The 57,671-nt window shown below is 71.3% G+C and carries 51 protein-coding genes (2 of these 51 cut by a window edge); 13 read left to right on the forward strand and 38 right to left on the reverse strand.

Annotated features, from left to right (window positions below; translation table 11 throughout):
* From ACFO6S_RS00245 to ACFO6S_RS00265, 5 genes are all read right to left on the reverse strand, one after another.
* Nucleotides 1–890, reverse strand: partial view of an SdrD B-like domain-containing protein gene (locus ACFO6S_RS00245; RefSeq protein ID WP_378413029.1) — the 5' end (the start) only. It extends 1,990 nt beyond the left edge of the window; only the first 890 of its 2,880 coding nucleotides appear in the window; its start codon is at nucleotides 888–890; the stop codon falls past the left edge of the window.
* 732 nt (nucleotides 891–1,622) lie between these two features.
* A complete protein-coding gene (locus ACFO6S_RS00250) occupies nucleotides 1,623–2,738 on the reverse strand; it encodes a metallophosphoesterase (protein ID WP_378413031.1) in 1,116 nt (371 codons plus the stop codon).
* Between the two features lie 117 nt (nucleotides 2,739–2,855).
* Nucleotides 2,856–4,202 (reverse strand): threonine ammonia-lyase IlvA, encoded by a 1,347-nt coding sequence (gene ilvA, locus ACFO6S_RS00255; protein WP_378413033.1) that lies wholly within the window; start codon nucleotides 4,200–4,202, stop codon nucleotides 2,856–2,858.
* A gap of 46 nt (nucleotides 4,203–4,248) precedes the next feature.
* Nucleotides 4,249–6,024 (reverse strand): pyruvate dehydrogenase, encoded by a 1,776-nt coding sequence (locus ACFO6S_RS00260; RefSeq protein ID WP_378413035.1) that lies wholly within the window; start codon nucleotides 6,022–6,024, stop codon nucleotides 4,249–4,251.
* 6 nt (nucleotides 6,025–6,030) lie between these two features.
* Nucleotides 6,031–6,465 carry a nitroreductase family deazaflavin-dependent oxidoreductase gene (locus tag ACFO6S_RS00265; protein ID WP_378413037.1) on the reverse strand — a complete coding sequence of 145 codons (435 nt, stop codon included), beginning with the start codon at nucleotides 6,463–6,465 and terminating at the stop codon, nucleotides 6,031–6,033.
* Between the two features lie 110 nt (nucleotides 6,466–6,575).
* Between ACFO6S_RS00265 and ACFO6S_RS00270 the strand changes: the two genes are divergently transcribed.
* Nucleotides 6,576–6,818, forward strand: coding sequence for a hypothetical protein (locus ACFO6S_RS00270; protein WP_378413039.1), 243 nt, complete (start codon nucleotides 6,576–6,578; stop codon nucleotides 6,816–6,818).
* Nucleotides 6,819–6,859: 41 nt separating this feature from the next.
* On the opposite strand, the gene ACFO6S_RS00275 is transcribed toward ACFO6S_RS00270, so the two are convergent.
* The gene (locus tag ACFO6S_RS00275; protein ID WP_378413041.1) at nucleotides 6,860–7,498 is read right to left on the reverse strand and encodes a DUF4203 domain-containing protein; all 639 of its coding nucleotides are present in this window, start codon (nucleotides 7,496–7,498) and stop codon (nucleotides 6,860–6,862) included.
* A 109-nt stretch (nucleotides 7,499–7,607) separates the two neighbouring features.
* Entirely contained in the window at nucleotides 7,608–11,147 is a 3,540-nt protein-coding gene (gene dnaE / locus ACFO6S_RS00280) for a DNA polymerase III subunit alpha (protein WP_378413043.1), read from the reverse strand.
* Nucleotides 11,148–11,258: 111 nt separating this feature from the next.
* Here dnaE and ACFO6S_RS00285 point away from each other — a divergent pair, with 111 nt between their 5' ends.
* Entirely contained in the window at nucleotides 11,259–12,347 is a 1,089-nt protein-coding gene (locus ACFO6S_RS00285; RefSeq protein ID WP_378413045.1) for an alpha/beta hydrolase, read from the forward strand.
* Nucleotides 12,348–12,463: 116 nt separating this feature from the next.
* Complete coding sequence (locus ACFO6S_RS00290) at nucleotides 12,464–13,507, forward strand: alpha/beta hydrolase (RefSeq protein WP_378413047.1); 1,044 nt, start codon at nucleotides 12,464–12,466, stop codon at nucleotides 13,505–13,507.
* A 16-nt stretch (nucleotides 13,508–13,523) separates the two neighbouring features.
* Here the strand turns inward: ACFO6S_RS00290 and ACFO6S_RS00295 are convergent, their stop codons facing one another.
* Genes ACFO6S_RS00295 through lspA form a run of 3 tightly spaced genes read right to left on the reverse strand, consistent with a single transcriptional unit; the run spans nucleotide 13,524 to nucleotide 15,638 of the window.
* The gene (locus ACFO6S_RS00295; protein WP_378413049.1) at nucleotides 13,524–14,210 is read right to left on the reverse strand and encodes a hypothetical protein; all 687 of its coding nucleotides are present in this window, start codon (nucleotides 14,208–14,210) and stop codon (nucleotides 13,524–13,526) included.
* On the reverse strand, nucleotides 14,203–15,129 hold the full coding sequence (locus tag ACFO6S_RS00300; RefSeq protein WP_378413051.1) for an RluA family pseudouridine synthase: 927 nt from the start codon (nucleotides 15,127–15,129) through the stop codon (nucleotides 14,203–14,205). The genes ACFO6S_RS00295 and ACFO6S_RS00300 overlap by 8 nt, the downstream gene beginning before the upstream one ends.
* On the reverse strand, nucleotides 15,129–15,638 hold the full coding sequence (lspA, locus tag ACFO6S_RS00305) for a signal peptidase II (protein WP_378414012.1): 510 nt from the start codon (nucleotides 15,636–15,638) through the stop codon (nucleotides 15,129–15,131). The genes ACFO6S_RS00300 and lspA overlap by 1 nt, the downstream gene beginning before the upstream one ends.
* A gap of 131 nt (nucleotides 15,639–15,769) precedes the next feature.
* Between lspA and ACFO6S_RS00310 the strand changes: the two genes are divergently transcribed.
* On the forward strand, nucleotides 15,770–16,732 hold the full coding sequence (locus ACFO6S_RS00310; protein WP_378413053.1) for a hypothetical protein: 963 nt from the start codon (nucleotides 15,770–15,772) through the stop codon (nucleotides 16,730–16,732).
* On the forward strand, nucleotides 16,717–17,463 hold the full coding sequence (locus tag ACFO6S_RS00315; RefSeq protein ID WP_378413055.1) for a sensor domain-containing protein: 747 nt from the start codon (nucleotides 16,717–16,719) through the stop codon (nucleotides 17,461–17,463). The genes ACFO6S_RS00310 and ACFO6S_RS00315 overlap by 16 nt, the downstream gene beginning before the upstream one ends.
* 107 nt (nucleotides 17,464–17,570) lie before the next feature.
* On the opposite strand, the gene ACFO6S_RS00320 is transcribed toward ACFO6S_RS00315, so the two are convergent.
* The 25 genes from ACFO6S_RS00320 to ACFO6S_RS00440 all read right to left on the reverse strand — a co-directional run bounded on the left by ACFO6S_RS00320 (nucleotide 17,571) and on the right by ACFO6S_RS00440 (nucleotide 45,234).
* Entirely contained in the window at nucleotides 17,571–18,065 is a 495-nt protein-coding gene (locus ACFO6S_RS00320; protein WP_378413057.1) for a WKL family lipoprotein, read from the reverse strand.
* A 102-nt stretch (nucleotides 18,066–18,167) separates the two neighbouring features.
* Nucleotides 18,168–19,487 carry a DNA polymerase IV gene (locus tag ACFO6S_RS00325; RefSeq protein WP_465269184.1) on the reverse strand — a complete coding sequence of 440 codons (1,320 nt, stop codon included), beginning with the start codon at nucleotides 19,485–19,487 and terminating at the stop codon, nucleotides 18,168–18,170.
* 58 nt (nucleotides 19,488–19,545) lie between these two features.
* Nucleotides 19,546–19,881, reverse strand: coding sequence for a TfoX/Sxy family protein (locus tag ACFO6S_RS00330; RefSeq protein ID WP_378413058.1), 336 nt, complete (start codon nucleotides 19,879–19,881; stop codon nucleotides 19,546–19,548).
* A 46-nt stretch (nucleotides 19,882–19,927) separates the two neighbouring features.
* Complete coding sequence (gene ileS, locus ACFO6S_RS00335) at nucleotides 19,928–23,074, reverse strand: isoleucine--tRNA ligase (protein WP_378413060.1); 3,147 nt, start codon at nucleotides 23,072–23,074, stop codon at nucleotides 19,928–19,930.
* Nucleotides 23,075–23,323: 249 nt separating this feature from the next.
* Nucleotides 23,324–23,575: a hypothetical protein gene (locus tag ACFO6S_RS00340; RefSeq protein ID WP_378414017.1), complete on the reverse strand. Its 252-nt coding sequence runs from the start codon at nucleotides 23,573–23,575 to the stop codon at nucleotides 23,324–23,326.
* 50 nt (nucleotides 23,576–23,625) lie between these two features.
* A complete protein-coding gene (gene wag31, locus ACFO6S_RS00345; protein ID WP_378413062.1) occupies nucleotides 23,626–24,432 on the reverse strand; it encodes a DivIVA-like cell division protein Wag31 in 807 nt (268 codons plus the stop codon).
* 146 nt (nucleotides 24,433–24,578) lie between these two features.
* The gene (locus ACFO6S_RS00350) at nucleotides 24,579–24,866 is read right to left on the reverse strand and encodes a YggT family protein (RefSeq protein WP_378413064.1); all 288 of its coding nucleotides are present in this window, start codon (nucleotides 24,864–24,866) and stop codon (nucleotides 24,579–24,581) included.
* Between the two features lie 81 nt (nucleotides 24,867–24,947).
* On the reverse strand, nucleotides 24,948–25,568 hold the full coding sequence (locus ACFO6S_RS00355; RefSeq protein ID WP_378413066.1) for a cell division protein SepF: 621 nt from the start codon (nucleotides 25,566–25,568) through the stop codon (nucleotides 24,948–24,950).
* 48 nt (nucleotides 25,569–25,616) lie between these two features.
* Nucleotides 25,617–26,351: a YggS family pyridoxal phosphate-dependent enzyme gene (locus ACFO6S_RS00360; RefSeq protein ID WP_378414019.1), complete on the reverse strand. Its 735-nt coding sequence runs from the start codon at nucleotides 26,349–26,351 to the stop codon at nucleotides 25,617–25,619.
* A gap of 1 nt (nucleotide 26,352) precedes the next feature.
* Nucleotides 26,353–27,081, reverse strand: coding sequence for a peptidoglycan editing factor PgeF (gene pgeF / locus ACFO6S_RS00365; RefSeq protein WP_378413068.1), 729 nt, complete (start codon nucleotides 27,079–27,081; stop codon nucleotides 26,353–26,355).
* Entirely contained in the window at nucleotides 27,078–28,319 is a 1,242-nt protein-coding gene (ftsZ, locus tag ACFO6S_RS00370; RefSeq protein WP_378413071.1) for a cell division protein FtsZ, read from the reverse strand. Before ftsZ ends, pgeF begins: the two co-directional genes overlap by 4 nt.
* 333 nt (nucleotides 28,320–28,652) lie before the next feature.
* Nucleotides 28,653–29,423: a cell division protein FtsQ/DivIB gene (locus ACFO6S_RS00375; RefSeq protein WP_378413073.1), complete on the reverse strand. Its 771-nt coding sequence runs from the start codon at nucleotides 29,421–29,423 to the stop codon at nucleotides 28,653–28,655.
* Nucleotides 29,420–30,928, reverse strand: coding sequence for a UDP-N-acetylmuramate--L-alanine ligase (gene murC, locus ACFO6S_RS00380; protein ID WP_378413075.1), 1,509 nt, complete (start codon nucleotides 30,926–30,928; stop codon nucleotides 29,420–29,422). The genes ACFO6S_RS00375 and murC overlap by 4 nt, the downstream gene beginning before the upstream one ends.
* Before the next feature lie 46 nt (nucleotides 30,929–30,974).
* Nucleotides 30,975–32,150: an undecaprenyldiphospho-muramoylpentapeptide beta-N-acetylglucosaminyltransferase gene (murG, locus tag ACFO6S_RS00385; RefSeq protein ID WP_378413077.1), complete on the reverse strand. Its 1,176-nt coding sequence runs from the start codon at nucleotides 32,148–32,150 to the stop codon at nucleotides 30,975–30,977.
* Nucleotides 32,147–33,637: a putative lipid II flippase FtsW gene (gene ftsW, locus ACFO6S_RS00390; RefSeq protein ID WP_378413079.1), complete on the reverse strand. Its 1,491-nt coding sequence runs from the start codon at nucleotides 33,635–33,637 to the stop codon at nucleotides 32,147–32,149. Before ftsW ends, murG begins: the two co-directional genes overlap by 4 nt.
* Complete coding sequence (gene murD, locus ACFO6S_RS00395; protein ID WP_378414021.1) at nucleotides 33,634–35,067, reverse strand: UDP-N-acetylmuramoyl-L-alanine--D-glutamate ligase; 1,434 nt, start codon at nucleotides 35,065–35,067, stop codon at nucleotides 33,634–33,636. The genes ftsW and murD overlap by 4 nt, the downstream gene beginning before the upstream one ends.
* 7 nt (nucleotides 35,068–35,074) lie before the next feature.
* Nucleotides 35,075–36,163 carry a phospho-N-acetylmuramoyl-pentapeptide-transferase gene (gene mraY / locus ACFO6S_RS00400; protein WP_378413081.1) on the reverse strand — a complete coding sequence of 363 codons (1,089 nt, stop codon included), beginning with the start codon at nucleotides 36,161–36,163 and terminating at the stop codon, nucleotides 35,075–35,077.
* Nucleotides 36,160–37,707: a UDP-N-acetylmuramoyl-tripeptide--D-alanyl-D-alanine ligase gene (locus tag ACFO6S_RS00405; RefSeq protein WP_378413083.1), complete on the reverse strand. Its 1,548-nt coding sequence runs from the start codon at nucleotides 37,705–37,707 to the stop codon at nucleotides 36,160–36,162. Before ACFO6S_RS00405 ends, mraY begins: the two co-directional genes overlap by 4 nt.
* On the reverse strand, nucleotides 37,704–39,323 hold the full coding sequence (locus ACFO6S_RS00410; RefSeq protein ID WP_378413085.1) for a UDP-N-acetylmuramoyl-L-alanyl-D-glutamate--2,6-diaminopimelate ligase: 1,620 nt from the start codon (nucleotides 39,321–39,323) through the stop codon (nucleotides 37,704–37,706). Before ACFO6S_RS00410 ends, ACFO6S_RS00405 begins: the two co-directional genes overlap by 4 nt.
* 136 nt (nucleotides 39,324–39,459) lie before the next feature.
* Nucleotides 39,460–41,367 (reverse strand): peptidoglycan D,D-transpeptidase FtsI family protein, encoded by a 1,908-nt coding sequence (locus ACFO6S_RS00415; RefSeq protein ID WP_378413087.1) that lies wholly within the window; start codon nucleotides 41,365–41,367, stop codon nucleotides 39,460–39,462.
* Nucleotides 41,364–41,891: a cell division protein FtsL gene (gene ftsL, locus ACFO6S_RS00420; RefSeq protein WP_378414023.1), complete on the reverse strand. Its 528-nt coding sequence runs from the start codon at nucleotides 41,889–41,891 to the stop codon at nucleotides 41,364–41,366. The genes ACFO6S_RS00415 and ftsL overlap by 4 nt, the downstream gene beginning before the upstream one ends.
* A 188-nt stretch (nucleotides 41,892–42,079) precedes the next feature.
* Nucleotides 42,080–43,093 carry a 16S rRNA (cytosine(1402)-N(4))-methyltransferase RsmH gene (gene rsmH, locus ACFO6S_RS00425; RefSeq protein WP_378413089.1) on the reverse strand — a complete coding sequence of 338 codons (1,014 nt, stop codon included), beginning with the start codon at nucleotides 43,091–43,093 and terminating at the stop codon, nucleotides 42,080–42,082.
* A gap of 170 nt (nucleotides 43,094–43,263) precedes the next feature.
* Complete coding sequence (gene mraZ, locus ACFO6S_RS00430) at nucleotides 43,264–43,695, reverse strand: division/cell wall cluster transcriptional repressor MraZ (RefSeq protein ID WP_378413091.1); 432 nt, start codon at nucleotides 43,693–43,695, stop codon at nucleotides 43,264–43,266.
* A 430-nt stretch (nucleotides 43,696–44,125) separates the two neighbouring features.
* Nucleotides 44,126–44,563, reverse strand: coding sequence for a DUF3040 domain-containing protein (locus ACFO6S_RS00435; protein WP_378413093.1), 438 nt, complete (start codon nucleotides 44,561–44,563; stop codon nucleotides 44,126–44,128).
* Nucleotides 44,564–44,733: 170 nt separating this feature from the next.
* A complete protein-coding gene (locus ACFO6S_RS00440) occupies nucleotides 44,734–45,234 on the reverse strand; it encodes an SAV_6107 family HEPN domain-containing protein (RefSeq protein WP_378413095.1) in 501 nt (166 codons plus the stop codon).
* A 189-nt stretch (nucleotides 45,235–45,423) separates the two neighbouring features.
* On the opposite strand from ACFO6S_RS00440, the gene ACFO6S_RS00445 reads away from it, so the two are divergent.
* From ACFO6S_RS00445 to ACFO6S_RS00455, 3 genes are all read left to right on the forward strand, one after another.
* Nucleotides 45,424–46,020 (forward strand): GNAT family N-acetyltransferase, encoded by a 597-nt coding sequence (locus tag ACFO6S_RS00445; RefSeq protein WP_378413097.1) that lies wholly within the window; start codon nucleotides 45,424–45,426, stop codon nucleotides 46,018–46,020.
* Nucleotides 46,021–46,040: 20 nt separating this feature from the next.
* The gene (locus ACFO6S_RS00450; RefSeq protein WP_378413099.1) at nucleotides 46,041–47,618 is read left to right on the forward strand and encodes a phytoene desaturase family protein; all 1,578 of its coding nucleotides are present in this window, start codon (nucleotides 46,041–46,043) and stop codon (nucleotides 47,616–47,618) included.
* 89 nt (nucleotides 47,619–47,707) lie between these two features.
* Nucleotides 47,708–48,430 carry an LppM family (lipo)protein gene (locus ACFO6S_RS00455; RefSeq protein ID WP_378414025.1) on the forward strand — a complete coding sequence of 241 codons (723 nt, stop codon included), beginning with the start codon at nucleotides 47,708–47,710 and terminating at the stop codon, nucleotides 48,428–48,430.
* Between the two features lie 4 nt (nucleotides 48,431–48,434).
* Here ACFO6S_RS00455 and metF read toward each other — a convergent pair whose 3' ends face one another.
* Complete coding sequence (gene metF, locus ACFO6S_RS00460; RefSeq protein ID WP_378413101.1) at nucleotides 48,435–49,400, reverse strand: methylenetetrahydrofolate reductase [NAD(P)H]; 966 nt, start codon at nucleotides 49,398–49,400, stop codon at nucleotides 48,435–48,437.
* 153 nt (nucleotides 49,401–49,553) lie between these two features.
* Here metF and ACFO6S_RS00465 point away from each other — a divergent pair, with 153 nt between their 5' ends.
* From ACFO6S_RS00465 to ACFO6S_RS00480, 4 genes are all read left to right on the forward strand, one after another.
* Nucleotides 49,554–50,672 carry a polyprenyl synthetase family protein gene (locus ACFO6S_RS00465; RefSeq protein WP_378414027.1) on the forward strand — a complete coding sequence of 373 codons (1,119 nt, stop codon included), beginning with the start codon at nucleotides 49,554–49,556 and terminating at the stop codon, nucleotides 50,670–50,672.
* Nucleotides 50,672–52,225 (forward strand): phytoene desaturase family protein, encoded by a 1,554-nt coding sequence (crtI, locus tag ACFO6S_RS00470; protein ID WP_378413103.1) that lies wholly within the window; start codon nucleotides 50,672–50,674, stop codon nucleotides 52,223–52,225. Before ACFO6S_RS00465 ends, crtI begins: the two co-directional genes overlap by 1 nt.
* A gap of 85 nt (nucleotides 52,226–52,310) precedes the next feature.
* Nucleotides 52,311–53,912 (forward strand): alpha-(1->6)-mannopyranosyltransferase A, encoded by a 1,602-nt coding sequence (locus ACFO6S_RS00475; RefSeq protein WP_378413105.1) that lies wholly within the window; start codon nucleotides 52,311–52,313, stop codon nucleotides 53,910–53,912.
* Nucleotides 53,909–54,874: a phytoene/squalene synthase family protein gene (locus ACFO6S_RS00480; protein ID WP_378413107.1), complete on the forward strand. Its 966-nt coding sequence runs from the start codon at nucleotides 53,909–53,911 to the stop codon at nucleotides 54,872–54,874. Before ACFO6S_RS00475 ends, ACFO6S_RS00480 begins: the two co-directional genes overlap by 4 nt.
* Here ACFO6S_RS00480 and ACFO6S_RS00485 read toward each other — a convergent pair.
* Complete coding sequence (locus ACFO6S_RS00485; protein WP_378413109.1) at nucleotides 54,871–55,758, reverse strand: SDR family oxidoreductase; 888 nt, start codon at nucleotides 55,756–55,758, stop codon at nucleotides 54,871–54,873. The genes ACFO6S_RS00480 and ACFO6S_RS00485 overlap by 4 nt on opposite strands.
* An 81-nt stretch (nucleotides 55,759–55,839) precedes the next feature.
* Nucleotides 55,840–56,208 carry an Rv2175c family DNA-binding protein gene (locus ACFO6S_RS00490; RefSeq protein ID WP_378413111.1) on the reverse strand — a complete coding sequence of 123 codons (369 nt, stop codon included), beginning with the start codon at nucleotides 56,206–56,208 and terminating at the stop codon, nucleotides 55,840–55,842.
* A 166-nt stretch (nucleotides 56,209–56,374) separates the two neighbouring features.
* On the opposite strand from ACFO6S_RS00490, the gene pknB reads away from it, so the two are divergent.
* Nucleotides 56,375–57,671 carry the 5' portion of a Stk1 family PASTA domain-containing Ser/Thr kinase gene (gene pknB / locus ACFO6S_RS00495; RefSeq protein WP_378413113.1) on the forward strand. 746 nt of this gene lie beyond the right edge of the window, so only the first 1,297 of its 2,043 coding nucleotides appear in the window; the start codon lies at nucleotides 56,375–56,377; its stop codon lies off the right edge, out of view.

A 57,671-nucleotide genomic window follows, 5' to 3' on the forward strand; every position in this document is an offset into this window, starting at 1 on the left:
GACCCACTGCAGTCGACGACCGCGCGGTCGGTCAGCACCGTGTCCTGCGCCTTGTACTTGCCGTCCACCAGGACGTAGGTCCGGCTGACCACCTTGACCGACGAGCAGACCGGGGTCCAGCCGGGCTGTACCGGGTCGGAGACCACGAGCTCGGCGCCGGGGTAGTCGGCGTTGCGCTGGGTGCCGACCTGGACGGTCCAGTTGACCTGATCCTTCAGCGAGGAGGTGCCCTGGGTGCTGTCCGCCCACGCACCCCGCTTCGACGAGCTGAAGTAGTTCGAGCCGGGACCCGGGTTCGGGTCGACCGGGCCCGGATCCTTGCCGGCGTTGATGTGGCCCGGCAGCGAGCCCGTGCCGCAGCCCGCGAACTCCATGGCCGGGAAGTCCTGCTCCTGGCCGACGATCTCGCTGACCTGAGACTTGTCCCAGCCGACCTTCACCCAGGCGCTGCCGGAGAGGTTGGCGTGGGTGTTGGCGTACTCGGTGAGGGTGAAGGTCAGCGTCTTGCCGTCCGCGCTCCACACGCCGTTGGCCACGACGGTCTTGCCGTCGGGCGCGTACGCCTTCATCGGGAGGTTCTTGTTGGAGACCTTGAGCTCCTTCGGCAGGACCAGGTCGAAGGTCTCGCCCTCGGCCTTGCCGTTCGGGATCGACCAGTTCCACTCGACATCGGTGGTGCTGCCGGTGGTTCCGGTGAAGACACCGTCCTTGATGTTCGAGGCACCGGGCCTCCAGTGGATGTTGCTCCAGCTGCCGGAGTCACACGTCGGGGACGGCTGGGCCTGCGCCATCGTGGGCACCAGCACCGACCCGGACAGCACCAACATGAAAGTGACAAATCCGGTCAACCATCTTCCGACCGCGCGCGGCGCGGCCGTATATCTGGACATGCAAAATCCCTTCCCCGGAACCCTAAACAGACAAATACGGCTGTACCTTAGCCAAATCCAGAAGCTACGTTAATTTCTGGCTATCGACGGACTTCCCTCCCGCTGAACGGAATTCAGGGAACCCGAGTGAGCGCATGCAGTCCGCTGCCGGCGGCGAAGAATCGGACGTGCTGCAGCACACTGCATCTCATCAAGGTGGCCACCCGAAATCCTCGACCACCCCGGGGGGCGGCACTCGAATCCGCCAATCCTCGACGGTCGACCGACCGCCCGAACGTGAGGGCGTACGAATAGCCATGAGTTCACCCCCGCGATGCGCCCGGAAACACGAGTTCGCCCGACTGACAAGGGTTTACAAATACGCTGTAAGAAAGGACGACCGGTCGGTAATTGCTCGGCGCACCAATTCTCCGCAAACGGGCATACGTGACGAAGGACACTCGGTGGACGGGCGCGTCGACCTCTTGCCTGACCACGGGCACGGCACCGCGGACACAATGCCGGTCGTCGGCGGCGGCGTCGGGCTGGGTTCGGTTCGAGGTCGGACGGCCGCCGCGCGCACGTCGAGCGAATCGGCGAGCGGGGCGCACGGGACTGCCGAGCTCCGTGGCAACGACGCGACCGCCTCGACGCGGCCCCGAACGACGGCGGGCCACGGCCGCCGAGGAAGGTCGACCGTGGCCCGAGCCGGGGCACGGCCGAGGCCGAGGCCGCGGGCGTGCCGAAACACGTCTAGATCAGGCGCTGCTCGAACGCCACCGTCGACGCCCCGGTCGTGATGTCGACCGTGTAGGCCTTCACCGTGACGGTGTCCGCAGACAGATCCAGCACCATGAAGCCGACGTCACTGAAGTTCTGGTACATGCTCGGACGGCCTTCCTGCGCGCCGCCCTTGCCGTGGTCGTTCTTCCCCGCCGCACCGCAGACGATCTGGCGAGTGCCCTTCGACTCGACGGTCGGCTGGAGCACCTGCATCGAATGGTCGTGCCCGGAGAGGATCAGCTGGCACCGACCGACGACGTGGTCCTCGTAGAACTTCTTCGCGAGGGCGCCGTTCATGGGCGCGACGGGAATCCCGTCGTACTTGCCGGCGTCACCGTGCTTGCCGTTGCTCAGGTACGGGTGGTGCGTGCAGACGATCTTCCACTTCGCCGTCGACGACGCGAGTGCCGCATCCAGCCAGGCCGCCTGCTCGGTCATGAACGGACCGTTGGGCGCCCAGTACGGCGAGAACAGCGGCGGGATGTAGGCGGCCAGCGGGTTGAGGTCGAGCACGAAGAACTCCACGACCGGATTCACCTCGGGCACCCGGACCGAGTAGTACCGGCTCGGCATCCACCATCGGGGCGAACGCCGGTGGTAGTCGACCTCCTCGTCGCCGCGCAGCAGCCACCCTCCGTCGCCGGGGAAGATCGCGCTGTTGTCGTGGTTGCCGAGCGCCATCAGCCACGGGAAGTCCAGGCCGTGGTTCGGGTCCTCGAACTTCTCCGCAAACTGGATGTCGTACTCGTTGCTCGGACCGGTCTCGTAGATGTTGTCGCCGAGGCCGAGTGCCATCGACAGCGGCTCCCGGCCGTGCAGGTCGCGAATGGCGTCGGCCACGGCCACCTGCGCCGGCTGACCGGTACCCGCGTCACCGGTCACCAGCACCCGCAGCTCGGCACCGTCGGGGAAGGGGAACTTCTCCGCGTCGGGCCCGGGATCGACGGGGCCGGGTCCCGACGAACCGAAGTCTGCGCTGGAAACTGCCGACGCGGTCCCCGCCGTCATCGCGGCGAGCGGGACGGCGGCACCCGCCGCGGCGGCACCCGCAAGGAACCTGCGTCGGTCAATTCCGTTGTTCTGCATCGATGTAGTCCTCGTCGCTCGCATGTGGGCACGGGTGTTCGGTACGAACCAACCCGAACATAGACGAATGTTCAACGCCTGGAGCATGAACTCCGGGAGTACACATCGGTCGCGACGTCAGGTCAGGTACCGGTACGCAGGCGACCCGGGCTCGAGCTGCTCGACGTGCATGCGGGAGTCCGCCATCCGCGCGAGCAACGGGGCCAGGCCGGCGGCCTCGCCGAGCTGGAGGCCCACCAGCGCCTCACCGGTCTCCCGGTTGTTGCGCTTGACGTACTCGAACAGCGTGATGTCGTCGTCCGGGCCGAGGACCTCGTCGAGGAACCGCCGCAGCGCGCCCGGCTCCTGCGGGAAGTCCACCAGGAAGTAGTGCTTGAGGCCGAGGTGGACCAGGGACCGTTCGAGGATCTCGCCGTACCGCGAGACGTCGTTGTTGCCGCCCGAGATCAGGCACACCACGGTGGACCCGGGGGCGACGTTGACCAGTTCGAGCGCCGCGACCGACAGCGCGCCCGACGGCTCGGCGATGATGCCCTCGTTCTGGTACAGCTCGAGCAGCGCGGTGCAGACCGCGCCCTCGTCGGCGTGGATCATCGCGAACGTGCCCTCGCCCGCGCCGGACCGCGGCTGCGCGACCAGCGGCAGCGAGCCGTGCGAGACCACCCCGGCGCCGAGCGCCGACATCACCGCGAACGGCAGGTCCCCGATCCGGCGCACGGCCGTCCCGTCGACGAACGGGTCGATCACCGGCAGGGTCACCGGCCCGCCCGCGACCAGGGCCGCGGTCATCGACGCGGCACCGCTCGGCTCGACGCCGACGATCGCGGTCTGCGGGGACCGCTCGTGCAGGTAGGTCGCGATTCCGGCGATCAGACCGCCGCCGCCCACCGGGACGATCACCGTCCCGGGCTCCTCGCCCAGCTGCTCGATGATCTCGGCGGCGATGGTGCCCTGCCCGGCCGCGGTGCGCGCGTCGTCGAACGGCGGCACCAGCGTGGCCCCGGTGCGCTCGACGTCGGCGACGGCCGCCGCGGCGGCCGCGTCGTAGGTCTCGCCGATGGCGATCAACTCGACGAACTCGCCGCCGTGCGCGCGGATCCGGTCCCGCTTCTGCCGAGGCGTGTTGGCGGGCACATAGATTCGGCCGCGGATGCCCATCGCAGCACAGGCGAAGGCGACGCCCTGCGCGTGGTTTCCGGCGCTGGCGCACACCACACCCGCGGCGCGCTCCTCCTGGTCCAGCTGCACGATCAGGTTGTAGGCGCCGCGCAACTTGAACGAGCGCACCACCTGCAGGTCCTCGCGCTTGAGGTAGACCCGGGCGCCGGTGATCGCGGACAGGCGCGGACTCAGCTGCAGCGGGGTGACCTCGACGACGTCCGAAATTCGCTTGGCGGCGGCATCGATCTCGCGAGCGTCGAGCGACGCGGCCAACAGGTCAGCGATTTCCGGGGTGTGCGACACCCGGCCATGTTGCCACCTCGCGGCCTGGGCCGCGTACTCGCCCCGGTCAAGCACGCGGATCGAACTGTGACGGCCGCGGGATGTTCCGCAGATTCGACTTCGCCATCCGCACCGCCTCGCCCACCCCGCCGTTCATCACCATCCGCGACATCGCCAGCGCGAAGCCCTTGACCTGTCCGCCGGTGATCGTCGGCGGCAGCGAGAGCGCGAGCGGGTCCGTCACCAGGTCGACCAGCGCCGGCCCCGGGTGCTCGAACGCCGCCCGCAGCCCCGACTCCACCGCGCCGGGGTCCTCGACCCGCACCGAGAAGATCCCCAGCGCCCGGGCGACGGCGGCGTAGTCCACCGCCGGCACGTCGACGCCGAAGTCCGGCAGCCCGTCCACCAGCATCTCGAGCTTGACCATGCCGAGCGTCGAGTTGTTGAAGACCACCACCTTGACCGGCAGCCTGCAGGCCGCGACGGTCACCAACTCCCCCAGCAGCATCGACAGGCCGCCGTCGCCCGACACCGAGATCACCTGCCGGCCCGGGCAGGCGACCTGCGCGCCGATCGCGTGCGGCAACGCGTTCGCCATCGACCCGTGCAGCGCCGAGGAGAGCAGGCGCCGGGACCCGTTCGGGTTGACGTAGCGGGCGGTCCACACGTTGCACATACCGGTGTCGGCCGTGATCACCGCGTCCGGTGCGGCGAGGTCGTCGAGGATCGACGCCGCGTACTCCGGGTGGATCGGAACCCGCTGGTCGGCCGGACCGGTGTACGCGCCGACCACCTTGTCCATCAGGGTGCGGTGGCGGGCCAGCTGCGCCTGCAGGAAGGTGCGGTCGGTCTTGCGGCGGACCAGCGGGGCCAGGGCGGCGAGCGTGCTGGCGGTGTCGCCGTGCACCGCCAGGTCCAGGCCGGTGCGCCGGCCCAGCCGCTCCGCGGCGACGTCGATCTGCGCGGTCGGGGTGTTCGTCGGCAGGAACTGGTCGTACGGGAAGTCCGTGCCGACCAGCAGCAACAGGTCCGCGTCGTGCATGCCGTCGTGCGCGGCGCCGTAGCCGAGCAGGCCGGTCATGCCGACGTCGAACGGGTTGTCGTACTGGATCCACTCCTTGCCGCGCAGCGTGTGCGCGACCGGCGCACCGACCGTCTCGGCCAGCGCCAGCACCTCCTCGCGCGCACCCCGCACCCCGGCGCCGGCGAAGATCGCGACCCGCTCGGCCGCGTTGATCGCGTCCGCCAGCGCCCGCACGTCGCGGGAGTCCGGGACCACCGCGGGCCGACCGGTGCGCATCAGGGCCGGCGGCCCGCCCTGCGCCGGGAGGTCCGCGACATCGCCGGGCAGCGTGATCACCGCGACTCCGGAGCGGGCGAGCGCGTGCGCCATTGCGCTCTGCACCACCCGCGGCGCCTGCGCAGGCGAGCCGATCAGCTCCGAGTACACCGAGCACTCGACGAACAGCCGGTCCGGGTGTGTCTCCTGGAAGTAGCCGGTGCCGATCTGGCTGCTCGGGATGTGCGAGGCGATGGCGAGGACGGGCGCCCCGGACCGGTTCGCGTCGTAGAGCCCGTTGAGCAGGTGCAGGTTGCCCGGTCCGCAGGATCCCGCGCACACCGCGAGCTCGCCGGTGACCTGCGCGTCCGCAGACGCCGCGAAGGCGGCCGCCTCCTCGTGCCGGACGTGGATCCAGTCGATCCCGCCGGCGGCGCTGCCGCCGGTGCGGCGCACGGCGTCGACGATCGGGTTGAGACTGTCGCCGACGATGCCGTAGATCCGCCGCACTCCGGCGGCCACGAGCTGCCCGACCAACTGCTCCGCGACCGACGTCGGCGCCACGGTGGCCTACCGCGGGGTGAGCACGAAGACGGGGATCTGGCGATCGGTCTTCTTCTGGTACTCGGCGTAGTCGGGCCACGCCTCGACGGCGCGTTCCCACCACACCGCCTTCTCGTCGCCGGTGACCTCGCGCGCGATCATGTCCTTCTTGACCGGCCCGTCCTGCAGTTCGACGTGCGGGTCCGCGATCACGTTGTGGTACCAGACCGGATGCGTCGGGGCGCCGCCCAGCGAGGCCACGACGGCATACTCGCCGTCGTGCTCGACCCGCATCAGCGGGCTCTTGCGGAGCTTGCCGGACTTGGCGCCCTTGGTGGTGAGGATGACGACGGGTCTGCCCTGCATCTCCGTCCCCTCCGTACCGCCGGAGCGCTCGTAGAGATCGACCTGGTCGGCGGCCCACTTGCTCGGACTGGGGACGTACTCACCGGTGAGAGGCATGCCGTCAAGTCAACACCCGACCGGGATCCGGCGCAGCCCGACGCGCCAGATCCACGACCGAATGGAAATGTTCGTTGGACCGAACTTGGTTTTCTCGGTAGCCTGAACTCATGACCGCCGCCGACTGGACGACCGCGCCGCACACCGGCGCGCCGCGGCGCGCCCACCACGTGAACCTGGCCGGCACCGACTGGCCGCTCTACAAGCTCGAGGCCCTCGTGGTCGGCCTCCTGGTGTTCGTCGTGACGCTGGCCGTCACGACCGCCCTGCAACCGGCCGTGCTGCTGGCCGCCGGTGCCACCGTCACCGCGTGGTGGGTCCGGCGGGCGCACTGGGCCCGCGCCCGCGACTGACGGCTGCGCGACCACCCGATCCGAGGATTCGTGCGGAGACCTCAGACCGGGGCCGGCGCCCACTGCTCGCGCAGCGAGCGGGACTCCCGGCCGAGCATCCGGGCCTGCGCGAGCGCGCCGGCCACGGCAAGCACGATGCACAGCGCGTACCACCACCAGTCGTGGGCGACGGTATCGGTGAGGGTGCCGCGGTTGAAGTCGGCGGTGTCGATCGTGGAGACGAGCAGCATCACGCCGCCGACGATCACGGCCGCACCGCCGAGGGAGCTGACCACAACCAGCAGGATCGCAGGCAGGTCCGTGGCGAGGGTGGCAACCGCCAGCAGCGCGCCGAGCAGCACACCGGCCACGATCACCAGCCACTCCCACGTCACGCCGAGCGCCGCCATGGCGGCGGTGCCGAGGACGAAGCCCACCGACGCCATCGTCAGCACCACCGCCACCGCGTAGTACAGGTAGGCCAGCACGGCGAAGAGTACGGCGACGGCGATGCCGACGAGCCAGCCGAGCGCGGTGGCGAAGTAGCCGTCGCCGGTGATCGCGGACACGAGGCCGGCACCGAGGTTCAGTCCGGCGAACGCACCCCAGAGTGCGATGACGAACCGCATCATCGGGACGCCGCGGAAGCAGAATGCGGCACCGACGGCGACGGCGAGGATCCCGATCACGATGTCAGACATGAGGGCACGGTACCCACCAGCTGTGCCGAAATGTCCGAACCTCGATGGCGCGCCGGTCCACCCGTCCCGTGGAACTCGAGAATGCCGAACGATGTGGTGCGGGTACCCGTCAGCCGCCCAGGCAGCTCGGGCCGAGCAGCGCCTTCAGGTCACCCATCAGCGCGGACGACGGTTCCACCCGCAGGCTGTCGTCGAGCTTGAGCATGGTGACCTTGGTGCCGCTGAGCAGTCGCAGGTGTACGTCCGAGGTGCCGGGGTGCCGGGTCAGCACCTGCTTGAGCGCGCCGACCTTCTCGGGCGTGCACATCCGGGTCGGCAGGCTCACCGCAACCGGCTTCGCCACCCCGACCGCCGACAGGTCGGGCACCGCGAGGTCGTTGCCGATCAACGACATCCGGTCGTCGCGGATCGAGACCCGCGCCTTGACCAGGACGACGGAGTCCTCCGCGATGTCCATCCCGTAGACCGCGTAGGCCTGCGGGAAGAACAGCACCTCGATGCCGCCGACCAGGTCCTCCAGCGTGATGATTGCCCAGGTCAGTCCGTTCTTGTTCACCCGCCGGTCCACCGAGGCGATGATGCCGCCGATGGTGACCTGCGCGCCGTCCTTGACCTCGCCCTCGAGGATCGAGGCGATCGAGGTGTCGGACTGCTGCCGGAGGATGTGCTCGACGCCGTTGAGCGGATGCCCGGAGACGTAGAGCCCCAGCATCTCCCGCTCCAACGCCAGCCGATGCTTGGTGTCCCACTCCTCGTCCGGGACCCGGATCGCGAACACCGACGACATCGACTCGTCGCCGCCGCCCGCGTCGCCGAACAGGTCGAACTGGCCGACCGCCTCGGCCTTCTTGGTACCCAGGACCGACTCGATGGAGTCGGTGTGGATCAGGAACAGACCCTTGCGCGGGTGCTCGAGCGAGTCGAACGCACCGGCCTTGATCAGCGACTCGGTGACCTTCTTGTTGCAGGCCGTGACCTCGATCTTGTTGAGGTAGTCGGAGAAGTCGGTGAACTTCCCCTTCTCGTTGCGCGACTTGATGATCGACGCCACCACGTTGGCGCCGACGTTGCGCACCGAGCCCATGCCGAAGCGGATGTCCTCGCCGACGGTGGCGAAGTCGACGCGGGACTCGTTGACGTCCGGGGGCAGCACCGTGATGCCCATCTGCCGGCAGTCCGCCAGGTAGACCGCGGACTTGTCCTTGTCGTCGCCGACCGAGGTGAGCAGGCCCGCCATGTACTCGGCCGGGTAGTTGGCCTTGAGGTACGCGGTCCAGTACGAGACCAGTCCGTAGCCCGCGGAGTGCGACTTGTTGAACGCGTAGCCGGCGAAGGGCAGCACCGTGTCCCACAGCGCCTTGATCGCGGCGTCGCTGAAGTCGTTGTCGAGCATGCCCTGCCGGAACCCCGCATACGCCTCCTCCAGCACCGAGAGCTTCTTCTTGCCCATCGCGCGTCGGAGGATGTCGGCCTGACCCAGCGTGTACCCGGCCACCTTCTGCGCCAGTTGCATGATCTGCTCCTGGTAGATGATCAGGCCGTAGGTCTCGCCGAGGATCACCTTGAGCGGCTCCTCCAGCTCCGGGTGAATCGGCACCACTTCCTCGAGCGCGTTCTTGCGCTTGGCGTAGGAGGTGTGCGACTTCATGCCCATCGGGCCCGGACGGTAGAGCGCCAGCGCGGCGACGATGTCGTCGAAACCGGTGGGCTGCATCAGTTTCAGCAGTTCCCGCATGCCGCCGCCGTCCAGCTGGAACACGCCGAGGGTGTCCCCGCGGGAGAGCAGTTCGTAGGTGGCGGGATCGTCGAGCGGCAGCGAGTCCAGGTCGATGTCGATGCCGCGGTTGGCCTTGATGTTGTCGAGCGCGTCGCCGATCACCGTGAGGTTCCGCAGGCCCAGGAAGTCCATCTTGAGCAGGCCGATGTCCTCACACGACGGGTAGTCCCAGCCGGTGATGATGGCGCCGTCCTGGGCGCGCTTCCACAGCGGGATCGCGTCCATCAACGGCTCGGAGGACATGATCACCGCGCAGGCGTGCACGCCCGCGTTGCGGATCAGGCCCTCGAGGCCCTTCGCGGTCTGGTAGATCTTCGCGACGTCGGGGTTGGCGTCGATCAGCGTGCGGACCTCGGACGCCTCCTTGTACCGCTCGTGGTCGGGGTCGGTGATGCCCGCGACCGAGATGTCCTTGGCCATGATCGGCGGCGGCAGCGCCTTGGTGATCTGGTCGGCGATGGCGAAACCGGGCTGCCCGAACTGCACGCGGGCGGAGTCCTTGATGGCGGCCTTGGTCTTGATGGTGCCGAAGGTGATGACCTGGGCGACCCGGTCGCTGCCCCACTTCTCGGTGGCGTAGCGGACCATCTCCCCGCGGCGGCGATCATCGAAGTCGATGTCGATGTCGGGCATGGAGACGCGCTCGGGGTTCAGGAACCGCTCGAACAGCAGCCCGTGCGGCAGCGGGTCGATGTTGGTGATGCCCATGGCGTAGGCCACCAGCGAACCGGCCGCCGACCCGCGACCCGGTCCGACCCGGATGCCGACCTCCTTCGCGTGGTTGATGAGGTCGCCGACGACGAGGAAGTAGGCCGGGAAGCCCATCTCGTTGATGACGCCGATCTCGTAGTCGGCCCGGGCCAGGTACTCCTCCGACGGACCGTCGGGGAAGCGCCGGTCCAGGCCGCGCAGCACCTCGGCGCGCAGGAAGCTCTGCTGGGTGTGTCCGTCCGGGACCGGGAAGATCGGCATCCGGTCGCGGTGCGTCCACACGTCGGCGTAGGATTGGACCCGCTCACCGATCGCGATCGTGTTGTCGCAGGCGCCGGGCACCTCGGCGTCCCAGATCGCGCGCATCTCCTCCGCGGACTTGAGGTAGTAGCCGTCGCCGTCGAACTTGAAGCGCGTGGGATCGCTGAGCGTCTTGCCGGTCTGGATGCACAGCAGCGCCTCGTGGTTCTCCGCGGCGTCCTTCGTGACGTAGTGGCAGTCGTTGGTCGCGAGCGGCGGGATGCCCAGCTGCCTGCCGATGTCGAGCAGACCCTCGCGGACCCGGCGCTCGATCGAGAGTCCGTGGTCCATCAGTTCGAGGAAGAAGTTGTCCGGGCCCCAGATCTCCTGCCACTTCGCGGCGGCCTCGAGCGCCTCGCGGTCGTGGCCGAGCCGCAGCCGGGTCTGGATCTCGCCGGACGGGCAGCCGGTGGTCGCGATGATCCCCTCGTGGTGCTCGGCGATGATCTCCTCGTCCATCCGGGCCCACTTGCCGAGCTGGCCCTCGATCGAGGCGCGAGAGGACAGCTTGAACAGGTTCCGCAGACCCGTCGCGTTCTCGGCCAGCATCGTCATGTGGGTGTACGCGCCGCTGCCCGAGACGTCGTCCGACTTCTGGCTGCGGTCACCCCACAGCACCCGCTTGGTGTTGAACCGCGACTCCGGCGCGATGTACGCCTCGATGCCGATGATCGGTTTGACGTCGTGCTTCTTGGCCTCGTTGAAGAACTCACTCGCACCGAACATGTTTCCGTGGTCGGTCATCCCCACCGCGGTCATCCCGAGCCGCTTGGCCTCGTCGAACATCGGGCCGACCTTCGCCGCACCGTCCAGCATCGAGTACTCGGTGTGATTGTGCAGATGAACAAATGAGTCGGCCACGGCGACGAGTCTAGGCGTTGGCACCGACGGTCCCGGCCCGGACGGACCCGTCAACACGCGCGCCGGCGGACGTGCTCCGGTTCGTCGGTGACCGACGCCATAATGACCGCCATGACCTCGACCACCGAGCCCGTAGCCGACCGCGACCGGGGCACCCCCGCCGAGCGGCCACTACACCCCTGGCGCCGCCGGGTGGCCTGGGCGGCCGGTTCGGTGCTCGTGCTGACGGCACTGTTGGTCGCCACGGTGCTGATCGTCATCAACGTCACCCCCCGGCCCGGCGCGCTGGTGATCCGCGCCCTCTTCGACCGCGGCGCCGACAGCGTCACCGCGCAGCTGGAGCAGGGCGCACCGACCACGGTCGACCGGATCGCCGACCAGCAGTACCGGCCGGGCGACTCCGATGCTCTCCTCGACGTCTACGTGCCGCAGGCTGCGGTCGCGGACAACGCAGCCCTGCCGACCGTGGTCTGGACGCACGGCGGTGCCTGGGTATCCGGCAGCAAGGACCACTACGCCGGCTACTACCAGCGCCTCGCCGACCGCGGTTTCACCGTCGTCTCGCTGGGCTACTCACTCGGCCCCGAGCACACGTACCCGACGCCCGTCCACCAGCTCAACGACGCGCATGCCTACCTGCTGGCCAACGCCGAGCGGCTGCACGTGGACCCGAACCGGATCGCGCTGGCAGGCGACTCCGCCGGTGCCCAGCTCTCCAGCCAGCTCGCCGCGCTCGTCACCAGTCCCGACTACGCCCGCGAGCTCGGCGTCACCCCCGCGCTATCCCCCGCGCAGCTGCGCGCTGTGGTGCTCAACTGCGGCATCTACGAGGTGCCCGCGATGACCGGCACCGGTGGCCTCGTCGGGTGGGGCGCGGACACCTCCATGTGGGCGTACACCGGCGAGAAGGACGTGCAGAACTCGGTGCCGGTCCGGCAGATGTCCACGCTGCGTCACGTTACCGCCGCCTACCCGCCCACCTACGTCAGCGGAGGCAACGGCGACCCGCTGACCGAGACCCAGTCCAAGCCGCTGGCTGGGAAGCTCACCGGCCTCGGCGTGCGGACGGACACCCTGTTCTTCCCCACCGATCTAGAGCCGGCGCTGCCGCACGAGTACCAGTTCGACCTCGGCCGCGAGGAGTCCCGGCTCGCCTTCGAGAGGACCGTCGACTTCCTCGAGGCGCACACCGCGCCGTAGCCGGTACGCCGGTGACTCGCGAGATCCCGTACCCAGCCGGCCCGGACCGAACTGCGAGACTGTCCGTGACGATTCTCCGTACGGCGAATCGCCGCGGACCCACGGAGGGAACCACCATGAGCGAACCCGGCCACGACTCGAGGGCACCGCGCGCCCGTGCCCGACGGCTCGCGCTGTTCGGACTCGCGGTCCCGGCAGTGGCCGCGGCAGCGGGCCTGCTGGTCGCCCGCGCCACCCCGCGGCCGTTCACCAGGGCGGTGCGCTGGGCCTTCGAGTGGGACGCGGCCCGGGTCACCAAGGCGCTCGGTGCGCACGAGCCCGCCGGGGTCGCCCGTGCCCTCGACCAGCCGTACCGGGTCGGCGACCCCGACGCCCGGCTCGACGTCTACTTCCCCGAGTCTGCGGAGGGCCAACTGCCGACGGTGGTCTGGACCCACGGCGGCGGCTGGATCTCCTGCCACAAGACCGACTTCGCGCCCTACTACCAGCTGCTCGCGGCCGCCGGTTTCACCGTGGTCTCGCTCGACTACTCACTCGGCCCGGACCAGACCTACCCCACCCCGGTGCGCCAGCTCAACGACGCGCACGCCTACCTGGTCGCGAACGCCGAACGGCTGCACGTGGACCCGACGCGGATCGTGTTGGCGGGCGACTCGGCCGGGGCCCAGCTCTCGAGCCAACTCGCGGCGCTGATCACCAACCCGGACTACGCCCGCGAGGTCGGCATCATTCCCGCGCTGCGCCCCGACCAGCTGCGCGGCGTCGTGCTCCACTGCGGTGTCTACGACATGTCGAAGGTGGTCGGCGGTCCGGGAATCCTCGCCCGGGCGATGGACCAGTTGGCGTGGTCGTACCTCGGCACCAAGGAGTTGCGCGGCTCGGCCGCCGTGGCCCAGATGTCGACGATCCGGCACGTGACCGACAAGTTCCCACCGGCCTACGTCAGCGGGGGCAACGCCGACCCGCTCACCGACACCCAGTCGGTGCCGCTCGCCGAGACGCTGCGGGGGCTCGGGGTGGACGTCACCACGGTCTTCTACCCGCGCGACCACAAGCCGGCGCTCGGCCACGAGTACCAGTTCAAGCTGGACAACGAGGACGGCAGGCGGGCACTGGAGCTGACCGTCGAGTTCCTGCGCAAGCACACCGAACAGGACTGACCGGGCGGGGAGGTGCTCACCGGGCGGGCACGTCGCCGTCGTCCGGGCCGGGGGCCACGGTCTCGGCCTGCCCGGGCAGCAGCGGGACCACGGCGAAGCGTCCGAAGACGGCGTCGGCGGGCAACGCCTCGACGGAGCGCACCCCCGGCGTGGCCGCGAGCGCGCGCAACGCCTCGGGGTCCCCGCGGACGGTCATTCCGACCACGCAGGCGCAGTCGGCCGACAGCCGCGCCGCGGAGACCGCGTCGACCCGCGCCTGCCGGTCCCATTCACCGGCACTGCCCTGCAGCCGCCCGGCCGCCACGTCGGCGGCCCGGGCCGCCGACTCCGGGCCGGCGACGCCCACCACGACCAGCGGGGTCTGCACCCGCTCGACGGGCACCCGGAACAGCAGTTCCGACACCCGCACCCGGCTCGCCGGGTCGCCTGGCGCCCCGACGGCGAGGCGGTAGGCGTCGGCATCGGTCAGCTCGGCGGTCAACGACACCAGGGCCCAGTGCTCAGCGGTGTCGGTGTCGGTGTCGGCCAGGCTCGCCCGGGCCCGGTCCAGGTACTCCGCGACCGGTTCGCCGGAGTCGGGGCCGAGCCGGTCGGTGGCCACCGGCGTCCGGGTCGGCGGGTTCGCCGCGCCGAGCGCCACCACCAGCGCGACCAGCGCACCGACGACGCCCGCGGTCGCGACGGACCGCGTCCGGTCAGGCACTCCGCAGGACGTCGAGCGCGTGCTGGAGGTCCTTGGGGTACTCACTGGTGATCTCGATCCACCGGCCGTCCGACGGATGCGCGAAGCCCAGCGCCCTGGCGTGCAGCCACTGCCGTTCCAGGCCGAGCCGCTCCGCGAGCCGCGGGTCCGCGCCGTAGGTGAGGTCGCCGCAGCAGGGGTGCCGCAACGCGGAGAAGTGCACCCGGATCTGGTGGGTGCGGCCGGTCTCGAGGTGCACGTCGAGCAGGCTGGCGGCCTGGAAGGCCTCGACCGTGTCGTAGTGCGTGACGCTGGGCTTGCCGTCCGCGGTGACCGCGAACCGCCAGTCGTTGCTGCGGTGCCTGCCGATCGGCGCGTCGATGGTGCCGCTGCTCGGGTCCGGGTGCCCCTGGACCAGCGCGTGGTAGCGCTTGTCGATGGTGCGCTCCTTGAACGCCCGCTTGAGCACCGTGTACGCCCGCTCGCTGGTCGCGACGACCATCACCCCGGAGGTGCCGACGTCGAGCCGGTGCACGATGCCCTGCCGCTCGTGCGCCCCGGAGGTGGAGATGCGGTAGCCGGCCGCGGCCAGCCCGCCGACCACGGTGGGCCCGGTCCAGCCGACGGAGGCGTGCGCGGCCACCCCGACGGGCTTGTCCACCGCGACGATGTCGTCGTCGGCGTAGAGGATGTTCATGCCCTCGACGGGCTGGGCCTCGACGGCAAGCGGGCGGGCGGGCTCCGGCAGCTCGACCTCGAGCCAGGCGCCCGACGGCAGCCGGTCCGACTTGCCGACCGCGGTGCCGTCGAGCAGTACCGCCCCCTCCTCGGTGAGGGTGGCCACCGCGGTGCGGGAGAGCCCGAGCAGCCGCGCCAGTCCGGCGTCGACCCGCATGCCCTCCAGGCCGTCCGGTACCGGCATCGATCGTGTTTCGCGCATCAGGCCTCCGCCTCGTTGTCGGTCTCGTCCTCGGCGGCGGCGTCACCGCGGGTGCCGTCCGGGTTGAAGCCGAACAGTGTCAGTGCGACCAGCAGGACGGCGCCGCAGACGATCGCCGAGTCGGCGACGTTGAACACGGGCCACCAGCCGACCGACACGAAGTCCACCACGTGGCCCTGCAGCGGTCCGGGCGACCGGAACAGCCGGTCGATCAGGTTGCCCAGCGCGCCGCCCAGCACCAGGCCCAGGCCCAGCGCCCACCACGGCGAACGCATGGTCCGCCCGATCTTGATCACGCCGATGACCACACCGATCGCGACCAGCGTCAGCAGCCAGGTCATCCCGGTGGCCATCGAGAAGGCCGCCCCGGGGTTGCGGAGCATCGTCAGCGTCACCACGTCGCCGATCACCTGGACGGGTCGGCCGGGCTTGACGTACGCCACCGCCAGGATCTTGGTGACCAGGTCCAGTCCGAGGATCGTCGCGGCGACGACCACCAGCATTCGCATCCGCAGCGGGGCCGGTGCGGCGCTCACCCCACTCGCGGGGTTCTCCGCATTTTCCGCTCTACTCACCCCGCCATCATCCCTTACCGCCTCGTCCGCGGCCGCATCCCACCCACCGTGGCTAACCTGGTCGGGTGCCTGTCTTCTCGATTCGGTCCAGACCCTCCGCCCCCGTGGTGGCCCGCACCACACTGATCGCCTCGGTCCTCGCCGTCGCCACACTCGTGACGGCGTGCGGCGGCGGCGACGACCCGGCGCCCACCTCCCCCACCGCGGCGGCCACGAAGGAGACCACGGTGCCGATCTCCGCGGTGACCACCGCGGTGGTCGATGCCGGCGCGGAGCCCCGGCAGAAGGTCACCTACCACCCGCGGACGGACGCCGACCAGCGTTCCCGCCTGGTGACGGGTTCGACTGTCTACCAACAGATCGACGGCCAGCCGCAGCAGGACTTCTCCACCCCCGAGCTGACCACCTCGATGACCGCGCGGGTACCGGGAGGCAGTCCGGACCCGGCCATCACGGTGGACCTGACGCTCGACGAGTTCAGCACCCCGGACGCCCGACTGACGGACGCGCTCACCGCGAGCAACGGGTCCAAGGCGGGGCTGACCGTGCAGCCCTCGGGCGCGATCACCGCGCTGCGGATCACCCCGGCCCCGGACTCCCGGGACATCGCCCGGTCGGCGATCGAACAGGCCTTCTACCAGGCCGTGTACCGGACCGTCGCGTTCCCCGACGCGGAGATCGGGGTGGGCGCGGTGTGGACCGTGCAGCAGCAGGTGATGAGCGGCATCGCGCTGAACCAGACCACCACCGTCACCCTGCGCGAGCGGGACGGCGACCGGCTCACCGTGGACGTGGCGGTCAACCAGACCCCGAACTCCGACGTCTGGGAGCTGCCGGGCGAGGCGGGCACCCTCGACGTGGTGACCTACACGATGGCGGGCACCGGCACCCTGGTGCTCGACCTCGGCGCCGCGCTGCCGGTCGACGGCGCCGTGACCGTCGGCGGCGAGCAGACCTACAGCGACCCGAACGGGACCACCCGGCTGCGGCAGAGCACCAGCAGCGTGGTCAAGTGGGCCACCCCGTGACGCGCTCGGCGGGCGTCCTCGCGCTGACCGCGACCGCGGCGCTGCTCGCGGGCTGCGCGAGCTCCGACGAACCGACCGGCGCGCCGCTGCCGCCGCTGCCGACGGCCGTCACCGCCCCCGCGAACCCAGGGGCGACCCCGATCACCGACCAGCACCGGCTGCAGTCCGCGCTGCTGACCACCGCGCAGCTGCCCGCCGGGTTCGTGGCCCTGCCCGACCCGGTCCGCGACCTGGGCCTGCCCCCGGCCGCCGACGACCAGCCGACCGCCGACCGGTCCAGCACCGACCCACAGGTCTGCGCGTCGGTGCTGCGGGAGGTGGCGGACCAGTCCCCCGGCGCCGCGACGCGGGCCGCTGCCCGTTTCGGCGGGCCGGACTTCGCCAGCATCGACACCGACGCGGCCAGCTTCGCCGGCGACGGCGCCGCGCGGGCGTTCGAGACCGTCCAGCAGACGCTCGCGGCGTGCGGGCAGTACCGCGGCACCGATGCCGACGGTGTCGCGGTGACCTACCGTCTCGGCGGCCTCGACCAGCCCGCGGTGGGCGACGCGTCCATCGCGGTGCGGCTGCAGACCACCAGCGACGGCCTGACGATGACCTCCGACGCGGTGTACGCGGTGGTCGGGTCGACGGTGGTGCAGGTCGTCGCGTCGGGCCAGGAGCCGATCGAGCCGGCGGTGCTCACCGGGCTGGCCGCCGACGCGGTGGACCGGCTGCGCGGCGGGGCCTGAGTCCCGCCCGGGCCGACCACCCGTACGTCCCGTGGACGCCGGAATGCCGGCACCCGTTCGGGTGCCGGCATTCTCGGATCGAGCTGTGCCCCTTGCGGGGCGGTGCGTCAGACGCAGGCGGGCGAGGTCAGGCTCGCGAGCTTGACCATGTTGCAGGCGTACTCCTTGGAGAGCACCCAGGCGCCGTTCTCGACGACGAAGGTCGCGGTGCCGGGGTTGACCTGGCCGCCGATGTCCATGTTGACGGTGGCGGTCAGGGTGCCGTCGCCGTTGTCCAGGATCGGGTCCACGACGGTGACGGTGGCGTTGGCGGCCTTCGCGGCGGCGGCGACCTGGTCGAAGAGTCCGGGATCGGCCGCGCCGTCCTCGACAAGGGTGGTCTTCTCGGCGACCGGGGTGGCCGGGTCGAGGCCCTTGGCCAGCATCGCGTTCAGCTCGGCGGCGGTGGGCGGCGCCGGGTACTCGTCCGGGGCGGCCTCGGCGGCCGTGGTGGTGGTCTTGGTGGTGGTGGGGGCGGGGTCGCCACCGTCAGAGCTGCACGCGCCCAGGGTGAGTGCGGCCGCGACGGCGACACCGGCAACGAGGGTTTTGCGGAGCATCAATTGCTTGTCCTTTTCATCGGTGGAACTGCTTCATCGGTTGTACTGCAACACCTGTCACGATAGTTAACAGGACCAAAATAAGGGCTTCCTTAACGAGGTCGCTCATCGCAGGCTGGCTTCGGGGTCCGCCCGCACCAACGTGTCCTCGGCGGCCGGGAAGGTCCGCGCCTGGCCCGGACCCGTCGTACGGGTCTCGAACCGCACCGTCACCACCCCGTGCCCGCTGCCCTGGACCCAGCCGTGCCCGAACTCGGGATGCGCCACGTCCTGGCCGGGCCGCCACGAGGCTACCGGGACGGGCTCGGGCACCGGCGCCGACGTGTCCGTTGTGTCGAGATTCACATCGCCGTCCGGGGCGGGCCCGTCGGCGGCCGCCTCGCCCCGGTCGAGGTCCGGGAACAGCGAGCCCTGCCGCACCTCCGACAGCCCGCCGAGGGACACCCCGACCAACCGCACCGGTCCGAGCTCCCGCGGATCGATCACCTGTCGCTGCGCGGTCGCCAGCAGGGTCGCCCGGTCCGCGGTGGCGTACGGCAGGGTCGCCGACCGGGTGACGATCGACATGTCGGACTTCCGCAGCTTGAGGATCACGGTCCGGGCCGCCCGGCCGTCCCGCAGCAGCCGGGCGTGCGCGCCTGCGCCGGTCTGCTCGACCGCGGCCCGCAGCTGGTCCAGGGTCACCAGGTCCACCGCGAAGGTCGTCTCCGCGCTGACCTGCTTGGCGTCGGCACGCTCGGCCACCGGTCGGTCGTCGATGCCGCGCGCCAGCCGGTGCAGGCTCGGGCCGACCGTCGCCCCGAGGACCGCGACCACCTCGGTCTCGGAGGTGGCGGCCAGCGCGCCGATCGTCTCGATGCCGAGCCTGCGCAGCTTGTCGTCGGCCACCGGTCCGATGCCCCACAGCTTGCGCACCGGCAACGCCTCGAACAGGGCGCCCTGCTCGGCGGGGGTGACCACCCGGATGCCGTCCGGCTTGGCCAGGCCGGAGGCGATCTTCGCAATCTGCTTGCCGCTGCCCACGCCGATCGACGCGACCAGCCCGGTGTTCTCGAGCACCAGGGCACGCAGCTGCGTCGCGAACTCGAGCACGGCGCCGGCGTCGGCGCCTGCCAGCTCGGGCGGCTCGCCGAACGCCTCGTCGAGCGAGAGCGTCTCGAGCACCGGCATCCGGGTGCGCAGCGTCGCGAACACCGACGCGCTCACCGTCGAGTACAGCCCGCCGCGCGGCGGCAGCACCACCGCGCCGGCCCCGATCAGGCGCCTGGCCTGGTGCATGGGCATCGCGGACCGGGCGCCGTAGGCACGGGCCTCGTAGCTGGCGCCCGCGACCACCCCGCGACCGCCCGCCCCGCCGACCAGGACCGGGCGGCCGCGCAGGGTGGGACGGGTGAGCTGCTCGACGGACGCGAAGAACGCGTCCATGTCGAGGTGCAGCACCCACCGGCGGGACGTGGGCGGTCTGGTCACAGCGGTGCGGGCCTCATCGCGTGGTCGGCTTCTTCGGCTTCTTCTTCGGCTGCGGCAGCACGTCCGCGGTGCGCTGGACGAACCCGTGCAGCCAGTCGGTGTCGTCGAGCCGGTCCGACGGGATCGCGAAATGGTCCTTCGCGCCGGGATACGGCGGTGCGAGCGCGGACGCGTCGAGGTAGTCACCCGAGATCGCCGTCGGCTTCACGAAGACGGTGTCGTGGCAGATCAGCGCGACCATCTTCTCGTCGCAGTACAGCCCGTACTCGCCGAACATCGCGCGGGCGCGCACGTCCAGGGGCTCGAGCTGCCCCAGCACGTACGCGACCGTCTCCTTGTCGGTACTCATGGGTGGAAGCTACGCCGGTGCCCCGACAACGGGGCACCGGCGCACCTCACGCCTTGGCGATGACGACCCGGACGCCCTCGCCGAGGTCGACCGCGTCCGGGCCGCTGACCTCGCCGAGCTCGAGGGTGGTCGCCAGCACCTCGCCCGCGATGAGGTCGCGGTGCCGGGCGGCCCAGTCCAGCCGGTCCTGCGGCACCTGCAGCGTGACGACGATCCGGTCCGAGATCTCCAGGCCGGCGGCGCGGCGGGCGTCCTGCAGCTCACGGATGCGGTCCTTGGCCCAGCCCTCGGCCTCGAGCTCCTCGGTGACCGCCGAGTCGAGAACCACCAGGCCCGCGTTCTCCGGCAGGGCCGCGGTGGACTCGGGCTCGGCGGCGACCAGGCGCTGGGTGTACTCGGACGGGAGCAGCTCGATGCCTGCGGCGGTGACGACGCCGTCGACCTCCGACCAGTCCCCCGCCTTGACCGCCTTGATCACCGTCTGGACGTTCTTGCCCAGGCGGGGTCCGGCGGCGCGGGCGTTGACCACCAGCTCGAACCTGCCGTGCACGTCCACGTCCTCGGTCAGGTCGACCTTCTTGACGTTGACCTCGTCGGCGATGATCCCGAGGAACGGGCGCAGCCGCTCCGCGTCCACGGCCGCGACGGTGACCTCGGGCAGCGGCAACCGCACCCGCAGGTTCTGCGCCTTGCGCAGGCCCAGGACCGTCGAGCAGACCGCACGGACCTCGTCCATCGCCTCGACCAGCTCGGGGTCGGACGGCAGGTCGGTGGCCTCGGGCCAGTCGGTCAGGTGCACCGACCGTCCGCCGGTCAGGCCGCGCCAGATCACCTCGGTCACCAACGGCAGCAGCGGCGCCGCCAGCCGGGTGACGACCTCGAGCACGGTGTGCAGGGTGTCGATGGCGTCGCGGTCCTCGTCCCAGAACCGCGACCGGGAGCGGCGCACGTACCAGTTGGTCAGCGCGTCGCAGAAGGTCCGCAGCTCGTCGCAGGCACCCGCGATGTCGTTGACCTCGAGCGCCTCGGTGATCGCGTCCCTGGTGGCCGACAGCTTCGCCAGGATGTACCGGTCGAGCACGTTCGGCGAATCGGTGCGCCACTGTCCGGGCTTGCCCGCGTACAGCTGCAGGAAGCTCCACGCGTTCCACAGCGGCATCAGTGCCTGCCGGGAACCCTCGCGGATGCCCTGCTCGGTGACGACCAGGTTGCCGCCGCGCAGGATCGGCGAGGACATCAGGAACCACCGCATGGCGTCGGAGCCGTCGCGGTCGAACACCTCGTTGACGTCCGGGTAGTTGCCCTTGGACTTGCTCATCTTCAGGCCGTCGTCGCCGAGCACGATGCCGTGTGCCGCAACGGTCTTGAACGCCGGGCGGTCGAAGAGCGCGGTCGCCAGCACGTGCAGCGTGTAGAACCAGCCACGGGTCTGGCCGTTGTACTCGACGATGAAGTCGCCGGGGTTGTGGCCCTCCTGGCCGTTGCCGCCGTCGAACCAGTCCTTGTTCTCGAAGGGGTAGTGCACCTGCGCGTACGGCATCGAGCCGGACTCGAACCAGCAGTCCAGCACCTCCGGGACGCGGCGCATCATCGACTTGCCGGTCGGGTCGTCCGGGTTCGGGCGGACCAGGTCGTCGATGACCGGCCGGTGCAGGTCGGTCGGCCGCACGCCGAAGTCCGCCTCGATCTGGTCGAGCGAGCCGTACACGTCCGTCCGTGGGTACGCCGGGTCGTCCGAGATCCAGACGGGAATCGGGCTGCCCCAGTAGCGGTTCCGGCTGATGTTCCAGTCCCGGGCACCCTCGAGCCACTTGCCGAACTGGCCGTCGCGGATGTGCTCGGGCACCCAGGTGATCTCCTGGTTCAGCTCGACCATCCGGTCCCGGAACTTGGTCACCGCGACGAACCAGGACGGCACCGCCATGTAGATCAGCGGCTGACCCGAGCGCCACGAGTGCGGGTAGGAGTGCTCGATCGTCTCGTGCCGCAGCAGCTTTCCGGCGGCCTTGAGGTCCTTGATGATCACCGGGTTCGCGTCGAAGACCTGCAGGCCCTCGTACGGCGGCACCATCGAGGTGAACTTGCCGCCCGCATCGAGCGGCTGCACGATCTCGATGCCGTTCGCCGCGGCGACGTCCATGTCCTCCTCACCGAAAGCCGGTGCGAGGTGGACGATTCCGGTGCCCGACTCGGTGGTGACGTAGTCCGCGGAGAGCACCCGGTGCGCGTTCTCGTGGCCCTTGCCGGGGCCGTGGAAGAAGTCGAAGGGCGGGGCGTAGTCGAGACCGACCAGGTCGCTGCCCCGGTACTCGCCGAGCACCTCCGGCGCCTCGCCGAGCTCACGCGCGTAGTGGCCGACGCGGGCCGCGGCCAGCAGGTAGGTCTTGCCCTCGGCGCCGGCGACGTGCACGTAGTCGACGTCGGGGTGCACCGCGATCGCCAGGTTGGACGGCAGGGTCCAGGGCGTGGTGGTCCAGATCAGCGCGTTCGCGCCGTCCAGCGGCGAGCCGGGAGCGGTGATCACCATGTCGACGGTGACCGCCGGGTCCTGACGCATCTTGTACGCGTCGTCGAGCTTGGTCTCCTGGTTCGACAGCGGCGTCTGCTCGTACCAGCTGTACGGCAGCACCCGGAAGCCCTGGTAGATCAGGCCCTTGTCGTGCAGTTCCTTGAACGCCCACATGACCGACTCCATGAAGTCGAGGTCCAGGGTCTTGTAGTCGTTGTCGAAGTCGACCCAGCGCGCCTGCCGGGTGACGTAGTTGCGCCATTCGTCGGTGTAGCGCAGCACCGAGGACTTGCAGGCGGCGTTGAACTCGGCCAGGCCCATCGTCTCGATCTCGGACTTGTCCTTGATGCCGAGCTGCTTCTCCGCCTCGAGTTCGGCGGGCAGTCCGTGGCAGTCCCAGCCGAACCGGCGCTCGACCCGCTTGCCGCGCATGGTCTGGTAGCGCGGGACCAGGTCCTTGACGTAGCCGGTGAGCAGGTGACCGTAGTGCGGCAGGCCGTTGGCGAAGGGCGGGCCGTCGTAGAAGACGAACTCCGGCGCATCGGCGCGGTTGGCGATCGACGCCCGGAAGGTGTCGTCGGCCTCCCATTCGGCGAGGACGCGCTGCTCGAGTTCGGGGAATCGGACGCTCGCGGCGGCCTTGCCGCCGCCGAGGTCCACCAGCGGATAGGTCGGGTCAGACAACTCAGTACTCCTCGTGCCCAGTCTCGGCACGGGGACGATCGACGACGCCCACTGCGCCGCGACCGCGGTACCACCCCGCTTGCCCGACGGACGGCCAGGAGCCGACCGCGAGCCTCTCGTGCCGGGCTGTGACGGGCCCACCCGTTCGGTTCTACTGGGCGCCCGCGGACCGTCTCGGCCGTGGACGCCGTTCTTCCGAAGGCTCCCCGGTGATGGCCGGATCGACGCCGTACTGCTGAAGGTCCGATTCTAGTCGGACTCGTCAAATCGCTCGGTCGGCAGTGTCCTGCGCGACCCGGAGGGCGGCGACCGGTGTGAACCGCCGCCGGCCGCGTCGCCGTTGGCCACGGTGTTGCTGCGGAGCGAACTCACCAACAGCAACACCGCGCCGACGACGCAGACCACGATGCACCCCCAGGCCCAGACGACCGAGCCTGTCAGGAGCGAGACCACCAGCAGGAGAAACCCCACCGCGGCCAGAGCAAGAGTCAGGACAAGCACCACACACCCCTAGCTGACTGGGCTGGACGGAGCGCTACCAAGCTCCGCGCTCAGTTGCCACCCTTGGCGCCGCCGAAGGCCTCTTGCCCGCCGTCGACCGGCACCGCGGAGCCGCGCTGCTCGAGTTCCTGCAACTGCGACTCCAGGTAGGACTTGAGCCGCACCCGGTACTCGCGCTCGAAGGTCTTGAGCTGCTCGATCCGGCCCTCCAGCACGCTGCGCTGCTGGTTGATGGTGGCCATGATCTCGGTGTGCTTCTTCTCGGCGTCGGCCTGCAGGGCGTCGGCCTTCTCCTTGGCCTGACGCAGCTGCGTCTCGGAGCGCATCTGGGCGTCCGCGAGCAACGCCTCGGACTTCTGCCGGGCATCGGAGATCATCGTCTCGGAACGGCTCCGCGCGTCGCCGACCAGCTGCTCGGAGTTCGTCCGGGCGTTGGTGAGCAGCGTCTCGGACTCGTTCTTCGCGTCGCCGGTGAGGCGGTCGGCCATCTCCTGGGCCAGGCCCAGGATCTTCGCGGCCTGCAGGTTCGCCTCTTCGGTGTTGCTGGTGCGGGCCGGCGCGACGGGCGCCGCGACCACGGGCGCCGGAACCGGCACGGGCGCAGGCTTCGGCGGCTCGACGATCCGGGCCGGCTCGGGCGCCGGAGCAGCGGCTCGAGGCGCACTCTTGGCATCCCCGAGTTCCTGATCGAGCTCGCCCACGCGCTGGCGCAGGTCGGCGTTCTCCTCGATCAGGCGCGAGAGCTCCTGCTCGACGAGGTCGAGGAACGCATCGACCTCGTCCTCGTTGTAGCCCCGCTTTCCGATCGGAGGCTTGCTGAACGCGACGTTGTGCACATCAGCTGGTGTCAGCGGCATGGAAGGATCCCTTCACGCGTCTGTAGGCGGTCTAGCAAGCATTCAGTTATAGCGCATTCAGTGCTCGATGCTGCATTCACACTCTTGGACCGGTCCATTCTGTCACACCGGACCCGTCGACTGCGCCAGTCCCCAAACCGTGTTCGTCATGCAGCAAGCCCTTGAACGACCTGCATGAGGATGAACACGATGAACAGCAAGACCATGATTGATAGATCCAACCGAACCCCGCCGAGGTTGACCATCGGGATGACCCGACGCAACAGGCGGATCGGTGGATCTGTGACTGTAAAAATTGCTTCGAGAATGACGACCACAATTCCGGTCGGGCGCCAGTCTCGGGCGAATGTCCGGATGAACTCGACGACGATGCGTCCGATCAGTAGCAGCCAGAACACAAACAGCAGGAAGTAGATCACCGCGAACAAGGGCACTCCATCACTGTGCCTGACACGGCCGGACCAATCAAAACGGGTACCGGCAGCGCCGTCCCTGAGCTTCGCGGCAAGGTCGTCCTACTTCTGGTTGTAGAAGCCGTTTTCGGCGATCCGCCGACGCTCCTCCGCCGAGACGTCGATGTCCGCCGGTGAGAGCAGGAACACCTTGGTCGCGACCTTGTCGAAGGAGCCGCGCAGCGCGAACGCCAGGCCGGCCGCGAAGTCGACCAGGCGCTTGGCATCGGCGTTGCTCATCTCGACCAGGTCCATGATGACCGGCGTACCGTCGCGGAAGCGCTCACCGATGATGCGCGCCTCCCCGTAGTCGCGGGGGCGCAGTGTGGTGATCTTGGACAGTGGTCCGCCCTCGTCGAAGATGGGTGCGCGGCGCGCCTCGATGCGGGCCTCGGAGCGCGCATCGACGGCCAGCGAACCGCGGGTGGTGGTGGTAGCGGTGCGGACACCGGCACCGGGTCGGGGGGCGGACCGGGAAGGCAGCGGTTCCATCCGCCGCGGCGCCGGCTGGCGGTCGACCGAATCCATGTCCTGACGGGCGTCGTAGCCGTCGTCGTAGCCACGCTCGTCGTCCTCGTACCTGTCGCCCCGCGGCGAACGCCGCGGCTCCTCGAGGTAGTCGTCCTCGTAGTCGTCGAGTGGGACCATGCCGAAGTAAGCCTTGAACTTGTGCAGAGTGCTCATGAATCGACCTTCCTTGGCGTGGTTGACAATCGGACCGGTCGCCGATCGTTACGAGGCTATCGGGCGGGGGCCCAACAGCGCGGTTCCGACACGCACGCAGGTGGAACCGTATCGGACGGCAGCCTCGAGGTCACCAGTCATACCGGCCGACAACGCGGTCGCCCGCGGATGGTCGCACAGCAGGTCGCGATGCACCCCGGCCAGGGTATCGAATGCCTGTTCAGGATCCGAACCCAGCGGCGGCACCGCCATCAACCCGGCCAGCACCACGCCCTCGGCCCGCTCCGTCGCCTCCGCCAGTTCGGCGAGCGCGTCGCCGCGGACCCCACCGCGGTTCGGGTCGCCGTCCAAGCTAACCTGCAGCAACACCCGCAGCGGCTCGGACCTGTCGCCCTCGTCGCGCGCGGCCGACGCGGCCCGCGCGAGGGCGTCGAGCAGTCGGGTGCTGTCGACCGAGTGGATCGCGTACGCCCACCGGGCGACCGCCCGGGCCTTGTTTCGCTGCAGGCTGCCGATCATGTGCCAGCGGACCGGGCCCGCCGACGGCACCAGCGCGTCGAACTCGGCCACCTTCGCGGTGGCCTCCTGTTCACGGGACTCGCCGAACTCACGGCAGCCCAGCGCGTGCAGGATCGCGACGTCGGACGCCGGGAAGAACTTGGTCACCGGCAGCAACTGCACCTCGGTGCGGTCGCGCCCGGCGTCGTCGCAGGCCCGGTCGAGCCGGTCCCGCACCGCGGCCAGCGCCGACGCGACCTGCGACGCCCGCTGCGCCGGATCGATCTCAGGCACCCGGCGTCGACTCCATCCAGATCACGCCGGCCAGCCGGCCGGTGCGGCCCTCCCGGCGGTGGCTGAAGAGCGCGCGGTCCTCGATGGTGCAGCGCGGGTCCTCCGCCACACCCGACACGCCCGCCGCGAGCAGCTGACGCCGCAGCCCGGCCCGCAGGTCCAGTCCGGGCGTGCCCCGGACCGTCTTGCTGGCACTGCCGGGAAGGTGCCGCTCGACGTCCGCGCGCATGGCGGCGGGCACCTCGTACTGCCTGCCGCTGGCCGCGGGTCCGAGGAAGGCACCGATTCGCTCGACGACGGCGCCCTTGGCGACCATCGCGTCGAGCACCCGGGGCACGATGCCGATCCGCGCCCCGACCCGGCCCGCATGCACGGCCGCGATCACGCCCGCCTCGTCGTCGGAGAGCAGCACCGGGACACAGTCCGCGCTGAGCGTCACCAGCGCGAGACCGGGCACGTCGGTGACCAACGCGTCGGTGGCCTCCACCGCGCCGTCGACCGGGCCCTCGACCACGGTGACGTTGCGGCTGTGGATCTGTTCCATCCACACGAGTCGGTCGAAGGGCAGGCCGATGCCGGCCGCGAGCCGACGCCGGTTGGCATCGACGGCGGCCGGATCGTCACCGACGTGGTCACCCAGGTTGAACGAGTCGTACGGGGCGACCGAGACGCCCCCGGTCCGCGAGGTGACAACCCTGCGGACCCGTACCGCGGCACTCACCGACGCATGAAGTCCGGCACGTCGACGTCGCCGTCGTCCTCCTCGGCGACCGGGGCGGCCCGGTTCGCGCCGACCGAGATCGGCGGCAGTCCGGACCCGCCGAGCTCACGGAAGCCGCCGAGGTCGCGGGCCTCCTTGGGCTGCTCACGGGTCTCGACCTGCTCACGCGCGGGCTGCGCGGCCGGCTCCTCGGCCGGGGTCGCCGCCGTGCGGCCGATCTCACCGGCGCGGCCGACGCCGATGGCGCCGCGTCCGACCGCCGCCGCCTGCTCCGGCGTGCGCCGGACCGGGGTGCCGCCGTCGAACCCGGCCGCGATGACGGTGACCCGCACCTCGTCGCCGAGCGAGTCGTCGATCACGGTGCCGAAGATGATGTTCGCGTCGATGTGCGCGGCCTCCTGGACCAGCGAGGCGGCCTCGTTGATCTCGAACAGACCGAGGTCGGACCCGCCGGCGATCGACAGCAGCACGCCGCGCGCACCCTCCATCGAGGCCTCGAGCAGCGGCGAGTTGATCGCGGACTCGGCGGCCTTGATGGCCCGGCCCTCGCCACGCGAGGAGCCGATGCCCATCAGCGCGCTGCCCGCACCGGACATCACGCCCTTGACGTCCGCGAAGTCGACGTTGATCAGACCCGGGGTGGTGATCAGGTCGGTGATGCCCTGCACGCCGTTGAGGAGCACCTCGTCGGCCGAGCGGAACGCATCCATCAGGCTGACGGCGGCGTCGCCCAACTGCAGCAGCCGGTCGTTGGGGATGACGATCAGGGTGTCGCAGGACTCGCGCAGCGCCTGGATGCCGGTATCCGCCTGGCCGCCGCGTCGCTTGCCCTCGAAGGAGAACGGGCGGGTGACCACGCCGACGGTCAGCGCACCGAGCTTGCGGGCGATGCTGGCGACGACGGGCGCGCCACCGGTCCCGGTGCCACCACCCTCGCCTGCGGTGACGAAGACCATGTCGGCCCCCTTGAGGACCTCCTCGATCTCGTCCTTGTGGTCCTCGGCAGCCTTGCGGCCGACCTCCGGGTCGGCGCCGGCGCCGAGGCCGCGGGTCAGTTCCCGGCCGACGTCGAGCTTGACGTCGGCGTCACTCATGAGCAGCGCCTGTGCGTCGGTGTTGACCGCGATGAACTCGACTCCCTTGAGTCCCTGTTCGATCATGCGGTTGACCGCGTTGACACCGCCGCCGCCGATGCCGACGACCTTGATAACGGCGAGGTAGTTGTGCGGGGGCGTCATTGGCTTTCGCCTTCCGTGTGTGTGAATCGCGCTCGGGATGCGTGGCGATGCTGACGTGTTGCCGCAGCGCGTAGAAATCGCTGCCGCACTGAGATGTTCGGGTGATGCTGACGTTACTGGTGTAGACGTTACTGGTGTTGCCGGAGTTACCGGTCACGCTGGTGGCGAACACCGGTCGGCGTGTTGCAAACCCTCAACCACAGGTCGAGAGTTATGTCAAGCTGCCGACTGGTTCGAGACGGTATGCACGACAACGACCTTGCGCCAGCAGGCGCGCCGACAGGAACGAGGATTCTGTCGTGCACGCTCCGGTACCGCGCACACTACTGCGGGCTACCGAGTGGTCGGGAGGTCGGGGCTGGACACATCGAAGACCTGACCAGGCTGGCCGAGCAGCGGCACCGCGATCGCCGCCTTCCGCTCGGAGTTGTCGGCGCTCCCCCACAGCACCTGCCTGCCGTCGCCGAGGCTGACCCGGATGTCGGACACGGTCGGGGCCGAGATCTCGGTCACCTGCCCGCGCAGCTGCGGCGGCATCGAGTTCAGGGCCGTCAGCGCGTCCAGGGTGGCCGGGTCGTCGTGACCGGGACGGTCCACCTTCAGCCTCGGCACCCCGGGCGGCGGCGGTTCGATCGCGTAGGACACCCCGCCGCCGTCCATCAGCCGGGTGCCCTCGGGTGCGTCGTAGAAGACCGCGGGCGCCCGTTCGACCACGGTGACCTCGACCGTCGACGGGTAGGACCGCGCCACCCGGACCCGGTCCACCTTCGCGATCGCCGCCACCCGACTCGCCGCACCGCCTGCGTCCACCTGCAACAGCGGCGTGCCGGCCGGAATCGCGAGTGCCGCGAGGATCTCCTCCGTCGGCACCCCGACGTTGCCCGACACGGAGATCGTCCGGGCCGCGAACAACGGCGTGAACCAGGCCACCGCACCCAGGGCCGCCAGCACGACGACGACCAGGGCGGACACCAACAGCCGCTTACGGTTTCGCCGAGGCGCAACTGCGGCGGCGCCGTCGACGCGCGCCTGCCTGCCACGGCCGGTGGTGCGCGGCGCACGGGGCGGGCGCGCAGACCGCTGCGGCCGCGCGGCCGCGGTCACGCCCGGTCCTGCGCCGGCCCCGGGTCCGCGCTTCGGACCCGGGTCGGCGACGCCGCGAGCGCGCCGAGAATCCCCTTGCCGAGCATGGTCACGTCGCCGGCACCCATGGTGATCACGATGTCACCGGAGCGTGCCAGGCCGGCCACCTGCCGCGGCGCCAACGACAGGTCCGGCTGGTAGTGCACCGGCCGGGTCACCGACTGGGCGACGAGCGCCCCGGAGACCCCGGGCAGCGGCTTCTCCCGCGCGCCGAACACGTCGAGCACCACCACCTCGTCCGCGAGGTCGAGGGCGGCGCCGAACTCCTCGGCGAACGCAACCGTGCGGGAGTACAGGTGCGGCTGGAAGACTACGATCACCCGACCGCGGGCCGGCTCCCCGCCCGGGCGGACCAGTTCCGCCGCGGCACCGAGCACGGCACGCACCTCGGTGGGATGGTGGGCGTAGTCGTCGAACACCCGCACGCCGTTCTCCCTGCCGGTGTACTGGAACCGGCGGTGCACGCCGCCGAATCCGGCCAGGCCCTCGAAGACGTCGTCCACCGGCGCGCCGACCTCCCGCGCGGCCAGGATCGCACCGAGCGCGTTGAGTGCCATGTGCCGGCCCGGCACCGCCAGTCGCAGGGTGCGCGCACCGGTCTCGCCGGACAGCTCGACCTCCGCGACCCCACCCACGTCCCGCGCCTGCCAGCTGAGCATCCGCGCGCCGTACTCCACGCCCGGCACCTGGCGCTCTCCGCTGCCGTAGCCGAGGACCCGGACACCGGGCAGTCCGCGGGCCGCCACCCGCTCGGCCAGCGCCGCCGACCCCTCGTCGTCCAGGCACACCACCAGCAGCCCGCCGGGCGCGATCCGCTCGGCGAAGTCGTCGAAGACCTGCTCGTACGCCTCGGTGGTGCCGAAGTAGTCGAGGTGGTCGGCCTCCACGTTGGTCACGACCACGACGTTCGGGTCGTACTGCAGCAGTGAGCCGTCGCTCTCGTCGGCCTCCGCGACGAACACGTCGCCGGAGCCGTGATGGGCGTTGGTGCCCGCCTCGTTGAGCTCGCCGCCGACCGCGAACGACGGGTCCACGCCGCAGTGCTGCAGCGCGACGACCAGCATCGAGGTGGTGGAGGTCTTCCCGTGGGTGCCTGCGACCAGCAGGGTGCGGTGCCCCTGCATCAGCGAGGCCAGCACCGCGGGACGCAGGATCACCGGCACGCCGCGGGCCGCCGCGGCGACCAGTTCCGGGTTGTCCTTCGGGATCGCGGCGTGGGTGGTCACGACCACCGTCGGGCCGCCGGGCAGCAGGTCGAGGGCGCTGGCGTCGTGCCCGATCCGGACCTGCGCGCCGCGGGCCCGCAGCGAGAGCACCGTGCGGGACTCCTTGGCGTCCGAGCCCGACACCTCGCCCCCGCGGGCCAGCAGGATCCGGGCGATCCCGGACATGCCGGCGCCCCCGATCCCGACCATGTGCACGCGCTGCAGGTGCGCAGGCAGTTCGGCGCCACGCTGACCGGTCATCGGCTGACCTCCGACACGTTGCATCCCTTCGAGAAGTTCGAGCCCGTCATGACGCCGAGCCCTTCACCAGGTCGAGCACGATCCGGGCCACCGCGTCGGCGGCGTCGCGGTGCCCGGCACCGGCGGCCGCGGCGCCCATCTCGGACAACCGCTTCCGGTCGCGCACCAGCGGGACCACGGTCTCCGCCACGTACCGCGCGGTGAGGTCCGCGTCGGCCACGATCACCCCGCCACCTGCCGCGACCAGCGGCTTGGCGTTGAGTTCCTGCTCGCCGTTCCCGTGCGGCAACGGCACGTACACCGCAGGCAGACCCACCGCGGACACCTCCGCGACGGTCATCGCGCCGGACCGGCAGATCACCGCGTCGGCGGCGGCGTACGCCAGGTCCATCCGGGACAGGTACGGCACCGCGACGTACGGCGCGGCCGGGTTCAGCTGCTCGACGTCGAGGGTGTTCTTGGGTCCGTGCGCGTGCAACACCGCGACACCGGCCTCGGCCAGCGCGGTTGCCGCGCCGGAGACGGCCTCGTTGAGCGAGCGGGCGCCCTGCGAACCGCCGAAGACCAGCAGCACCGGCCCGTCGGCGGGCAACCCGAAGTGCGCCCGGGCCTCGGCGCGCAGCGCGGCGCGGTCGAGTCCGGTGATCGAGGCCCGCACCGGGATCCCGAGCACCTCGGCGTCCCGCTGCCCGCGGGCGGCGACGCCCGAGCCCGGCACGGCGGCCAGCACGCGGGTCGCGACGCGGGCGCCGATCTTGTTCGCGATGCCGGCGCTGGCGTTGGCCTCGTGCACCACCACCGGTACCGCCCGGCGACGCCGCAGCACGCCCTTGCCCGCGGCCAGGTACGCAGGCAGCGCCACGTAGCCGCCGAAACCGACGATCACGTCGGCGCGCGTCTCGTCGAGCACCTCGCGGGTGCGGCGAACCGACTTCACCACCCGGCCGGGCAGCCGGAGCAGGTCCATCGTGGGCTTGCGGGGCATCGGCACGGGCGGGATCAGCGCGAGCGGGTAGCCGCGCTCGGGGACCAGCCTGGTCTCGAGGCCCCGCTCGGTGCCGAGCGCGGTCACCGTGACCGTGGGGTCGAGTCGTCGCAACGCGTCGGCCACGGCCAACGCGGGCTCGATGTGGCCCGCGGTGCCACCGCCGGCCACCACCACGGACGGTCCGACGGGGGTCTGCGCTGCTCGGTCGGACGGGCCGGTCGATGTGCCACTCACCTGCGAAATCCTTGCTCTCCTGGGCGGCCGCCGGATCGTCGCCGCTGCTCTGATGTTAGTGGCTGGTCGCGTCGCGGCTCCGCACGCCGCCGGGGCGGCTGCTGGTTCGGGGCTGGGCGCCTGCGCTCCTCCGGCGCGGCGGCGGCCAGCGCCCGACGCCGGGCCACCGCCTGGGCCTGCGCGGCCTTCTGCTGGGCGGCGGCGGCCTTGGCCGCCGCGGTCTTCGCCTTGGCCCGGGCGGCCGCGGCCGCGCGGGCCGCCTCGGCCCGGGCGGCCGAGTAGTGCTCGGGTTTCGGCAGCCGGAGCAGTCGCGAGACCCGGCCGTCCGGGCCGGAGTGCAGCGCCGCCACCGCCTCCGGCTCGTGCCTCGCGGCGTTGGCGAGGATGCCGAACATCAGCAGGGTGATGGCCGTGGACGTACCGCCCGCCGAGACCAGCGGCAGCTGCTGCCCGGTGACCGGCAGCAGGCCGATGACGTAGCCGATGTTGATCATGGCCTGGGCCAGGATCCAGGTGGTCGCCGCCGCGGTCAGCAACCGCAGGAACGGGTCGACCGAACGCATCGCGATCCGCAGGCCGGTGAACACGAACAGCGCGAGAAGTCCGAGCACCGCGAGGCAGCCGAGGAAGCCGAGCTCCTCGCCGATGATCGCGAAGATGAAGTCGTTGTGCGCGTTCGGCAGGTAGCTCCACTTGGCGCGGGACTGGCCGAGACCCCGCCCGAACAGACCGCCGTCGGCGAGCGAGAACTTCGCCTGACGGGGCTGGTAGTTGGCGCCCTGCGGGTCGTCGCCGGGGTTGAGGAAGCCGAAGATCCGGGCGGCCCGGTAGTCGGCGGACAGGGCCAGGACCACCGCGGCGACCCCGACGCCCGCCACCGCGACCCCGAAGATCTTCAGCGGCAGCCCGGCAAACCAGAGCAGGGCGCCGACCACGATCACGAAGGTGACGGTCGTCGAGTAGTTCGGCTGGAGGATGACCAGGCCCGACGCCAGCAGCGCACCGGGGACCAGCGGAATGAGCAGTTCCTTCAGCGGCGCACCCCGACGGCGGGTGGCCAGCACGGACGCGCCCCACACCACCAGCGTGACCTTGGCCAGCTCGGACGGCTGGAAGGACAACCCGCCGAACTCGAACCAACGCCGGGCGCCGCCGGACTCCTTGCCGATGCCGGGGATGAGGACCAGCGCCAGCATCACCACCGACGCCGCGAAGGCGGGCAGGGCGAGCTTGCGCATCAGCCGGACCGGCATGCACAGCGCGACGTAGAACAGCACCGCGCCGAGCACCGCGAAGATCAGCTGCGTGGCGAACAGTCCGTACGCCGAACCGGTGTCCGCGTACGCCTCGACGCTCGACGCCGAGAGCACCATCACCAGGCCGAGCACCGTGAGCAGGGTGGCGATGGTCACGATCAGGTGGAACGAGGCCATCGGGCGGGCCAGCCAGGCCCCGATCCGGGTGCGCGGGCCCGCGGGCTCGCTCATCGGACCGGACCCGCCCCGGCGAGACGGTGCACGGCGTCGGCGAAGGCCCGGCCGCGGTGGCCGTAGTCGGTGAACATGTCGAGCGAGGCCGCGGCGGGCGCCAGCAGCACGGTCTCGCCGGTCGCGGCCATCGCGGCAGCAGCCGTCACGGCCTGCGCCATCACCGCGTCGGGGTCCAGATCGGCACTCACTCCCCTATCGTCTCCCGTCGGCACCAGGACCACGCGGACCTCGGGCGCGTGTCGGCGCAGCGCATCGGCGATCTGGTCCGCGTCCTGGCCGAGCAGCACCGCGCCCGCGAGCCGGTCGGCCACCTCGGCGACCAGTTCGTCGACGCTGGCGCCCTTGAGCAGGCCACCCGCCACCCACACCACCCGTGGGTGCGCGAGCAGCGAGGACCTGGCCGCGTGCGGGTTGGTCGCCTTGGAGTCGTCGACGTAGGTGACGCCGTCCACCTCGGCGACCAGCTCGGCCCGGTGCGGTCCAACCCGGTAGCTGCGCAGTCCGTCTCCCACCGACGCCGCCGGGACGCCGATCGAGCGGGCCAACGCGGCGGCGGCGAGGGCGTCCATCAGGCCGGCGGGCCCGGGCGGGGTGATCTCCGACGCCCGGGCGAGGGTCGCTCCGTCGGCGAAGGCGCGGTCGACCAGGCGGCCGTCCTCGACGCCGAGCTCCCCGGCCGCCGGGGCGCCGAGCCGGAAGCCGACCGTGCGTCCCGCGGTCGAGCGGGTGACCAGGGAGGCCGCGACCGCGTCGTCCAGACCGAGGACGGCGACGTCGCCGGTGAGCGCGCCCGCCTTCGCCTCGACGTAGCCGGCCATGCCGCCGTGCCAGTCCAGGTGGTCCTCGGCGATGTTGAGCACCACGCCCGCCGCCGGGCGCACCGACGGCGCCCAGTGCAGCTGGAACGAGGACAGCTCCACGGCCAGTGCGTCGTTGCGCGGGTCCGCGCGCAGGGCGTCGGTGATCGGCAGGCCGATGTTGCCGCACGCAACCGCGGGCACCCCGCCTGCGCGCAGGATCGACTCGAGCATCGAGGTGGTGGTGGTCTTGCCGTTGGTTCCGGTCACCACCAGCCACTGCCGCGACGGGCCGTAGACCTCGGCGCGGTCGAGCCGCCACGCGAACTCGACGTCGCCCCAGATCGGCACGCCTGCGTCGGCCGCCGCGGCGAGCACCGGCGAGTCCGGGCGCCAGCCGGGACTGGTGACGACCAGCGCGAACCGGTCGATCCCGGCGGCGGCCGCGTCGGGCGCCGCGGTGTCCACCGCGAGGTCGGCGGCGGCGGCGTCGAGGGAGCCCTGGTTGCCGTCGGTCAGGGTGACCTCGGCGCCGAGGTCGCGCAGCGGCGCCACCAGCGCGAGACCGGAGACCCGGGCCCCGGCCACCAGGACCGCGGCACCGCGCAGGCGGGCCAGTTCGTCCGGCAGTGCCACGTCAGTTCCCGACGACGGAGAGGTACTCGCTGTAGAACAGCGCGAGGCCGACCGCGGAGGCGATCCCGGCGAGCAGCCAGAATCTGATGATCACCGTGGTTTCCGCCCACCCGGCGAGCTCGAAGTGGTGATGGAACGGGGCCATCCGGAACACCCGGCGTCTGCTCGAACGGAACACCGCCACCTGGATCACCACGGACGCGGCCTCGGCGACGAAGAGCGCGCCGACGACGACCATCAGCAGCTCCGTGCGGGTGGTGATGGACAGACCGGCGAGCAGGCCGCCGAGGGCCAGCGAGCCGGTGTCGCCCATGAAGATCTTCGCGGGAGCGGCGTTCCACCACAGGAAGCCGATGCAGGCACCGGCCGCGGCGGCACAGATCAGCGCCAGGTCCAGCGGGTCGCGCACGTCGTAGCAGCCGATCGTCGGCTCGTTGGGGCCGCCGACGCAGGCGTTGCGGTACTGCCAGAAGGTGATGACCACGTAGGCGCCGAGCACCATGCTCATCGAGCCGGCGGCCAGGCCGTCGAGACCGTCGGTGAGGTTCACCGCGTTGGACCACGCGCTGATCAGCAGGTAGCAGAACAGGATGAAGACGATCGAGCCCATCGACACGGTGGCGATGTCACGCACGTACGACAGGTGGGTGCTGCCCGGGGTGAGTCCGCCTGCACCCGGGAAACGCAGCGCCAGGATTCCGAAGACCACCGCGGCGATCAGCTGGCCGACCAGCTTGGCCGTCTTGTTCAGGCCGAGGTTGCGCTGCTTGCGGATCTTGATGAAGTCGTCGAGGAAGCCGACCGCACCGAGCGCGGTGGCCAGGCCGAGCACCAGCAGGCCCGACGCGGTCGGCCCCTGGGCGTCGTAGCCGATGCCGATCAGGTGCGAACCCCAGTAGCCGGCCCACAGGGCCACGATGATCGCGACACCGCCCATCGTGGGCGTGCCGCGCTTGGCCTGGTGACTGGCCGGGCCCTCGACGCGGATCTCCTGGCCGAAACCCTGCCGGGAGAAGGCCTTGATCAGGACGGGGGTCAGCAGGATCGCCACGGCCAGGGCAATGCCGCCGGCGAAGAGGATCTGTCTCACTGGTTCTCCTTGGTTTCACCCATGTTGCCGATGGCACGCATGTTGCCGGTCATCTCGATCGGACCACCGTCGGCGAGCAACGCCTCGGCGACCGTCCACAGCCCCACCGACTGGGAGGCCTTCACCATGACGATGTCGCCTGCGGCCACCTCGCCCCGCAGCACCTCGAGCGCGGCGTCCGCGTCGGGCACCAGCATCGACTCCTCGCCCCAGGACCCCTCCATGATCGCGCCCTGGTTCATCGCGCGCGAGGGCCTGCCGGTCCCGACGACGATCAGCCGGGTGACGTCGAGACGGACCGCCAGGCGGCCGATCGCGTCGTGCTCGATCACAGATTCGGGGCCGAGCTCGGCCATCTCGCCCAGCACCGCCCAGGTACGACGCTGCTCGCCGGAGACGGAACGGGCCATGGTGACCAGCGCCTTGAGCGCCGCCCGCATCGAGTCCGGGTTCGCGTTGTAGGAGTCGTCGACCACGGTGACGCCGTCGCCGCGCTGCTGGACCTGCATCCGTCGGGTCGAGACCGGGCGCGCGCCCGCCAGTGCCGTCGCCACCTGGTCCAGGCTGGCGCCGCACTCGAGCGCCACCGCGGCCGCGGCCAGCGCGTTTCCGACCTGGTGCTCGCCGTGCACGCCGAGGGTGACCGCGACGGTGCCCTGCGCGCAGGTCAGCTGGAACGAGGCGCGGGCCTCGTCGTCGAGTCGGACGTCGACCGCGCGCACGTCCGCGTTCTCGGACTGACCGACCAGCACCACCCGGGCCCTGGTGCGCTGCGCCATCGCCGCGACCAACCGGTCGTCGGCGTTGAGCACCGCGACCCCGCCCTGGTCCGCGGGCGGAAGTGCTTGCGCCAGTTCACCCTTGGTCGCGGCGATCGCCTCCCGGGAGCCGAACTCGCCGAGGTGCGCGGTGCCGACGTTGAGGATCACCCCGATCCGAGGCGGCACCGTCTCCGCCAGCGCCGCGATGTGCCCGACCCCGCGGGCGGACAGCTCGAGCACCAGGTAGCCGGTCTCGGCGTCGGCACGCAGCGCGGTCCACGGGTGGCCCAGCTCGTTGTTGAAGGAGCCGGGCGGCGCGACCACCGGGCCGAGTGGGGCCAGCACCGCCGCGAGCAGGTCCTTGGTGGAGGTCTTGCCCGAGGAGCCGGTGACCCCGACGACGGTGAGGCCGGCGGCGGTCAGCTCGTCGGTGCCGGCGCGGGCCAGCTTCGCCAGCGCCGCGAGCACCGCCGCGCCGGAACCGTCCGTGTCGTGTTCGAGTGCCATGGCGTTGGTCTGCGTCGGCGCCAGCGGCGCGACCACGACGGCGGGCACGCCCACCGGCCGGGCGGCCAGCACGGCCACCGCACCGGCGGCGACCGCGGCGGCGGCGTGCTCGTGGCCGTCCACGCGGGCCCCGGGCAGCGCCAGGAACAGGCCGCCCTCGGCGACCTTGCGCGAGTCGAACTCGACGCCGCCGGTCACCATCGCGTCGGGGTCCGGCACGTCGTGCAGGGTGCCGCCGACGATCTCGGCGATCCGGGCCAGGCTCATCGGGATCACAGCGCGGTTCCCCCGTCGCTACGCCCGCCCAGCACCTGGTCGATGGCCTGCCCGAGGACCTCGCGGTCGTCGAATGGGTACTTCACCCCGTTGATCTCCTGCCCGATTTCGTGTCCCTTGCCGGCGACGAGGACGACGTCCCCGGGACCGGCCCAGGCCACCGCGTCCGCGATGGCCGCCGCGCGGTCCGCGAACTCGCGGACCTCGCCCCGCTCTTGCTCCGGCACCCCGAGCGCGCCCGCCCGGACGGCGGCCCGGATGGTCGCCGGGTCCTCGGTGCGCGGGTTGTCGTCGGTGATCACCAGCAGGTCCGCACCGCGGGCCGCGGCCGCACCCATGATCGGCCGCTTGCCCTGGTCCCGGTCGCCGCCTGCGCCGACCACCACCGCGATCCGGCCGCTGCTCTGGCCGCGCAGGGTGGCGATCACTGCCTCGACCGCGGCCGGCTTGTGCGCGTAGTCCACGACGGCGAGGAAGTCCTGGCCACGGTCGACTCGCTGCACCCGGCCGGGCACGTCGACGGCACCGATGCCTTCGATCGCCCGGTCCAGGTCCGCCCCGCAGGCGTCGAGGGTGGCCAGTGCCAGCAGCGCGTTGGCGACGTTGTAGCGGCCGGGCAGCCGGAGCGTGACCCGCCGGGCCGTCCCGTCCGGACCGGTCGCGACGAAGCGCTGCGTGCCGTCGCCGGTGGCCTCGACCTCCGTGGCGGTCCAGTCGGCGGGGCCGGTGGTGGCGACCGTGCTGGCGGTGGCGGCGATCCCGGCCATCCTGCGGCCCCAGTCGTCGTCCACGCACACCACGGCCCGGCCCGCGTGCACCGTCGAGTCCGGCGCGAACAGCCGGGCCTTGGCGGCGAAGTAGTCCTCGAGGTCGGTGTGGAAGTCGAGGTGGTCCTGCGAGAGGTTGGTGAACGCGCCGATCTGGAACTCGGTGCCGTCGACCCGGCCGAGGGCCAGCGCGTGGCTGGAGACCTCCATGACGACGGTGTCGATGCCGCGCTCGAGCATCGCCGCGAACAGCGCGTGCAGCTGCGGGGCCTCGGGGGTGGTCAGGGCACTGGGCACCCGGCGCCCGTCGATCCGCGTCTCGATGGTGCCGACCAGGCCGGCATGCTGCCCGGCGGCGGTCAGGCCCGCCTCGACCAGGTAGGCAGTGGTCGTCTTGCCGGAGGTGCCGGTGATCCCGACCACCCGGAGGCGACGCGACGGGTTCCCGTAGATCTCCGCGGACACCGCGCCGAGCACCGACCGGGGGTCCGGGTGCACCAGCACGGGGGTGCGGACGACGGCGGCCCCGGCGAGCACGGCGAGGCCGGCATCGTCGGTGAGCACGGCGGCGGCGCCGCGGTCCAGCGCGTCCGCGGCGAACTCGGCGCCGTGCGCGTGCGCGCCCGGGAGCGCGGCGAACAGGTCGCCCGGCTGCACCGTCTGAGCCCTGAGCTCGACGCCGGTCACCGCGGGGTCCGCGGCCGGGTCGGCCTCCGGCGCCGCAGCGCCGACCCACTCCAGCCTGGCGCCGGTGAGCGCCGCCAGCGCGGCGATCCGGGTGGTCGGCGGGCTCGTCGGCCGCAGTCCCCCGTCGGCGTTCGCGGGCCTTCGAGCGTGTGTCCCATGCACGGGCAGGTGACTCCTCTCGGGTTCGGTTCGGTGGCGACCGGAACTGTCGCAAAGCCAGCGTGTCACGTTACCGGCGACCGGCGGCACCGTGGGACTCGGCGTGGGACTCGGCGCGGGCACGTCGCCCGTCGCGCGGTCAGTCCGCCTGCAGCACCAGAGAAGGACCGGGATCGGCGGACAGCGGCACCTTGTCGCGCTGGAGCATCCACGACGCGATGTTGTGGAACAGCGGCGCCGCGGACTGACCGCCCGAACCGTCGGCGCTGCGCACCGGCGCGTCGAGCATGATCCCGATGACGAAACGCGGGTTGTCGGCGGGCGCGATGCCGGCGAAGGTGATCCAGTAGTTCGAGTTGGAGTAGCACTTGCAGGCCGGATCGACCTGCTGCGCGGTACCGGTCTTGCCGCTGACCTGGTATCCCTCGACGCCTGCTGCCGCGCCGGTGCCCTGCTGGTATCCCATCGGGTCGCGCTGGGTCACCGACCGGAACATGTTCCGCACGGTGGCCGCCGTCTGCGGGCTGACCACCTCGACGCCGTCCGGGTGCTCGGTGCGGGTGCGGTTGCCGTCGGCGTCGACGGTGGCCCGGACGATCCGCGGCGGGATCCGGACGCCGTCGTTGGCGATGGCCTGGTACATCGCGGTCATCTGCAGCAGCGTCATCGACAGGCCCTGCCCAATCGGCAGGTTCGCGAAGGTGCCACCGGACCACTGGTCACGGCTGGGCACGTCGCCCGCGCTCTCGCCGGGCAGGCCGACCTCGGTCCGCTGACCGAGCCCGAACTTGTCGAGCATCTGCGCGAACCGGTCCTCGCCGACCCGTTGCGCGAGCATCAGCGTGCCGACGTTCGAGGACTTACCGAATACGCCGGTACTGGTGTACGGGACGACGCCGTGCGCCCAGGCGTCCTTGACGCTGACGCCCGACATCTGGATCGAGCCGGGCACCTGCAGCACCTCGTCGGCCGTGGTGAGGCCGTTCTCGACCGCGGCGGCGGCGGTGATGATCTTGTTCACCGAGCCCGGCTCGAACGGCGTGCTCACCGAGAGGTTGCCCATCTCGGCCTTGCCGTTGTTGGCCATCCCGATCGCCGGGTTGAAGGTGTTGTCGTTGGCCATCGCCAGCACGTCGCCGGTGTGCGAGTCCAGGACCACCACCGACGCGTTCTTCGCGCCGGACGCGTCCTTGGCGAGCTGGGTCTGCTGCTGCACGTAGTACTGCAGGTCGTTGTCGACGGTCAGCTCGACGCTGGAGCCGTCGACCGCCGGCTGCTTGTCGCGCATGCTGCCGGGGATCACCGCGCCGTCCGAGCCGCGGTCGTAGGTCAGCGAGCCGTCGGTGCCTGCCAGCGTGGAGTCCATCGAGTCCTCGAGCCCGAGCAGGCCGTGACCGTCCCAGCCGGTCGCGCCGACCAGGTTCGCCGCCAGCGATCCACCCGGGTACTCCCGGATGTCCTGGCGTTCGACGCCCACCTCGGGGAACTTCTCGGAGATCTTCGCCGCCACGTTCGGGTCGACGCTGCGTGCGAGGTATTCGAAGGTCTCGTCGCTCGTGAGCTTGGCGAGCACATCCTTCTCGGCAGCGGCGGTGCCGAGCTCGGCATGAATGCCCTTGGCGATCTCCTTCAGCCGGTCCGCGACCTTGGGGTCCTTGCCCGCCTTGGCGGCGGCCTCCTCGAGCTCCTTGCGCACCCGGACCGGCTGGAAGGTCAGCGCCTTCGCCTCCATGGTGAACGCGATCGGGTTGCCGTTGCGGTCGGAGATCGAGCCGCGGGTGGCCGGTTCGACCACCGTGATGGCCCGCTGGTTTGCCGCCTCGGCCGAGAGCTTCGGCGCCTGGACGACCTGGATCCACAGCAGCTGGACCACGGCGACGCCGAGGGCGACGAACATGACGGTCCGGCCGATCCGGAAACGGAACCGGAACGAGGAGTTGTCCTCGGGGCGCGCACCACGCGACGACCGCGTGGGTCGGGCCCGGCCACCGGATCGCGAACCGGGCCGAGCCCGGGGTGACGGAGCAGCAGAGGAACCTCTGCTCACCTCTGACCGCCCGCGCTACCTGCCTGTCCGTCGGTCCGGGTTGCCGTCGCCATGGGGACCAACTGCTCCCCCTCCGCAGGCAGCTGCGGCCGGTTCGCCGCCAGCGGCGTGCCGGGGCGGTTGGCGGTGGTCGACGTGGCCGACCGGGTGGTCGGCGCGACGCCGCGGGTCGGCGCCGGCGACGGGGCCGGCTTGTTCAGCGGCGGTGCGGGGGTGCCCTGCGCGGGGGCCGGGTCGCCGACCACCGCGACGGTGCCGTCCGGCGCCACGACCAGACGCGCCACGTTCTTGACCGGGATCATGCCGAGCTCGGTGGCCTTGCGGGCCAACTCCGGAGCCGAGGAGGCGAGCTCGTTGTCGCGCTGCAGCGCCGAACGCTGCTCGGACAGTTCCTGGTTGTGCGCCCGGGCGTCGGAGAGCCGGTAGGAGTCCTCCGCCGAGCGGGTGGTCAGCAGCAGCGTGATCGCCAGCCCGACGGAGAGCAGTCCGATGACGGTGGCCACGAACGGGATCCGAGCGGTCAGTGCCGCCCCGCGCCGGGGCGCAGCGGCCGTGGTGCCGGTCGACCGCTGGGTGCGACGCTCGTAGGCCCGCTGCGCGGCACCGGACCTGGCGGGCGCGGTGGCGACGGTTGCCGAGGCACGCCCACCCGACTTCGGACGGACGGCGGCAGCACTCCGAGGGCGCGCGGCACCCGATCGCACCGGAACAGTCATGGCGTCACCTTCCTGGAAATCCGCTCGACGCAACGCAGTCGAACCGGAGCCGATCGCGGGTTGATCGCAATTTCTTGCTCGCTTGCCTTCTCCGCACCGCGGGTGAGGAACTCGAACTCCGGACCCATCCCCGGCAGCTCCATCGGAAGACCTTCCGGGCTACGGGATTTCGTGCGAGGCGTCAGTTCCTGCTTGACCAACCGGTCCTCGAGGGACTGGTAGGACATGAAGACCACCCGACCACCGACCGCCAGGGAGTCGAGGGCCGCCGGGATGGCCGCACGCAACGAGTCCAACTCACCGTTGACCTCGACCCGGAGCGCCTGGAAGGTGCGCTTCGCCGGGTGCCCACCGGTACGGCGGGTGGCTGCGGGGATGGACGCGTAGAGCACCTCGACCAGCTGTGCACTGGTGGTGAACGGCTGGACCTGCCTGCGGCGCAACACCTCCGAGGCGATCCGTCCGGCAAACCGCTCCTCCCCGTAGGTGCTGAGCACCCGGGCAAGCTCGCCGTGACTGTAGGTGTTGAGGATGTCGGCGGCGGTCAGTCCCTTGGTGGGGTCCATTCGCATGTCCAGCGGCGCGTCCACCGAGTAGGCAAATCCGCGGTCGGCCTCGTCCAGCTGCATCGACGAGACGCCGAGGTCGAACAGGATGCCGTGCACCGACCCGGTCGGCGGCAGTCCGGCCTGCTCGAGCGCATCGACGATGCCGTCATACCTGGTGTGCACCAAGGTGATCCGGTCACGGAAGGGCTCGAGACGGGCACCCGCCAGGGCCAGCGCGGAAGGATCGCGGTCCAGTCCGATCAGGTGCAGGCCCGGATGGGTCCGCAGGAAGTGCTCGGAGTGACCGCCCGCGCCGAGCGTCGCGTCGATCATCACCGCGCCGCTGGCGTCCGGCGAGTTGCGGGTCAGCGCCGGGGAGAGCAGTTCGTCGGCTCGGCCGAGCAGCACCGGGACGTGACCGAACTCGCCAGTTGTGGCGGATTCGCCGGCCTCGTCGTCCATTGCTGCCTCCGGGTCTGCTGGTCGTGTCTGCGAACGTTGACGGATCGCGAAGGGGGCTTCACTTGGCGAATGACTCGGGGTCCCTGTCCGATTGACCGAACCTGGCGGCGGGGAAGTGCGTCAGGGTCGATGTCGGGCAGAGGCCTCGCGGCACTCGCCGGTGCTGCGAACTACAGGATCTCGCTCAGAGGTTCGGATCTGGCCTGGGAGTAGTTCTCTTCGTTCTCGTCGGAATACGTCTGCCACACCTGGGCGTCCCAGATTTCGAGGAAGTCGATCTGCCCGATCACCACGCACTCCTTGGACAACCCGGCGTAGCGCCGATGATCCGCGGACAAGGTGATCCGGCCCTGCGCGTCCGGGTGCTGTTCGTCGGCGCCGGCAGCGAGCCCGCGCACGAACGCCCGAGCGTCCGGATCGGTCCGCGACACCGCCGCGGCCCTCCGTGCCATTGCGACGAACTCGTCGCGGGGATAGACCGCGAGGCTGTGGTCGAGTCCCTTGGTGACCATCAACCCCCCCGCCAGTTCGTCCCGGTACTTCGCGGGCAACGTGAGCCGCCCCTTGTCGTCGAGCTTCGGCGTGTGGGTACCGAGAAACATTCCTCGCCACCTCCACCTTGCGTAGTCGATTTCGTCACCGATTTCGAACGCCGTATGCCCTGTGGTTCACCTTCCCAACCACTGCGCACCACGTTACCCCACTTTGCCCCACGCACAACCACAACACTCGGGCATCCGCACCCGATTTGCGCAAAGTGTGCTGGTCCAGACAGTGGGGACCGGTGGGGAAAATTCCTGCGACGGCGGCCGCGTCACGGAAGCCGCTTTTTTCGGCCCGTCGGGGCAGTTGCACATCACCAGGTCACGGCCCCGCGGACGAGGGCCGGCCACGCCGCTCGGGCGCCTCTGGGTGGAGGTGGGGAATGGGATGCGGGGACTCGAAAGCGGGACGCCAAAAGGGCGCGACCCCGCAATGGGGGTCGCGCCCTTTCAACGTCCTCGCTCGGCCTGACTGATCCGGCCGAGTTGCCTACTCCTGTTCAAACCTCCGCTTGAACCGGTCCTCCATACGAGACGAGAATCCGCCGCCCTTACGGCCGTCACCGTGCTTGCCTGCACCGTGATTCCTGCCTGCGGCGGGACGCTGCGCGGACCCGGCGCCCTCGCCTTGCGCAACCGAGAGACCCTGCTTGGAACCTCCGAGGAGGAACAGGACTCCGGCTCCAAACATCACTACGAAACCGAGCAGGCTGATGATGGGGAAACCACCCGGCTTGACGGGTAGGGCGACCCCAGCGACCAGGAGAACGAGACCCAGGAACAGCAATGCCCCCGCCTGCAGGCGGCGCTTGCTCGAGGCGGCACGCATTCGGCCTCCCCTCACAGAGGAGGCAAACTTTGGGTCTTCGGCGTAGAGAGCGCTCTCGATCTGGTCGAGCATCCGCTGCTCGTGCTCGGAGAGTGGCACGGTAACCTCCCCCGGCACTAAATGGTGGCGACCGCGCCGTCGGTACGACCCGGTCGGTTGCCGTCGTTCGCGGCTACCTGGAACCCATACTACGAGTAGTAGCAATGCCGTACCACCCACTCCCGCAACGAGTCGTGAAATCTATTTGCGAGCAATGCGAAGATCGCCCGCTAGGCGGACCTCCTCGCCGCCGGGTCGGCAGCCTCGTCGACCCGGGAACCGCCACCGAGCAGGTCCTCGACCGCCGTCAGGAACCGCGACACCTCACGGTGGAAGCGGTCCGCGTCCGCCCACGTGAGCGTGCCGGAGATACCCGCCTCGATCGCGGCGCGGGTCTGCGAGTAGCCCGCGAAGAACTCCGCCCAGTCCGCCAGCCCCGACTCGGCCCGGGCCAGCTGCACCCAGGCGCTGCGCGAACCAGGCCGCACCCGATGCCCGGGCCCACCGAGCGCCGCACCCGCACCGCGCAGTGCCGCCAGGTAGGCCGACCGGAACCGCTCCCCCGGATCGGGTGCGGCGGCCGCCTCCGCCAACAGCGCGTCGGCCCGGTCGAGCAGTCCGCGCGCCAGCGGAGAAATCGGCGGCGGCCGCAGTCCCCCGCGGCCGGCCCCACCTCGATCGCGGAGCTCTCCACCGCACACCTGCCGACCGTTCGCATGTCGACCGTCCATCGCCGCACACCTCCCGCATCGCCTCGGCACCGTCCGGGTGCCGACGCCGGCGCCACCGCGGATCTCGTCCTTGAGTCCGAGACCCGACGAAGCACGCTTCCCTCGCGCTTCGCCGGATCGTCGGTATCGAACATTCATTCGACCTATTCAATATAGCTGCACCCACCGACACGTCGTCAAGAGAGAAGGGTGAGTCCGGTGAGCAACACCACCCCGTACATCGCCGAGCTGTCCGCGCCGCAGCTGCGCAGCCGCCTCGACGACGCCCTCGCCGTCTACGTCGAGGCCATGGGCTATCCCGACGGCACCGGGCGCCAGCGGGCCCCGATGTGGACCGAGCACACCGCGCGGTCCGGCTGGCGAGGCGTCGCCGCCCTGGTCCCCGGACCGGAGGCCGACCGCTCGCAGGAGGAGATGGTCGGCATCGCCTACGGCTACCGCGGCGCCCCACACCAGTGGTGGCACCAGCAGGTGCGTCAGGGCCTGCGCCGCGCCGGCGCCTCCGAGCCGCACCTGCACGCGATCCTCGACGACTACTTCGAGCTGACCGAGCTGCACGTCTCCCCCCGCTCGCAAGGACACCGCACCGGCGAGGCACTGCTGCGCCGACTGCTCGACGACCGCCCCGAGGCCGTCGTACTGCTGTCCACCCCGGAGGTGCACCGAGAGGACAACCGCGCCTGGCGGCTGTACCGCCGCCTCGGATTCACCGACGTGGTGCGGAACTTCACCTTCGCCGGCGACAGCAGGCCGTTCGCGGTGCTGGGCCGCCGACTGCCCCTCTAGGCCCCGATAACCTTCTGGTCATGATCGATGCCGTGGTGGTGGGTTCCGGACACAATGCGCTCGTCTCGGCGTGTTACCTCGCCAGGGCCGGGTGGTCCGTCGAGGTGCTCGAGCGCGACACCGTGCTCGGCGGCGCGGTCTCCACGGTCGAGCGGTTCCCCGGCCACCAGGTGGACCGCGGGTCGTCCGCGCACATCATGATCCGGCACACCGGCATCGTCGAGGAGCTCGAGCTCGCCGATCACGGGCTGCGGTACCTCGACTGCGACCCGTGGGCCTTCGCCCCGGCCCCCGCGAGGTCCGGGCTGCCCGGCATCGTCTTCCACCGCGACCTCGACGCCACCTGCGCATCGATCGCCGCCGCCTGCGGGGCCGCCGACGCCCGCGCGTACCGGCGCTTCGTCGAGACCTGGGGCCCGCGCACCGCGAGCGTGATGCGCGCGTTCGCCGCCCCACCGACCGGCGGCCGGCTGGCCCGCTCGTTCTGGGGGCTCGACACCGGCGCCGGCGCCGCGGCCCTCTCCCGCGAGTTCCTGCAGTCCGGGGACGCCCTGCTGGACCACTACTTCGACGACGAACGGCTCAAGGCCGCGCTGGCCTGGTTCGGCGCCCAGTCGGGTCCGCCGATGTCCGAGCCGGGGACCGCACCGATGGTCGGCTTCGCCGCCCTGATGCACACGCTGCCGCCGGGCCGGGCGGTCGGTGGCAGCGGTTCGCTCACCCGCGCCCTGGCCTCCAGGCTGTCCTCCGACGGCGGCACCGTCCGGCTCGGCGACGCGGTGACCGAGCTGCGCCGCGACCCCGGCGGCTGGACCACCCGCACCGAATCCGGACGCGAGGTGCGGTCCCGGGTTGTGGTCGCGGGCTGCCACATCCTGGCGACGCTGGACCTGCTCGGGCGCGGCGGCCACGACCCGGCGCAGCTGGCCGACTGGCGCCGCCGGATCCGGGTCGGCCCGGGCATCGGGATGGTGCTGCGGCTCGGCACCGACGCGCTGCCGCAGTACACGAGCGCACCCGACGAGGCCGGCGCCACCTCCGGCCTGCAGCTGCTGGTCTCCGACCGCGCCCAACTCCGGCGGGCGCACGGCGCCGCCCTGGCCGGCGAGCTGCCGCCCACCCCCGCGGTGCTCGCGATGAGCTTCAGCGGGATCGACCCGACCCTGGCCCCCGCGGGCGAGCACCAGGTGACGCTGTGGTCGCAGTGGCACCCGTACGCGCTGCACGACGGCCGCTGCTGGGCCGACCTCGCCGAGTCCGAGGGCGACCGCATCGTCGCCGAGATCGACGCCCTGGCACCCGGATTCACCCGCTCGGTCCGGCACCGGCTGGTGCAGACGCCTGCCGACCTCGAGTCCGAGATGGGGCTGATCGGCGGCAACGTGATGCACGTCGAGATGTCACTGGACCAGATGTTCATGTGGCGGCCGCTGCCCGAACTGTCCGGCCAGCGGGTGCCCGACGCGGCCGGTCTGTACCTGACCGGAGCCTCGACCCACCCGGGTGGCGGCGTGTCCGGTTCGAGCGGCCGAAGCGCCGCACGAATCGCGCTGTCCGACGCCAAGTTCGGCGGGATCCGCCGGCTGCTGCGACGGTGAGCACACCGCCGCACCGGCGCGGCGCGGACCTACCGCCTGACACCGTCGGGGCGGACTGGCACCATGTCGATGTGTCATTGCCCCTCGCCGTGTCGTTGCCCCCCGCTCCCGCCCGCGCCGGACGTCCGTCCCGCGCGCGCCTGCTCGCGGTGTCCCTGCTCCTGCTGATCTGCGTGCCGCTGCTCAGCGCCTGCCTGCGGGTCCAGGTCTCGATGGGCGTCTCCCCAGACGACCGGGTGTCCGGTCAGGTGGTCGCCGCGACGGTGCCCGCCGACGACAAGGACACCGGGCCGCAGTTCGTCGTCCCGAGCTCGCTGGAGGACAAGATCCGGGTGCAGGAGTACCGGCAGGACGGCTTCGTCGGCAGCCAGGCCTTCTTCAGCGATCTCACCTTTGGCGAGGTACAGCAGCTCGGTTCGATGTCCAGTCGGACCGGCAGCGCCCTGCAGCTGAGCTTCCAGCGGTCCGGCGACGTCGTGACGCTGGACGGCAAGGCCGACCTCAAGGCCGTCCCGGACGGCAGCGACGTCCAGTTCAGCATCGCGTTCCCGTCCCGGGTGGCCACCACAAACGGCACCAGGGACGGCGACTCCATCGTCACCTGGAAACTGCCGCCCGGCGAGGTGAGCACCCTGCGCGCCGAGGTCCGCTACGCCGACCCGAGCACCCGCGGCTTCGCGGGCTGGGCCGGCATCGTCGCCGGCGTCACCCTCGCCGTCGCCCTGATCATCGGCGCGATGGGCTACCTGGCCCGCGACCGCTCGCCGCGGTTCACGGCCCCCGGGCAGGACCGCGACAAGACCGACGCCTGACGGGTCAGCGCGCGCCTGCGCCGGCCACCGGTGCCGGCGCCGCCGCGGCGGGCTCGGCCAGACCCAGCCGGCTGAGCACCTCGTGCGTGGCCCTGGCGAAGTTCAACGTGATGAAGTGCAGGCACGGCGCGCCCTCGGCGATCAGTCGTTCGCCCAGCTCGGTCGCCACCGAGATGCCGATCTCGCGGACCGCGGCCCGGTCCTCCTCCGGGCCGGCGCCCGCCGCCCGGTCCAGCCGCTCCTCCAGCGCGCTCGGCAGTCGGGAACCGGACAGTTCGACCATCCGCCGGACCGAGCGCAGCGAGGTGATCGGCATGATCTCCGGAATGATCGGCTTCGCACCCTGCTCGGGGTCGAAGCGCGCCACCCGGTCCCGCAGCCGCAGGTAGTCGTCCACGTCGAAGAACATCTGGGTGATCGAGTACTCGGCACCGGCCCGCAGCTTCGCGACCAGGTGCCTGGTGTCGTGCTCGAGATCCGGCGCCCGGTGGTGGCCCTCCGGGAACGACGCCACCCCGACGTGGAAGTCGCCGAGGTCGCGGACCAGCCGGACCAGTTCCTCCGCGTACTCGACGCCCTCCGGGTGCTTGGTCCACTCGCCCAGCGGGTCGCCGGGCGGGTCGCCGCGCAGCACCAGGATGTTGCTGATCCCGCGGTCCGCGTACGCGCCGACCATGGCACGCAACTCGTCGACGCTGTGACCGACCGCGGTCAGGTGCGCCACCGGCAGCAGTGTCGTCTGCTCGGCGAGGTCGCCGGTCACCCGCACCGTCCGGTCCCGGGTGGACCCGCCGGCGCCGTAGGTCATCGACACGAACGCCGGCTGCAGTCCCTCGAACGTCCGGACGGCACGCCACAGGCGCGCCTCGGCGTCGGCGTCACGCGGCGGCGAGAACTCCACGGAGAACGGAATCCGTCCCGTGGCCTCACTCGCGCCGATTCGGTCCACGATCGACGGGGTCTGCGTCACCCAGCCATCGCTGGATCGCCCCCTGACAGCATCAAATGTCACGGCCCAAGCATAGTGGCGAGGATTGGCGGACCGCGCCGACCACTAAGCTGGTCCCCACGAGCACGTCCCCGGGCGTACCCCCGGGTCTCCACCCTCACCCAGGAGCGCACCCTGTCCGCCGGAGCCGCCTCTCCCCAGGCAACCACGCCCGACCCTGCCCACCCCGACTCACTGCCCGCCGCGGTCGAGGCCGCGCTCGGTGAGTTCTTCGCCTCCCGCCGCACCGTCACCGACGAGGTCGGCGGCACCTTCACCCCCGCAGTCGCGGCGTTGGAGGCGTTCGTGCTGCGCGGGGGCAAGCGGGTACGCCCCGCCTTCGCCTGGACCGGCTGGCTCGGCGCAGGCGGCGACCCCGACGGAGCGGACGCCGCCGCGGTGCTGCGCGCGTGCTCGGCGCTGGAGCTGGTGCAGGCCTGCGCCCTGGCGCACGACGACATCATCGACTCCTCGCGCACCCGGCGCGGCCACCCGACGCTGCACGTCGAGTTCGCGGCGGCCCACCGGGACGGCGACTGGTCCGGCGAGCCGGCGAAATTCGGCGAGTCGGTCGCGATCCTGCTCGGCGACCTGGCGCTGGCCTGGGCCGACGACATGATCCGCGAGTCCGGCGTTGACGCGGCCACGCAGACCCGACTGGGCCCGGTGTGGTCGGCGATGCGCACCGAGGTGCTCGGCGGCCAGTACCTGGACATCAGCACCGAGGTGACCGCCGACGAGTCGGTGGCCGCGGCGCTGCGGATCAACCGGTACAAGACCGCCGCCTACACGATCGAGCGACCGCTGCACCTCGGTGCCGCGCTGGCAGGCGCCGACGCCGCCCTGGTCGCGGCCTACCGCGCCTTCGGCACCGACATCGGCATCGCCTTCCAGTTGCGCGACGACCTGCTCGGCGTCTTCGGCGACCCGGCCGTCACCGGCAAGCCGTCCGGCGACGACCTGCGCGAGGGCAAGCGGACCGTCCTGTTCGCCGAGGCCCTGCTGCGCGCCGACGCCACCGACCCCGCCCAGGCCGAGCTGCTGCGCCGCAGCATCGGCACCGACCTCACCGAGGCGCAGGTCCAGCAGTTGCGCGGCGTCATCACCGACCTCGGCGCGGTCGACGAGGTGGAACGGCGCATCGCCGAACTCACCGCCAGCGGCCTGCAGGCCCTGGACGAGAGCGCCGCGGAAGCGGCGGCCAAGACCAGGCTGCGGGAGATGGCGCTCGCGGCGACCCGCCGGAGCGCGTAGTGCCGCGCAGCGTCCCCGGCCCCACCGGCCGGGTGGTGGTGGTCGGTGCCGGGCTCTCCGGCCTGGCCGCCGCCCTGCACCTGCTCGGGGCCGGCCGCGAGGTGACGCTGCTCGAACGCGACACCTCGGTCGGCGGTCGGGTCGGGGTCTACACCGGTCCCGGTTACGAGATCGACAGCGGCGCAACGGTGCTCACCATGCCGGAACTGGTGTCCGAGGCACTCGCGGCGGTCGGGCAGGACCTCGAGAGCGTCAGCCCGCCGCTGCGGATGCGCCTGCTCGAACCCGCGTACCACGCCCGGTTCGCCGACGGCACCGCACTGTCCGTGCACTCCGACCCGGACGCGATGGCCGCCGAGGTGGGCCGGGTGTTCGGGTCCGCCGAGGCGGTCCGCTACCGGCGGCTGCGCGGCTGGCTCGAGCGGGTCTTCCGCGCCGAGTTCGACACCTTCATCGACGCCAACTTCGACTCCCCGGTGGACCTGGCGAGCTCGCCGGCCGCCCTGCGGAACCTGACGACGCTGGTGCGCCTCGGCGCGTTCGGTCGGCTCGGTCCGCGGGTCGCGCGGATGGTCGAGGACCCGCGGTTGCAGCGGATCTTCACCTTCCAGTCGCTCTACGCCGGCACCAGCCCGGCCAAGGCGCTGGGGATCTACGGCGCCATCGCCCACATGGACACCTCGATGGGCGTCTACTTCCCGGACGGCGGCATGCGCACGGTCGCCGAGTCGCTGGCCGGTGCGTTCACCGCGGCGGGCGGCCGGTTGCACCTCGGCACCGAGGTGACCCGCATCGAGTACGCCGGCGGCCGGGCCCGCCGGGTCCACACCGCCGACGCCGCGTACGACGCCGACGCCGTGGTGCTGACCGCGGACCTGGGCGGCGCGCCCGGCCTACTGCCGCCGCAGCGCCGTCGGCGCCGGGTGCGGCACTCCCCGTCCGCCGTCGTCGCCCACGGCACCGTGCCGGTCGAGGTGTCGGCGGGCTGGACCGACTCGGGGCATCACACCATCGACTTCGGGGACGCCTGGGCGCGCACCTTCACCGAGATCACCGCGCGCGACGGTCGCGGCCGGCTGATGAGCGATCCGTCGCTGCTGCTGACCCGGCCGGCCTGCAGCGATCCCGCGCTGCGGTTGACCCGGGACGGGCAGGTCCACGAACCGCTCTCGCTGCTGGCGCCGTGCCCCAACCTCGACAGCGCACCGCTGGACTGGGCGCGGCTCGGACGGCCGTACCTGCGCGAGCTGCTCGCCGAGCTCGAACGTCGCGGCTACACCGGCATCGTCGAGCACTTCCGGGTCGACCTGCTCGACACCCCGCAGACCTGGGCCGACCGCGGCATGTCCGCCGGATCGCCGTTCGCGGCGGCCCACACCTTCGCCCAGACCGGACCGTTCCGACGCGGCAACCTCGACACCGGCGCCGCGAACGTGGTGCTGGCCGGTTGCGGCACCACGCCCGGCGTCGGGGTCCCCACGGCACTGGTCTCCGGCAAGCTCGCGGCCCAGCGGATCACGGGCGAGTACCCGGCCGGGCGGCCGAGCCACTAAACTAGGTGACCGTCCATGCATTCCGCCGCCCGAGACGCGCTGGCCGAACGCAGTCACCAGCTACTTTGGGGGAAGATCCGCACTGATGACCGACCGCATTCCCACTGCCGACGGGCCCGTGGTCGACAGCCCGGACGCGGTCTCGTCCGGCGGACGCCTCCGGGAGGTCGCGCTGTTCGCCCGGAGCGAGGCCGGCCACGCGGCGGTCCTCGGTCTCATCGGTGCCGTGATGATCACCTTCGGCGGCTTCGGCTCGGGCAGCATCCGTCGGCGTGACCCGCTGCTCGAGGCGCTGCACCTGTCCTGGCTGCGGTTCGGACACGGCCTGGTGCTCTCGACCGTGGTGGTGTGGGTCGGCGTGCTGCTGATGATCGCCGCGTGGGTGCGCCTGGGACGCTGCGTGCTCGGCGACCGCGTCAGCGTGCGCGAGCTGATGATGGTCGTGCCGGCCTGGACGGCTCCGATGCTGCTGGCCGTGCCGATGTTCAGCCGCGACGCCTACTCGTACCTGGCTCAGGGCGCCCTGCTGCGCGACGGTTTCGACCCCTACGCCGTCGGCCCGGTCGCCAATCCCGGTGTGCTGCTGGACAACGTGAGCAACGTCTGGACCACCACGACCGCCCCCTACGGTCCGATCGCACTGCTGCTGGGCCAGGGCATCACCTCGATCACCGGCGACAACGTGGTGGCAGGCACCATGCTGCTGCGGTTGACGATGCTGCCCGGCCTGGTGCTGATGATGTGGGCGCTGCCCCGACTGGCCCGCCAGCTCGGCGGCAACCCGGCGGTCGCGCTGTGGCTGGCGGTGCTCAACCCGCTGGTCCTGATCCACCTGATCGGCGGCGTGCACAACGAACTGCTCATGGTCGGCCTGATGACGGCAGGCATCACCCTGGTGCTCGACCGCAGGCACGTCGCCGGCATCGCGGTGGTCTCTCTCGGCGTCGCGGTCAAGGCGATGGCCGGCGTGGCACTGCCGTTCCTGGTGTGGATCTGGATCATCCACGAACGCGACCGCGCCAAGGCCGAGGGCCGCGAGCCCGCCGGGCCGATCGCGCTGTTCGTCCGGACCGCGGGCGCCGGCTTCGCGGTCTTCCTCGGTGTGTTCGCGACGGCGTCGATGGTCGCCGGCGTCGGGATCGGGTGGCTCACCGCCCTGTCCGGTTCCGCGAAGATCATCAACTGGCTCTCGCTGCCGACGATCCTGGCGCACGTGGTCACCGTGAGCACCTCGTGGCTGACGGGGCTGACCCAGGCGCCGGTGCTCGAGGTCACCCGGATGCTGTGCGCGATCGCGCTGGTCGGGATCCTGGTCTACGTCTGGTGGCGCTTCCGGACCACACCGCGGCAGGCCGTGCTCGGCATCCTGGTCGCACTGGTCGCCATCGTGGTGCTCTCCCCCGCCGCACTGCCCTGGTACTACTCGTGGCCGCTGGCGATTGCCGCCGGTTTCGCCATGTCGAGGACCACCCTGATGGTCGTGGTGGGCCTGTCGACCTGGCTGATGCTGGTCTTCCAGCCGGACGGCTCGATCGGGCTGTACACGCTGCCGCACGTGCTGCTGGCGACGTTCGCCGCAGTGGTGGCGGCGAAGTCACTGGTGACCGTCGACCCGCTGCGGCTGCGCTCGGTCCGTGAACACGCCGACACGGTTCCGGTCACGGCCGCGGCGCCCGCCACGCCGTGACGGCAGTCTCCCTCGACACCGCGTCTTCCGACGCCGCCCTCGCCGGCGCCTACCGGCACTGCCGCACCCTGGCTGCCGAGCACGGCAAGAGCTACTTCCTGGCCACCCGCCTGCTGCCCGCCGAGCGTCGGCCAGCAGTGCACGCGCTCTACGGCTTCGCACGGACCGTCGACGACGTGGTGGACGTCGACGCGGTCTCCGGCCGGCCCGTCACCGACTGCCTGGCCGAACTGGACCGGATCGAGGCGGAGTTGCACGCCGCCCTGGCCGCCCCCGGGCCGACCGCGGCCCGCCCGGTGGTCCGTGCGGTGGCCGACACCATCACCCGGTACTCGATCGCGCCGGCGCACTTCACGGTCTTCCTCGACGCGATGCGGATGGACCTCCCCGGCGCGCCCGGCTACCGGGCGGAGTACGCCACCATGACGCAGCTGCGCGAGTACATGCACGGGTCGGCGGCCGCGATCGGGTTGCAGATGCTGCCCGTGCTGGGCACCGTCACGACGCTCGCGCAGGCCGAGCCCGCCGCCGCCGCGCTCGGCGAGGCCTTCCAACTGACCAACTTCATCCGAGACGTCGGCGAGGACCTGGCCCGGGGTCGTCTGTACCTGCCCACCGAGGAACTGGCGGTGTTCGGTGTGGACGCGGACCTGCTGCGGTACTGCCGTCACACCGGCCGGTCGGACCCGCGGATCGAGCGGGCGCTGGCGCACTTCGTGTGCCTGAACCGGGCGCTGTACCGGCGGGCCCGGCCGGGCCTGGACCTGCTCGAGCCGCGGGCGCGGCCCGGGATGGTCGCGGCGTTCGAGCTGTACTCGGCGATCCTCGGCGCGGTCGAGGAGTCCGGGTTCCGGGTGCTCGACCGGCGCGCCGTGGTGCCGCGGCGGCGGCGGCTCGTACTGGCGGCGGCGCCCCTGCTCGGCAGTGCGGTGGCCGCGCTGCGCGGGCGGGGCGGCAACTAGCCGGTCTTCGGTCCCTCGAGGGCCTCGGTGCGGGCACTGAGCGAGCGGCCGAGAGCCGCAACCTCCGCGTCCATCTCGGGGAGCAGCACGGGGGTGAGCCGCCGAATGTCGCGTTCGGCGAGCCGGGTCTGCACCAGCGGCCGCACCCAGCGCAGCGCGCCGACCCAGCCGGGGACGTTGATCCGACTCGCCCGCTTCTCGATCCCCCGCTCGAAGCGTCGACCGCAGGCCTCGACCGAGGTGGTCCCGCTCAACGGGCCGGGCAGCGCGGCGAGCATCTTCCGGAAGGACGGCAGGTCGGCCTTGGCCTCCTGCACGAGCGGAGTGTCGATCCAGGCCATGTGCGCGGATCCGACGTCGACTCCGAGGTGCGCGACCTCGAGTCGCAGCACGTTCGCGAAGTACTCCGCCCCCGCCTTGGACGCGTGGTACGCGGCCAATCCAGGGCTGGCGGTGTAGGCGGCCAGCGAGGAAACCACCAGCAGGTAGCCCCGCCGCTCGACGAGAGCGGGCAGCGCGGCGCGGGCGGTGTGGAACACGCCCAGCACGTTGACGTCGAGCACCTTGCGGAACACCGCCGGGTCGACGGCCAGCACCGAGCCGTAGCTGGCGATTCCGGCGTTGGCCACCGCGATGTCGAGGCCACCGAACCGGGCCACACCGCGGTCCACCGCGGCCTGCATCGACTCGAGGTCACAGACGTCGGCCACCACGGTCAGCACGTGCTCGTCGCCGAGTTCGGCGGCCAGCACCGCCAGCGCCTCGGCGTCGAGATCGGTGAGCAGGAGTCGGGCGCCACGCCGCCGCAGGCGGCGGGCCACCTCCGCGCCGACGCCGCGGGCGGCTCCGGTGATCAGGACGACCTTGCCTTCCAGGGATGCCATGGTTGTGCAGGGTAGTCCCCGGGCGTTCCGCTCGAAGGCAAAGCGGGTTGGTCGACCCTGGTCAGAACCCCAATGCCGGGGTCAGAACCCCATCGCCTGGGCGCGCCGGACGATCTCCCGGCCGTGGTCGGTGTGCAGCACCGAGATCGGGGTACCCGGCAGGGACTCGTCCTCGGTGAACAGCCAGCGCAGGATCTCCTCCTCGCTGAAGTTCCCGTCGCGCAGCACCACCAGCAGGCCGGGCAGGAACCGGACCACCTCGCCGGCCTCGTCGAAGAACACCGACGGCACCGCGATCACACCGTTGCGGCGGACCGCGATCAGCTCGCCGTCGCGGAGCATCTGCTGCACCCGGGTGACGGAGAGTCGGAGGAGCTTCGAGACGTCGGGCAGCTGCAGGACGTCGACGGCCGGATCGAGGACATCGGCGCAATAAGGAATGGCACTCACACGGGTAACGGTATCGGGTCGTCCCCGCCGCGGCGAAGGCGGACTGTGCAGGCCCGGGGCCGCCTGTCCCGACGGCCCGTGGCCCGGTCGGCACGGTGCGGGCACCCGTCGGTGATGCTGGCTACGATCGATGCGAACGGCATCGACGGAAATGGGGTACTCGAGGGTGGGTCCAGGAGATCAGCGACTGATCGGCATGGTGCTGGACCGCCGCTATCGGGTGGACGCCCCGATCGCGCGCGGCGGCATGTCGATGGTCTACCGGGGCATGGACACCCGCCTGGACCGGCCCGTGGCGATCAAGGTGATGGACCCCAAGTTCGCCAACGACCCGCAGTTCGTGTCGCGGTTCGAGTTCGAGGCACGGGCGGTGGCCCGGCTCAGTCACCCCGGTCTGGTCGCGGTGTACGACCAGGGCGTCGACGGCGAACACGCCTTCCTGGTGATGGAGCTGGTCGCAGGCGGCACGCTGCGCGAGTTGCTGCGCGAGCGCGGCCCGATGCCGCCGCACGCCGCCGCCGCCGTCACCGGCCCGGTGCTCGACGGCCTGGCCGTGGCCCACCGCGCCGGGTTGGTGCACCGCGACATCAAGCCCGAGAACATCCTCATCTCCGACTCCGGCGAGGTGAAGATCGCCGACTTCGGTCTGGTCCGCGCCGTCGCCGGGTCGAACGCCACCTCCAGCAGCGTGATCCTCGGCACCGCCGCGTACCTCTCCCCCGAGCAGGTCACCAGCGGCAACGCCGACGCCCGCAGCGACGTGTACGCGACCGGGGTGCTGCTGTTCGAGATGCTCACCGGGCAGACCCCGTTCACGGGCGACACCTCCCTGTCCATCGCCTACCAGCGGATCAACGCCGACGTGCCTGCCCCCGGGACCCTGGTCCCCGGCGTCCCCGAGGAGTTCGACCGGCTGGTGCTCGACGCCACGGCCCGCGACCCCGAGGAACGGTTCGGCGACGCCGCGGAGATGTCGGCGGCGCTGCGCTCGGTGAGCGGGCAACTGCAGTTACCTGCCTACCGGGTCCCCGCGCCCAAGCGCTCCGCCCAGCACCTGAGCGCCGCGATGCAGGTCGCAGGCGCGGTCGCCGGTGACGCGGCGGCCACCACCCGGGTGACCGGGCACGGCCCCGGCCCCGCGGCGGGGGCCGCGCCAGGCGGGGTGCAGCACACCAAGGTGGTCACCACCGCGACGCCGCGTCCGGGCCACCCCGCCCCGGGGCCGGACGCGTTCGGACCCGGCGACCCCGGCGAGCCGGCGGGCACCGCCACCAAGCAGCAGCGACGCGACGGGGCGCAGTACGAGTTCCCGGACTTCGCCACGGAGCGCCGGCGGTCCCGCCGGACGATGGCGGTGTGGCTCGGGGTGGTCCTCGCGCTGGCCGTGGCGGTCGGTGTCGGCGGCTGGTGGTTCGGGTCCGGCCGGTACGTCGCGGTGCCCGCCATCGACGGACTCGACCGCA

It is taken from the genome of Rhodococcus kronopolitis (assembly GCF_042654025.1).
Classification (GTDB): domain Bacteria; phylum Actinomycetota; class Actinomycetes; order Mycobacteriales; family Mycobacteriaceae; genus Rhodococcus_G; species Rhodococcus_G kronopolitis.

Excerpts from the sequence above, each read along its gene's own strand:
- murC (WP_378413075.1), bottom strand. The coding sequence starts at position 30,928 with ATGACCGGTCAGCGTGGCGCCGAACTGCCTGCGCACCTGCAGCGCGTG.
- ACFO6S_RS00275 (WP_378413041.1), bottom strand. The coding sequence starts at position 7,498 with ATGTCTGACATCGTGATCGGGATCCTCGCCGTCGCCGTCGGTGCCGCA.
- ACFO6S_RS00265 (WP_378413037.1), bottom strand. The coding sequence starts at position 6,465 with ATGCCTCTCACCGGTGAGTACGTCCCCAGTCCGAGCAAGTGGGCCGCC.
- ftsZ (WP_378413071.1), bottom strand. The coding sequence starts at position 28,319 with ATGACGCCCCCGCACAACTACCTCGCCGTTATCAAGGTCGTCGGCATC.
- rsmH (WP_378413089.1), bottom strand. The coding sequence starts at position 43,093 with ATGGACGACGAGGCCGGCGAATCCGCCACAACTGGCGAGTTCGGTCAC.
- ACFO6S_RS00300 (WP_378413051.1), bottom strand. The coding sequence starts at position 15,129 with ATGCGCGAAACACGATCGATGCCGGTACCGGACGGCCTGGAGGGCATG.
- lspA (WP_378414012.1), bottom strand. The coding sequence starts at position 15,638 with ATGCGAATGCTGGTGGTCGTCGCCGCGACGATCCTCGGACTGGACCTG.
- ACFO6S_RS00330 (WP_378413058.1), bottom strand. The coding sequence starts at position 19,881 with ATGAGTACCGACAAGGAGACGGTCGCGTACGTGCTGGGGCAGCTCGAG.
- ACFO6S_RS00355 (WP_378413066.1), bottom strand. The coding sequence starts at position 25,568 with ATGAGCACTCTGCACAAGTTCAAGGCTTACTTCGGCATGGTCCCACTC.
- ACFO6S_RS00250 (WP_378413031.1), bottom strand. The coding sequence starts at position 2,738 with ATGCAGAACAACGGAATTGACCGACGCAGGTTCCTTGCGGGTGCCGCC.
- ACFO6S_RS00475 (WP_378413105.1), top strand. The coding sequence starts at position 52,311 with ATGACCGACCGCATTCCCACTGCCGACGGGCCCGTGGTCGACAGCCCG.
- mraZ (WP_378413091.1), bottom strand. The coding sequence starts at position 43,695 with ATGTTTCTCGGTACCCACACGCCGAAGCTCGACGACAAGGGGCGGCTC.
- wag31 (WP_378413062.1), bottom strand. The coding sequence starts at position 24,432 with ATGCCGCTGACACCAGCTGATGTGCACAACGTCGCGTTCAGCAAGCCT.
- ACFO6S_RS00285 (WP_378413045.1), top strand. The coding sequence starts at position 11,259 with ATGACCTCGACCACCGAGCCCGTAGCCGACCGCGACCGGGGCACCCCC.
- ACFO6S_RS00485 (WP_378413109.1), bottom strand. The coding sequence starts at position 55,758 with ATGGCATCCCTGGAAGGCAAGGTCGTCCTGATCACCGGAGCCGCCCGC.
- ACFO6S_RS00440 (WP_378413095.1), bottom strand. The coding sequence starts at position 45,234 with ATGGACGGTCGACATGCGAACGGTCGGCAGGTGTGCGGTGGAGAGCTC.
- ACFO6S_RS00325 (WP_465269184.1), bottom strand. The coding sequence starts at position 19,487 with ATGGACGCGTTCTTCGCGTCCGTCGAGCAGCTCACCCGTCCCACCCTG.
- ACFO6S_RS00450 (WP_378413099.1), top strand. The coding sequence starts at position 46,041 with ATGATCGATGCCGTGGTGGTGGGTTCCGGACACAATGCGCTCGTCTCG.
- ACFO6S_RS00270 (WP_378413039.1), top strand. The coding sequence starts at position 6,576 with ATGACCGCCGCCGACTGGACGACCGCGCCGCACACCGGCGCGCCGCGG.
- ftsW (WP_378413079.1), bottom strand. The coding sequence starts at position 33,637 with ATGAGCGAGCCCGCGGGCCCGCGCACCCGGATCGGGGCCTGGCTGGCC.
- ACFO6S_RS00290 (WP_378413047.1), top strand. The coding sequence starts at position 12,464 with ATGAGCGAACCCGGCCACGACTCGAGGGCACCGCGCGCCCGTGCCCGA.